52 protein-coding genes (2 of these 52 running past the window's edge) are annotated in these 57054 nt (G+C 66.5%); 39 read left to right on the top strand and 13 right to left on the bottom strand.

Annotation, left to right across the window (positions count from 1 at the left end):
* Nucleotides 1-361 carry the 3' portion of a DUF4268 domain-containing protein gene (locus tag C1877_RS07655; protein WP_114568863.1) on the top strand. Its footprint begins 569 nt before the window's first position, so only the last 361 of its 930 coding nucleotides appear in the window; the start codon falls outside the window, past its left edge; its stop codon occupies nucleotides 359-361.
* 3 nt (nucleotides 362-364) lie between these two features.
* On the opposite strand, the gene C1877_RS07650 is transcribed toward C1877_RS07655, so the two are convergent.
* Genes C1877_RS07650 through C1877_RS07640 form a run of 3 tightly spaced genes read right to left on the bottom strand, consistent with a single transcriptional unit; the run spans nucleotide 365 to nucleotide 2071 of the window.
* Nucleotides 365-790, bottom strand: a complete 426-nt coding sequence (locus tag C1877_RS07650) for a plasmid mobilization protein (protein ID WP_114568862.1) — start codon at nucleotides 788-790, stop codon at nucleotides 365-367.
* Nucleotides 791-795: 5 nt separating this feature from the next.
* On the bottom strand, nucleotides 796-1866 hold the full coding sequence (locus C1877_RS07645) for a site-specific integrase (RefSeq protein WP_114568861.1): 1071 nt from the start codon (nucleotides 1864-1866) through the stop codon (nucleotides 796-798).
* Nucleotide 1867: 1 nt separating this feature from the next.
* Nucleotides 1868-2071, bottom strand: a complete 204-nt coding sequence (locus tag C1877_RS07640) for a hypothetical protein (RefSeq protein ID WP_114568860.1) — start codon at nucleotides 2069-2071, stop codon at nucleotides 1868-1870.
* Between the two features lie 140 nt (nucleotides 2072-2211).
* Between C1877_RS07640 and C1877_RS07635 the strand changes: the two genes are divergently transcribed.
* Nucleotides 2212-2625: a helix-turn-helix domain-containing protein gene (locus C1877_RS07635; RefSeq protein WP_114568859.1), complete on the top strand. Its 414-nt coding sequence runs from the start codon at nucleotides 2212-2214 to the stop codon at nucleotides 2623-2625.
* 617 nt (nucleotides 2626-3242) lie between these two features.
* Here the strand turns inward: C1877_RS07635 and guaA are convergent.
* Complete coding sequence (guaA, locus tag C1877_RS07630; protein ID WP_114568858.1) at nucleotides 3243-4850, bottom strand: glutamine-hydrolyzing GMP synthase; 1608 nt, start codon at nucleotides 4848-4850, stop codon at nucleotides 3243-3245.
* Between the two features lie 207 nt (nucleotides 4851-5057).
* Between guaA and C1877_RS15705 the strand changes: the two genes are divergently transcribed.
* The 8 genes from C1877_RS15705 (at nucleotide 5058) to C1877_RS07590 (ending at nucleotide 13948) form a co-directional block, all read left to right on the top strand.
* Nucleotides 5058-5972 (top strand): DUF5655 domain-containing protein, encoded by a 915-nt coding sequence (locus C1877_RS15705; RefSeq protein ID WP_015540462.1) that lies wholly within the window; start codon nucleotides 5058-5060, stop codon nucleotides 5970-5972.
* Nucleotides 5973-6076: 104 nt separating this feature from the next.
* Complete coding sequence (locus tag C1877_RS07620) at nucleotides 6077-6319, top strand: hypothetical protein (protein ID WP_227155320.1); 243 nt, start codon at nucleotides 6077-6079, stop codon at nucleotides 6317-6319.
* A gap of 30 nt (nucleotides 6320-6349) precedes the next feature.
* A complete protein-coding gene (locus tag C1877_RS07615) occupies nucleotides 6350-7285 on the top strand; it encodes an undecaprenyl-diphosphate phosphatase (RefSeq protein WP_114568857.1) in 936 nt (311 codons plus the stop codon).
* 204 nt (nucleotides 7286-7489) lie between these two features.
* Nucleotides 7490-7771 carry a chorismate mutase gene (locus C1877_RS07610; RefSeq protein WP_015540464.1) on the top strand — a complete coding sequence of 94 codons (282 nt, stop codon included), beginning with the start codon at nucleotides 7490-7492 and terminating at the stop codon, nucleotides 7769-7771.
* Nucleotides 7768-8568, top strand: coding sequence for a 3-deoxy-7-phosphoheptulonate synthase (aroF, locus tag C1877_RS07605; RefSeq protein WP_015540465.1), 801 nt, complete (start codon nucleotides 7768-7770; stop codon nucleotides 8566-8568). Before C1877_RS07610 ends, aroF begins: the two co-directional genes overlap by 4 nt.
* Before the next feature lie 165 nt (nucleotides 8569-8733).
* Entirely contained in the window at nucleotides 8734-10470 is a 1737-nt protein-coding gene (locus C1877_RS07600) for a Na/Pi cotransporter family protein (protein WP_114568856.1), read from the top strand.
* Nucleotides 10471-10576: 106 nt separating this feature from the next.
* On the top strand, nucleotides 10577-12940 hold the full coding sequence (locus tag C1877_RS07595; protein ID WP_114568855.1) for an ATP-dependent helicase: 2364 nt from the start codon (nucleotides 10577-10579) through the stop codon (nucleotides 12938-12940).
* Between the two features lie 153 nt (nucleotides 12941-13093).
* A complete protein-coding gene (locus tag C1877_RS07590) occupies nucleotides 13094-13948 on the top strand; it encodes a DegV family protein (RefSeq protein WP_114568854.1) in 855 nt (284 codons plus the stop codon).
* Between the two features lie 55 nt (nucleotides 13949-14003).
* Here the strand turns inward: C1877_RS07590 and C1877_RS07585 are convergent, their stop codons facing one another.
* Entirely contained in the window at nucleotides 14004-15827 is a 1824-nt protein-coding gene (locus C1877_RS07585; RefSeq protein ID WP_244909818.1) for a response regulator transcription factor, read from the bottom strand.
* A 937-nt stretch (nucleotides 15828-16764) separates the two neighbouring features.
* Here C1877_RS07585 and C1877_RS07580 point away from each other — a divergent pair.
* The gene (locus C1877_RS07580) at nucleotides 16765-18495 is read left to right on the top strand and encodes an MFS transporter (RefSeq protein WP_015540468.1); all 1731 of its coding nucleotides are present in this window, start codon (nucleotides 16765-16767) and stop codon (nucleotides 18493-18495) included.
* A 195-nt stretch (nucleotides 18496-18690) separates the two neighbouring features.
* Here the strand turns inward: C1877_RS07580 and C1877_RS07575 are convergent, their stop codons facing one another.
* On the bottom strand, nucleotides 18691-19269 hold the full coding sequence (locus C1877_RS07575) for a hypothetical protein (protein WP_041239791.1): 579 nt from the start codon (nucleotides 19267-19269) through the stop codon (nucleotides 18691-18693).
* A gap of 367 nt (nucleotides 19270-19636) precedes the next feature.
* On the opposite strand from C1877_RS07575, the gene C1877_RS07570 reads away from it, so the two are divergent.
* From C1877_RS07570 to C1877_RS07550, 5 genes are all read left to right on the top strand, one after another.
* Nucleotides 19637-19888: a hypothetical protein gene (locus C1877_RS07570; protein ID WP_041239792.1), complete on the top strand. Its 252-nt coding sequence runs from the start codon at nucleotides 19637-19639 to the stop codon at nucleotides 19886-19888.
* Between the two features lie 159 nt (nucleotides 19889-20047).
* Nucleotides 20048-22360 (top strand): molybdopterin-dependent oxidoreductase, encoded by a 2313-nt coding sequence (locus C1877_RS07565; RefSeq protein WP_041239793.1) that lies wholly within the window; start codon nucleotides 20048-20050, stop codon nucleotides 22358-22360.
* Between the two features lie 20 nt (nucleotides 22361-22380).
* Nucleotides 22381-22740, top strand: a complete 360-nt coding sequence (locus C1877_RS07560; RefSeq protein WP_015540470.1) for a hypothetical protein — start codon at nucleotides 22381-22383, stop codon at nucleotides 22738-22740.
* 81 nt (nucleotides 22741-22821) lie between these two features.
* Nucleotides 22822-23091 carry a hypothetical protein gene (locus C1877_RS07555; RefSeq protein ID WP_015540471.1) on the top strand — a complete coding sequence of 90 codons (270 nt, stop codon included), beginning with the start codon at nucleotides 22822-22824 and terminating at the stop codon, nucleotides 23089-23091.
* A 193-nt stretch (nucleotides 23092-23284) separates the two neighbouring features.
* Nucleotides 23285-23623, top strand: a complete 339-nt coding sequence (locus C1877_RS07550; RefSeq protein WP_015540472.1) for a hypothetical protein — start codon at nucleotides 23285-23287, stop codon at nucleotides 23621-23623.
* 125 nt (nucleotides 23624-23748) lie between these two features.
* Here the strand turns inward: C1877_RS07550 and C1877_RS07545 are convergent, their stop codons facing one another.
* On the bottom strand, nucleotides 23749-25029 hold the full coding sequence (locus C1877_RS07545; protein ID WP_114568852.1) for a radical SAM protein: 1281 nt from the start codon (nucleotides 25027-25029) through the stop codon (nucleotides 23749-23751).
* Between the two features lie 93 nt (nucleotides 25030-25122).
* Here C1877_RS07545 and C1877_RS07540 point away from each other — a divergent pair, with 93 nt between their 5' ends.
* The 3 genes from C1877_RS07540 to C1877_RS07530 all read left to right on the top strand — a co-directional run bounded on the left by C1877_RS07540 (nucleotide 25123) and on the right by C1877_RS07530 (nucleotide 26568).
* Nucleotides 25123-25401 carry a hypothetical protein gene (locus C1877_RS07540; RefSeq protein ID WP_114568851.1) on the top strand — a complete coding sequence of 93 codons (279 nt, stop codon included), beginning with the start codon at nucleotides 25123-25125 and terminating at the stop codon, nucleotides 25399-25401.
* Between the two features lie 364 nt (nucleotides 25402-25765).
* Complete coding sequence (locus tag C1877_RS15340) at nucleotides 25766-26284, top strand: FKBP-type peptidyl-prolyl cis-trans isomerase (protein ID WP_049784210.1); 519 nt, start codon at nucleotides 25766-25768, stop codon at nucleotides 26282-26284.
* Complete coding sequence (locus C1877_RS07530) at nucleotides 26284-26568, top strand: hypothetical protein (RefSeq protein ID WP_015540474.1); 285 nt, start codon at nucleotides 26284-26286, stop codon at nucleotides 26566-26568. The genes C1877_RS15340 and C1877_RS07530 overlap by 1 nt, the downstream gene beginning before the upstream one ends.
* Before the next feature lie 133 nt (nucleotides 26569-26701).
* On the opposite strand, the gene sdaAA is transcribed toward C1877_RS07530, so the two are convergent.
* The gene (gene sdaAA, locus C1877_RS07525; RefSeq protein WP_114568849.1) at nucleotides 26702-28345 is read right to left on the bottom strand and encodes an L-serine ammonia-lyase, iron-sulfur-dependent, subunit alpha; all 1644 of its coding nucleotides are present in this window, start codon (nucleotides 28343-28345) and stop codon (nucleotides 26702-26704) included.
* Nucleotides 28346-28656: 311 nt separating this feature from the next.
* Between sdaAA and C1877_RS07520 the strand changes: the two genes are divergently transcribed.
* From C1877_RS07520 to tig, 15 genes are all read left to right on the top strand, one after another.
* Nucleotides 28657-30030 (top strand): putative manganese-dependent inorganic diphosphatase, encoded by a 1374-nt coding sequence (locus C1877_RS07520; protein ID WP_041239794.1) that lies wholly within the window; start codon nucleotides 28657-28659, stop codon nucleotides 30028-30030.
* A 113-nt stretch (nucleotides 30031-30143) separates the two neighbouring features.
* Nucleotides 30144-31256 carry a M20/M25/M40 family metallo-hydrolase gene (locus C1877_RS07515; protein ID WP_114568848.1) on the top strand — a complete coding sequence of 371 codons (1113 nt, stop codon included), beginning with the start codon at nucleotides 30144-30146 and terminating at the stop codon, nucleotides 31254-31256.
* 94 nt (nucleotides 31257-31350) lie between these two features.
* Entirely contained in the window at nucleotides 31351-31770 is a 420-nt protein-coding gene (locus C1877_RS15485; RefSeq protein WP_114568847.1) for a type II toxin-antitoxin system RelB/DinJ family antitoxin, read from the top strand.
* Nucleotides 31767-32282, top strand: a complete 516-nt coding sequence (locus C1877_RS07505; RefSeq protein WP_114568846.1) for a type II toxin-antitoxin system VapC family toxin — start codon at nucleotides 31767-31769, stop codon at nucleotides 32280-32282. The genes C1877_RS15485 and C1877_RS07505 overlap by 4 nt, the downstream gene beginning before the upstream one ends.
* A gap of 263 nt (nucleotides 32283-32545) precedes the next feature.
* Nucleotides 32546-32917, top strand: coding sequence for a 30S ribosomal protein S12 (gene rpsL / locus C1877_RS07500; RefSeq protein WP_041239796.1), 372 nt, complete (start codon nucleotides 32546-32548; stop codon nucleotides 32915-32917).
* A gap of 121 nt (nucleotides 32918-33038) precedes the next feature.
* Nucleotides 33039-33509: a 30S ribosomal protein S7 gene (gene rpsG / locus C1877_RS07495; RefSeq protein ID WP_041240690.1), complete on the top strand. Its 471-nt coding sequence runs from the start codon at nucleotides 33039-33041 to the stop codon at nucleotides 33507-33509.
* Between the two features lie 14 nt (nucleotides 33510-33523).
* A complete protein-coding gene (gene fusA, locus C1877_RS07490; protein ID WP_041239797.1) occupies nucleotides 33524-35641 on the top strand; it encodes an elongation factor G in 2118 nt (705 codons plus the stop codon).
* 35 nt (nucleotides 35642-35676) lie between these two features.
* Entirely contained in the window at nucleotides 35677-35985 is a 309-nt protein-coding gene (gene rpsJ, locus C1877_RS07485) for a 30S ribosomal protein S10 (protein WP_009304899.1), read from the top strand.
* A 16-nt stretch (nucleotides 35986-36001) separates the two neighbouring features.
* Nucleotides 36002-36622: a 50S ribosomal protein L3 gene (gene rplC, locus C1877_RS07480; protein ID WP_114568845.1), complete on the top strand. Its 621-nt coding sequence runs from the start codon at nucleotides 36002-36004 to the stop codon at nucleotides 36620-36622.
* 29 nt (nucleotides 36623-36651) lie between these two features.
* Nucleotides 36652-37275: a 50S ribosomal protein L4 gene (rplD, locus tag C1877_RS07475; RefSeq protein WP_087190458.1), complete on the top strand. Its 624-nt coding sequence runs from the start codon at nucleotides 36652-36654 to the stop codon at nucleotides 37273-37275.
* On the top strand, nucleotides 37275-37559 hold the full coding sequence (gene rplW / locus C1877_RS07470) for a 50S ribosomal protein L23 (protein ID WP_015540478.1): 285 nt from the start codon (nucleotides 37275-37277) through the stop codon (nucleotides 37557-37559). Before rplD ends, rplW begins: the two co-directional genes overlap by 1 nt.
* 165 nt (nucleotides 37560-37724) lie before the next feature.
* Complete coding sequence (locus C1877_RS07465; RefSeq protein ID WP_041239800.1) at nucleotides 37725-38426, top strand: ABC transporter ATP-binding protein; 702 nt, start codon at nucleotides 37725-37727, stop codon at nucleotides 38424-38426.
* Between the two features lie 10 nt (nucleotides 38427-38436).
* Nucleotides 38437-41889, top strand: a complete 3453-nt coding sequence (locus tag C1877_RS07460; RefSeq protein WP_114568844.1) for an ABC transporter permease — start codon at nucleotides 38437-38439, stop codon at nucleotides 41887-41889.
* Between the two features lie 487 nt (nucleotides 41890-42376).
* On the top strand, nucleotides 42377-42616 hold the full coding sequence (locus C1877_RS15480; RefSeq protein ID WP_123674354.1) for a hypothetical protein: 240 nt from the start codon (nucleotides 42377-42379) through the stop codon (nucleotides 42614-42616).
* A 621-nt stretch (nucleotides 42617-43237) separates the two neighbouring features.
* Nucleotides 43238-44551 (top strand): trigger factor, encoded by a 1314-nt coding sequence (tig, locus tag C1877_RS07450; protein ID WP_015540479.1) that lies wholly within the window; start codon nucleotides 43238-43240, stop codon nucleotides 44549-44551.
* A gap of 176 nt (nucleotides 44552-44727) precedes the next feature.
* Here the strand turns inward: tig and C1877_RS07445 are convergent, their stop codons facing one another.
* Entirely contained in the window at nucleotides 44728-45360 is a 633-nt protein-coding gene (locus tag C1877_RS07445) for a DUF2284 domain-containing protein (RefSeq protein ID WP_220149905.1), read from the bottom strand.
* Complete coding sequence (locus C1877_RS07440) at nucleotides 45357-46904, bottom strand: ASKHA domain-containing protein (RefSeq protein WP_181813816.1); 1548 nt, start codon at nucleotides 46902-46904, stop codon at nucleotides 45357-45359. Before C1877_RS07440 ends, C1877_RS07445 begins: the two co-directional genes overlap by 4 nt.
* 246 nt (nucleotides 46905-47150) lie before the next feature.
* On the opposite strand from C1877_RS07440, the gene C1877_RS07435 reads away from it, so the two are divergent.
* The 3 genes from C1877_RS07435 (at nucleotide 47151) to C1877_RS07425 (ending at nucleotide 49916) form a co-directional block, all read left to right on the top strand.
* A complete protein-coding gene (locus C1877_RS07435) occupies nucleotides 47151-47789 on the top strand; it encodes a corrinoid protein (RefSeq protein ID WP_114568841.1) in 639 nt (212 codons plus the stop codon).
* 38 nt (nucleotides 47790-47827) lie between these two features.
* A complete protein-coding gene (locus C1877_RS07430) occupies nucleotides 47828-48832 on the top strand; it encodes a uroporphyrinogen decarboxylase family protein (RefSeq protein WP_114568840.1) in 1005 nt (334 codons plus the stop codon).
* A gap of 76 nt (nucleotides 48833-48908) precedes the next feature.
* The gene (locus C1877_RS07425) at nucleotides 48909-49916 is read left to right on the top strand and encodes a uroporphyrinogen decarboxylase family protein (protein WP_041239803.1); all 1008 of its coding nucleotides are present in this window, start codon (nucleotides 48909-48911) and stop codon (nucleotides 49914-49916) included.
* A 117-nt stretch (nucleotides 49917-50033) separates the two neighbouring features.
* Here the strand turns inward: C1877_RS07425 and C1877_RS07420 are convergent, their stop codons facing one another.
* The 3 genes from C1877_RS07420 to C1877_RS07410 all read right to left on the bottom strand — a co-directional run bounded on the left by C1877_RS07420 (nucleotide 50034) and on the right by C1877_RS07410 (nucleotide 53180).
* Nucleotides 50034-50333 (bottom strand): hypothetical protein, encoded by a 300-nt coding sequence (locus C1877_RS07420; RefSeq protein ID WP_015540485.1) that lies wholly within the window; start codon nucleotides 50331-50333, stop codon nucleotides 50034-50036.
* Nucleotides 50334-50396: 63 nt separating this feature from the next.
* A complete protein-coding gene (locus C1877_RS07415; RefSeq protein ID WP_015540486.1) occupies nucleotides 50397-50747 on the bottom strand; it encodes a 4Fe-4S dicluster domain-containing protein in 351 nt (116 codons plus the stop codon).
* Nucleotides 50748-50756: 9 nt separating this feature from the next.
* Nucleotides 50757-53180 carry a molybdopterin-dependent oxidoreductase gene (locus tag C1877_RS07410; RefSeq protein WP_114568839.1) on the bottom strand — a complete coding sequence of 808 codons (2424 nt, stop codon included), beginning with the start codon at nucleotides 53178-53180 and terminating at the stop codon, nucleotides 50757-50759.
* 470 nt (nucleotides 53181-53650) lie between these two features.
* On the opposite strand from C1877_RS07410, the gene C1877_RS07405 reads away from it, so the two are divergent.
* Nucleotides 53651-55267, top strand: coding sequence for a response regulator transcription factor (locus tag C1877_RS07405; RefSeq protein ID WP_244909817.1), 1617 nt, complete (start codon nucleotides 53651-53653; stop codon nucleotides 55265-55267).
* Nucleotides 55268-55432: 165 nt separating this feature from the next.
* Nucleotides 55433-57054 carry the 5' portion of a molybdopterin-dependent oxidoreductase gene (locus C1877_RS07400; RefSeq protein WP_015540489.1) on the top strand. Its footprint extends 916 nt past the window's final position, so 1622 of the gene's 2538 nt are visible here — the first part of the coding sequence; the start codon lies at nucleotides 55433-55435; its stop codon lies beyond the right edge, outside the window.

Genomic DNA, 57054 nt, shown 5'->3' with positions numbered 1-57054 from the left:
GTTTTTGAAGGCGTTCAACCCGCAGAAGCCCTCGAAGGACCATTGGACGACGCTGCGCTGCGGCACGTCCGCCTACCATATCGCATTGCTCATAGACACGCAGCACGGCAGAATCGGCATCGAGTTCTACGCACCCGACGACAAGGAAATCGGCCACAAGGCCATCGACAACACCGATTTGTTTGAAGAACGTCTCGGCCTTGCGGCCACACCCTTCGACGCCAAGAAGGCATCGGGGCTTCGCTTCTACAAAGACGGCTGCAAGATCAAGAACAACGAGGCCGCCTGGCCGAGATTCATATCCGAGCAGCTCGAGTGGGCTCTCGCCATGAAGAAGCTAATCGCCGAACTGGGGCTTTAGGCGTCAACCGCGTCCCATTCCGAAGATACTTGCGGTGTTGGATTCTGCATCCATTACGGCTGTCACTGGCCCTTCCAAAGGTGCGGCCTGCTCCAACGGTTCAGACACCGAATCGTCAACCCCCTCACCGAGCGCCAGGAAGAGCCTCATCACGTGCTCAATTCTCTGTTGTAGGGACTCGCTCAGCTCGCCGTAGGAGGCCGCCAGCCGTACTTCCTTGGTTAACTCCGCCATCGAGCCCTTCAGCGCCTTCTGAACGCTCACAGAGGGCCTCACCTCGACCTGGGTATCGGTCAGCTTGGCGATGATGTAGTCCTGCCTGTTCATGCCGCTCCAGGCGGCCATCTCGCATATGAGCTTGTGCTCTTCGGGCGTGCAGCGGAACGCCATCGTCTTGCTGCGCTTGCGGGCGCTGTTCTCGCACGGCATCCTTCTTACCCCCTCGCCCCGTCGAGCGCGGCGGCCATCTCGTCCTGCTTCGTGGGGAACAGGTGCGCGTATCGGTAGGTGATGTCCACCGCCTCGTGGCCCATGCGCTCGGCGATGGCCAGCGCGGAGAAGCCCATCTCGATCAGCAGGCTCACATGGCTGTGGCGTATGTCGTGTATTCGGATGCGCTTCACGCCCGACGCCTTGCACCCGCGCTTCATCTCGTGCGCCAGGAAGTGCTTGGTCACGGCGAACAGGCGCTCGTCGGGGGCGACGTCGTCGCGCATCTCGATGAAGTCCGCCATCTCGTCGCGCAGGAAGGCTGGCATGACGATCGTGCGCACCGACTTGGGCGTCTTGGGGTCGGTCACGGTGTCAACGCCGTGGAGGCTCTGGTACGACTTGTTGATGCGCAGCCGCGAGCTATCCAGCATGAAGTCGGACGGAGTGAGCGCCAGGAGCTCGCCGCAGCGTATGCCCGTCCAGTACAGCAGCTCGAAGGCGTGGAACGACAGCGGCTTGTCCATGACGGCCTCGCTGAACCTCAGGTACTCGTCCTTGGTCCAGAACTGCATCTCGCCGCCCTTCTTCGAGCCTATCTTGTCGACCCTGCGCACCGGGTTGTCGGTGAGGCCGTAGTAGCGCTCGGCGTGGTTGAAGATGGCGTTGAGCTGGTTGTTTACCGTGCGCAGGTACGTCGGCGCCCAGGGCTTCCCGTCGGCGTCCCGGTGCTCGGTGAGCTCGTTTTGCCACCTGATGACGTCTATCGGCCTCACGTCGCACATGCGCATGTTCCCGAAGAACGGCACCAGCTTGTCGTTGATGATGTACTCCTTGGTGATCCAGGTATGCTCTCGTATACGGGGCTTCACCTCTGAGGCGTACACCTCCACGAAGTCGGAGAACGTCATGTCCATTGCCCCGCCGTGCAGGCTCTTGAACTGGCTCTCCCACACGGCGGCCTCCACCTCCGTTGAGAAGCCGCGCTTCGTCTTGTGGCGCTTCGAGCCGCGGGCGTCGCGGTAGTAGCACTGCACGTAGTACGTGCCGTTGTCCCCATCTTGATAAACAGGCATCTCAGTCCACCTCCGGGAAGTACAGGGCGTCGAAGACGTCGCTCCGGACGCGCCCGCGGATCACCACGCGCCCGCGCGCCTCCTGCTCGGCGTTTATCTTCCTGATCACCTCGTAGGCGCTGCCTTTCTTGATCCTCAACAGCCCCGCGACCTCGTCGGCGTCCAGCATGTGCGGCCTCGGCGTCTTCGCCACCTTCTCGTCCATGACTCCTCCTATCAATAGCGTACGGATACGTACGGTTTACAGATTGAGAGTAAACGTACATATCTGTACTGTCAATAGAATTGCGTACATTTGCGTACGCTGATAAGATGTGCTGGTACGTATTTCCAGGAGGTGGGCGCATGTCCGTAGGCGAGAACATAAGGCGGTACCGCAAGTTGCGGGGCATGACGCAGGCGCAGCTCGCCGAGGCCGTCGGACTGACCGAGGGGGCCGTGCGCCATTATGAGAGCGGCATCCGCGCCGTCAAGCCCGAGCTGCTCGAGTCCATCTCCGCTGCGCTCGGCGTTTCCGTCAACGCCCTCAAGGATTACGGCGTCGAGACCGCGGGCGACCTCATGTCGCTGCTCGTGCGGCTCGAGGACTCCTTCGGCATCGTGCCCGCAGCCGACGGCTCGGGCCTCTCCCTGAACCCCAAGGCGCCGCACGCGCCCAAAGCCGCGATGGCGATCAAGCTGTGGGCAGAGAAGCGCGCGCAGCTCGAGAACGGCGAAATCGACGCCGCCGAGTACGAGGACTGGAAAGCCTCGCTGTAGCGGCTCTCTGCATTTCGCAATCAACGCAACCGAATCAGAACGCCAAGCTAGGCGGTGAGCGCCGCTCGCACCTGCGTATGCTGAGTTTTTACTCCCCATTGCATGCAAAGGCATTTTCGGCGCACCTGGGGAGTAAACGACGCGGTGGCTTACAGGGCGGCACACGGCATCACACCGCGGCATTTCCCCTGGTTACTCCCGTTTTCATTGAGACGGTGAGATTCTTTACTCCCCATTAACCACCTGGGGAAACGCCGTGCGGAGACCGCAAAAACGCCCATTGAGTTCGATTTGAGTTTCACGGGCCCCGAAACGACCCCGTTTCGCCCTCGGGGACAAAAACCGCGCGTCTACTCACTTGGGATGAATCCTTACTCCCGTTCCTCCGAATACCGCCCAGTGCTTTGCCATCTTGAAATACGGGGAGTAAATGGCGAAATCGCAGGTGAAAGGGAGTAAAAAGCCAAAGAAAAAGCCTCCGTTCCAACGCGGGAACGGAGGCTCGATTACCGTATTTACTCACCAATGTCGCTGGTGGCTTTGCCGTGACCCTCGTACGAAACGAAACTCAGAGGCACAGTGCAGCACTAAAAAGTGCAGGTCAAAGCCCTATTGGCTTACTCCCACTCGATCGTCGCGGGGGGTTTGCTGGTGATGTCGTACGCTACCCGGTTGACCCCCGGCACCTCGGCCACGATGCGGCCGGACACGCGGGCCAGCACCTCGTACGGCAGCTTCGCCCAGTCGGCGGTCATGGCGTCGCTTGACTCCACGGCGCGTAGGACGATGGGGTAGCCGTACGTCCGCTCGTCGCCCATGACGCCGACGCTCTTGACGTCGGGGAGCACGGCGAAGTACTGCCATACGCTGCGCTCGCTGTTGCGGTCGCCGGTTTCCTCGAACACGCGGGCGTTGTAGGCGTCCAGCTCCTCGCGGACGATGGCGTCGGCGTTCTTCAGAATCTCCAGCTTCTCGCGTGTCACGGTGCCGATGATGCGGATGGCCAGGCCCGGTCCGGGGAAGGGCTGGCGATGCACGATGTGGTCGGGCAGCCCGAGCGCGGTGCCCAGCGCGCGCACCTCGTCCTTGAAGAAGTGATCCAACGGCTCGATCAAATCGAACGACACGCCGTCGGGGAAGGGGATCAGGTTGTGGTGGCTCTTGATGGTGGACGCTTTGCCGCCGGTCTTGCGGGCGCCGCTCTCGATGATGTCGGGATAGATGGTGCCCTGGGCCAGGTACTTCACCGGCCGGCCGCCCTCGGCGAGGTCCTCCGCCACGGCGAAGAACTCCTTCCAGAACTGCGAGCCGATGATGCGGCGCTTCTGCTCGGGCTCGACAACGTCGGCCAGCAGCGCGGCGTAGCGGTCCTCGGCGTGCACGTGCACGAAGTCCACGTCGAACTGCTTCGTGAACACCTCTTCCACTTCTTCGGGCTCGTTCTTGCGCAGCAGGCCGTGGTTGATGAACACGCAGGTCAGCTGTTTGCCGATGGCCTTCGCGCACAGCGCGGCCACCACGGAGGAGTCCACGCCGCCCGACAATCCCAGGATCACGCGGTCGCCGCCTACCTGCGCGCGGATGGCCGCCACGGCGTCGTCGATGATTGAGTCCATCGTCCAGCTGGCCTCGAGGCCGCAGATGCCGAACAGGAAGTTGCACAAAAGCTCGTCGCCGTGCGGCGTGTGGCGCACCTCGGGGTGGAACTGCGTCGCGTACAAACGGCGCTCGGCGCACTCCATCGAAGCCACGGGGCACGTGGCGGTCGAGGCCGTCACCGCGAAGCCCGCGGGCACCTCGGCCACGGCGTCGCGGTGGCTCATCCATACCGTCTGCTCGACGGGCGTCTCGCCGTACAGCGCGGACGCGCCCTCGTCGCGGCGCGTCAAGGAGGCCGCCCCGTACTCGCCGGCGTCGGTATGGCCGACCGTGCCGCCCAGCGTCACGGCCATGATCTGCTGCCCGTAGCAGAAGCCGAGCATCGGGATGCCCAGCTCGAAGATGTCCGGATCGATGGACGGCGCGTCCTCGGCGTACACGCTGGCCGGCCCGCCCGACAGGATGATGGCCGCCGGCGCCAGCGCGGCAACCTCGGAGGCGGTGATGTCGCACGGGACGATCTCGGAGTACACGTGCAAATCGCGCACGCGGCGGGCGATGAGCTGCCCGTACTGCGCTCCGAAATCGACGACGATGACCAACTGGCTGGATGGGGTGGCAGGCATGGGGCTCTCCTTCGCACGGGCGGCGGCCAAGCGGAGGCGCCCGCAATACGCATCTCTCTTCTCAGCGTCCCATCTTACACGAATCACCGTCTCCGGCGCAGGTCGCAGCTTCATATACGCGCACTGTACAAAAAACAGCGTGAGCTGCCGGCCTGACAGCCTTTATAATCAAATCGAGCCATCATTCGCCATGCGAAGGGGAATCCAATGGGAGACATCAAGCTGTTCAACATCAAGCCTTCGGTGCGCGCCATCGAGCTCAAGCCGGCAAAGCTCGAGAAAGGCGTGCAGCAGCTCATCGAAGCGAACATGGAGGCCTTCTTCGGCATCAGGTTCTTGCAAACGGAGTACGTCATCAACCATGCGGGGGAATACGAGAACCAGGCCGGTCGGATCGACAGCCTCGGTATTGACGAGAACAACTCTCCGATCGTGTTCGAGTACAAACGCGACTCCAACGAGAACGTCATCAATCAGGGACTGTTCTACTTGGACTGGCTCATGGATCATCGTGCGGACTTCTGGCGGCTGGTGCTCGACAAGCTCGGCAAGCAGGTCGCCGACTCGATAGACTGGAGCTCTCCGGCGGTGTACTGCGTCGCCAGCTCCTTCGGAAAATACGATCTCCACGCAATCAAGCAGATGAATCGCAACATCCGGCTCGTTCGCTACGCGAAGAGCGACGACGTCATCCTGTTCGAGTTCTTGAACGCGCCGTCGACCGCTCCGTCGGTTTCGGCGACGACGGGCGGATCGCTCGGTAAGAAATACGTGGACAAGACATTCGCCGAGCAGCTGGTCGGAGCGCCGGAGAAGCTGCGCGAGGTGGTCGACGAGGTCCGCCATTACATGGCCTCGTTCGGCGACGACGTGTCGGAGAACGAGCTGAAGCTCTACCTCGCCATCAAGAAGGTGCGCAACATCGTGTGCATAGAGGTGAACCAGAAGCGGGTGATCCTTCATTTGGCGCTCGACGCCTCGACGGTTGCGGAAACGAGCTTGGTGAGGGACTGCTCGGGCAAAGGCCATTGGGGAACGGGCGATATCGAGGTCGGCCTCACCTCGCTCGACGAGCTTGAAGAGGTTAAGCCCCTTCTCGAGCGCGCCTACCTGGAGAACTAGCGTCCTCCTGGCATCCGCGGCGTCCCGACCCTCTTCCCAACCTGCCCGTGTTCCCCCTGTGGTTTCTTCGACCTCGCCGGTCGGCGTCGTGTACAATGCCCGGCATGGAGAAAGCGAACAGGGACAGAGGCGAGCTCGACGAGGAGCGCAGGCGTGCTCTGCATGCCTCGTTCAACCGGCGCATCTCGTACCTGTGCAAGCTGGCGGCGCTTGTGATAGCCGTCGTGGCGTTCGCCACCATCGCCGTGGGGCAGGAAGCCCCCAAGTTCGTGCTCATGGGGCTGTGCCTCTCGGTCGCCCTGCTGGCTATCGCCATGCTGCAGGACCATTACCAGCACAAACAGTAATCCCGAAGGACAACGAGGAAGTACCCGCGCATGATCATCGAAGCATTGAAAGCGTTTCTCATCGGCATCGTCGAGGGCATCACCGAATGGCTGCCCATCTCGTCCACCGGCCACATGATCCTCGTGGACGAGTTCGTGAAGCTGCAGGTGTCCGACGAGTTCCTGGCCCTGTTCCTCGTGGTCATCCAGCTGGGCGCCATCATGGCCGTGCTCATCCTGTACTTCCACAAGCTCAACCCTTTCTCGCCGAAGAAGACGAGCGTGCAGAAGAAGTCCACCTGGCGCCTCTGGGGCATGGTGGCCATCGGCTGCATCCCCGCGGCCATCATCGGCCTGGCGTTCGACGACTGGGTCAACGAGCACTTCTACAACAAGGTGACCGTGGCCGCGATGCTCATCGTGTACGGCGTGGCGTTCATCGTGCTCGAGCGCCGCAACCGCCGCCGCCTGCGCGAGGCCGAGGCCGCCCTCGCCGCGCCGCGCGGCCGGCACGCGCGCCAGTCGTACGGCGACGTGGCCGACGAGGCCGAGGCGCAGCTGTTCAAGATCACCGACGTGGACGAGATCGACTGGAAGACCGCCCTCAAGATCGGCTGCTTCCAGGTGCTCGCCATCATCCCCGGCACGAGCCGTTCCGGCGCCACCATCATCGGCGGCATGCTGTCGGGCTGCTCGCGCACCGCGGCGGCCGAGTTCACGTTCTTCCTGGCCATCCCCATCATGTTCGGCTGGGGCCTGGTGAAGTGCCTCAAGTTCTTCGCCGCGGGCCTGGCCATGACCATGACGGAGGTCGTCGTGCTCGCGGTGGGCATCGTGACGGCGTTCGTCATGTCGGTCATCGCCATCAAGTTCCTCATGGGCTACATCAAGAAGAACGACTTCACGGCGTTCGGCTGGTACCGCATCGTCGTGGGCGTGCTGGTGCTGGGCTACTTCGTGTTCGAATCGATGGGCATGCTGCCGTAGGGCGGCGTCCGCAAGCGAGCACTCGACGAGCCCTCGACCGGTCCGCTTCCGTGGTTCTTCCCGCTAAATCCCAGCGGCGCGCTTACCGAGCGCGCCGCTTTTGCTATCATGTCAGGCACACGTGTTGCCCGAAGAGGCCCTCCAACGTGCGGGGGCGCGGGCTGAAGCGCACGTTATCGCATGAGAGTCATGAGAGGAAAGCCGATGTCTGAGAAAGACACCTCCCTTGCGGAGATTCAAGAACATCGTGCCAAGATCGACGAGATCGACCGCCAGATCGTCGCGCTGCTCAACAAGCGCGCCGGCCATTCGCTGGTCATCCGCGGTCTCAAGCCCGGTGCCCATCTGGGCCTGTACGACGCCAAGCGCGAAGAGGAGATCTTCGCGAAGGTGAGCAGCTACAACGAGGGTCCCCTGTACAACGAGAACCTGCGCGAGATCTACGCCACCATTCTCAAGATCATGAAGGAGACCCCGTCGGTATGAGCGAAGTCAACATCCCCTCTATCCCCGATCTCGGATCGCGCTCCGACGAGATCACCATCTTCGCCGGCCCGTGCTCCGTGGAGTCGGTCGAGCAGTTCGACGAAGTGGCCGCATGCGTGGCCGGCCTCGGCCTCACCTGGATCCGCGGCGGCGCGTTCAAGCCGCGCACGAACCCGCACTCGTTCCAGGGCCTGGGCGAGGAGGCCCTCAAGATCATGCGCGACGCGGGCGAGAAGCACGGCCTGAAGACGCTCACCGAGGTCATGGACTCCGCGCACTGCGAGCTCGTGCACTCCTACGTGGACGGCCTGCAGGTGGGCGCGCGCAACTTTCAGAACTTCAGCCTGCTGAAGAAGATCGGCCAGGTCACGGCCACCTCGCACAAGATGGTGCTGTACAAGCGCGGCTTCGCGGGCACCATCGCCGAGTGGCTGGCCGCCACCGACTACCTCACCGCCGAGGGCAACGACAACGTGGTGCTGTGCGAGCGCGGCATCCGCACGTTCGAGACGGCCACGCGCTTCACGCTGGACATCGCGGCCGTGCCCGTGATTCACAAGCAGTCGCTGTGCCCCGTGTGCATCGACGTGTCGCACCCCGCCGGCCAGCGCGACCTCGTGCCGTCGCTCGCCTTTGCCGCCGTGGCGGCCGGGGCCGACTCCCTCATGATCGAGGTGCATCCCAACCCGCCCGCGGCCCTCTCCGACGGCCCGCAGCAGCTGACGCCCGCCCAGTTCGAGGTGCTCGTCGCCAAGCTCCGCGAGATCGCCGCCGTCTTCGGCAAGCGCATCGTGTAAAGGATCGGGCGCATCCGACGGGCGGAAACCCGCCGGATGCGCCCTGTTCGTAAAAACTTTACCCGAGCTTTACCTTCCCTTGACGAAGGCCTTACCGTCCACCCGGTATCCTTTCGACTCACGCGCACTGACGCTGCAACCGACTGATGCGAAGGGGAGTCCCGCGTGAACGCTCCGATGGAAACCGTGTTCGGCCTCTTGGGCGGACTGGCTGTGTTCCTGTTCGGCATGAACATGATGTCCGAGGGCCTGCAGAAGGCCGCCGGCGCCAAGATGAAGTCGATCCTGTCCCTGCTCACCTCCAATCCCGTGCTCGGCGTGCTGGCCGGTGCGGTGGTCACCGCCGTGCTGCAGAGCTCCAGCGCCACCACGGTCATGGCCATCGGCTTCGTGAGCGCGCGCCTCATGACCATGCGCCAGGCCATTGCGGTCATCTTCGGCGCGAACATCGGCACCACGATGACGGCCCAGCTCATGGCGTTCAAGATCAGCGACTACATCTGGCTCATCGTGTTCGTGGGCTTCATCGTGTGGTTCGTGGCGAAGGACGAGCGCGTCAAGAACATCGGGCAGACCGTGTTCGCGTTCGGCCTCCTGTTCGTGGGCATCGACACGATGGGCGCCGTCATGAAGCCTCTCGCGCAGAGCGACGTGTTCCTGTCCATGATCGACCAGGTGAAGGACATTCCCGCGCTCGGCGTGGTGGTAGGCACCGTGATGACGCTCGTCGTGCAGAGCTCCAGCGCCACCATCGCGGTGCTGCAGAGCTTCGCCTCGCAGCCCGGCCCCGACGGCGTGACCAGCGTGCTGGGCCTCCAGGGCTCCATCCCCATCCTGCTGGGCGACAACATAGGCACCACCATCACCGCGCTTCTGGCCTGCATCGGGCAGTCGCGCGACGCGAAGCGCACGGCCGTGGCGCACAGCGTGTTCAACATCACGGGCGCGTTTCTGTTCATCTGGTTCGTGCCAGTGCTCGCCTCGTTCGTGCAGCTCATCACGCCGGGTCCCGAGCTCGACGTCATCGCACGGCAGATCGCGAACGCCCACACCACCTTCAACGTCGTCTGCACGCTTCTGTGGCTGCCGCTTCTGGGCGTGATGGTGAAGATCGTCACGTTCCTCGTTCCGGGCAAGGAGGAAGAGCACGGGCCGGGCGCGCTCGTCACGCTCGACGAGAACATCCTCGGCCAGCCGGTGTTCGCCATCCGCATGTTCGGCGAGGAGCTGCAGAAGTTCTGCGACAAGGTGGGCTCCATGCTGGAGACGCTGCCCGGGGCCGTCGCGAGCCGGGACGCCGCCGCGCTCAAGGCCCTGCAAGGCGACTGCGCCCAGGTGGAGGCCGCGGAGGTGGAGCTTGCGAACTACGCGGTGGAGCTGCTAAGCGCCGGCGCGACCTCGGAGCGGCAGGCGGCCGAGATCACCGATCTCATGTCCATCGTGGACGCAGTGGGCCGCATCGGCTCGCGCTGCGGCGAGGTGGCCGGGCTCTACGGCGAGAACCTCGCATCCAAGAAGCCGTTCTCGGACGAGGCGCGCGAGGAGCTGGCTGAGGGCGCTGCCATGGTGTCGGAGATGTACGATGCGGTACTGCGGTTCCTAAGCGACCAGGATGCGGCATCCGAGCAGGTGCTCGACGAGCGCCGGCGCGCCATCATCAAGCGCCAGAGCAAGGCCCGCAAAGCCCACTTCCGCCGCGTGAGCAGCCGCCAGTGCGCGCCCGAGAACAAGGCCGTGTACAACCAGCTGCTGCTCGGGCTCGAGCGCGCGGGCAACGAGTGCTCGAACCTCGTGGAGCACGGCGCGGAGCTGTCCATGTGGCGCGACTCCCTCGGCGCCGGCCGCCCCGGCGACGACGAGCCCGCCGCCCCGCTCGACGAGCTGGCCGAGGCGTACGCATAGCGGGACGGGCGCTTGCGCAGATTGCGCGCGTTTGCCCGTCGCCCTGCGGGAAAAGCGGTAGAATACGGAAGCTTGATTTCACCTCCATCCGTAGGAGACTGCTCACATGCCAATCGACATCGAAACCCTGAACGGGCCGCAGCGCGAGGCGGTCGTCACCATCGACGGGCCGCTGCTCGTACTCGCCGGCGCCGGCTCGGGCAAGACGCGCGTGCTCACGTACCGCATTGCCAACCTCATCGAGAACCACGGGGTGGCGCCTTGGGAGATCCTGGCCATCACGTTCACGAACAAGGCGGCCGCCGAGATGCGCGAGCGCCTGGCCGGCCTGGTGGGTCCGCGCTGCCGCGGCATGTGGGTGTCCACGTTCCACAGCATGTGCGTGCGCATCCTGCGCGCCGACGCGGAGCGCCTGGGCTTCACGCGCAACTTCACCATCTACGATGTGGACGACCAGAAGCGCCTGTACAAGGAGATCATGGCCGAGCTGGACATCGATCCGAAGCGCTTCCCGGCGAACGCGCTCATGAACCGCATTTCCACGGCGAAGAACGAGCTCGTGGTGCCGGGCGACTTCGAGAATCAGGCCTCCGACCCGGTGGGGAAGGTGGCCGCGCGCGTGTACGCGCGCCTGCAGGAGCGCCTCAAGGCCGCGAACGCCTTCGACTTCGACGACCTCTTGCTCTACGCCTACCTGCTGCTCAAGAACCACGAGGACGTGCGCGCCGCCTACCAGCAGCGCTTCCGCTACCTCATGGTGGACGAGTACCAGGACACGAACCACGCCCAGTACGCCATCACGCAGCTTTTGGCGGAGGGGCACAAGAACATCATGGTGGTGGGCGACGACGACCAGTCCATCTACTCGTGGCGTGGCGCCGACCTGCGCAACATCCTGGAGTTCGAGCAGGACTACCCGAACGCCCACGTGGTGAAGCTGGAGCAGAACTACCGCAGCGTGGGCAACGTCCTGGCCGCGGCCAACGCCGTCATCGCGAACAACCAGCACCGCAAGCAGAAGAAGCTGTTCACGGCCTCGGAGGACGGCGAGAAGATCAACGTGTACCTGGCCTCCGACGAGCGCGACGAGGGCCGCTGGATAGCCGGCGAGATAGAGAAGCAGCGCGCGGCCGGTCTCACGTACAACCAGGTGGCCGTGTTCTACCGCACGAACGCCCAGTCCCGCATGCTGGAGGACATGCTGCTGCGCGCCGGCGTGCCCTACCGCATCGTGGGCGGCACGCGCTTCTTCGACCGCGCCGAGATCCGCGACGTCATGGCCTACCTCACGCTCATCGTGAACCCGGCCGACGACATCGCCGCCAAGCGCGTGGTCAACGTGCCGCGCCGCGGCATCGGCAAGACCACCATCGAGCGCATCGAGCAGTTCGGGCGCGAGATGGACATGCCGTTCATCGAGGCGGCCGAGCTCGCTATCGTCGACCCGGAGCTGCGCGCCTCCACGCGCCAGTCCGTGGCCTCGTTCGTGGGCCTGATCAACGAGGCGCGCACCTACGGCGGCGACCTGCGCAAGGTCATCGAGGCCGTCATCGACAAGAGCGGCCTCATCGGTGCGCTGCAGGCCGAGAACACCGACGAGGCGCGCGGGCGTATCGAGAACATCCAGGAGTTCCTGGGCGTGGTGGACGAGTTCGTGAGCACCCACGACGACGAGGACGCGGACTACGCGGCCCCCACGACAGGGGGCGACGACGGGGCTGCTGCGGACGCGGCGCCCACGCGCGTGCTGCGGGGCGACTCGCTCGCGGACTTCATCGAGTGGGTGCGCCTGCGCACCGACCTCGACACGGTGGCGGAGGACGGCAACGCGGTCACGCTCATGACCGTGCACTCGTCGAAGGGCCTCGAGTTCGACTGCGTGTTCGTGGCTGGCATGGAGGAGACGCTGTTCCCGCACATGAACTCGGTGGGCGATGCGGCGAGCATCGAGGAGGAGCGCCGCCTGGCCTACGTGGCCATCACGCGCGCCCGCAAGCGCCTGTTCCTCACCTGCGCCTCGCAGCGCCAGATCTTCGGGCAGGCGTCGGCGAACCCGATGTCGCGCTTCATCCAGGAGATCCCCTCCGAGCTGCGCCAGTCCTCCGGCGTGGGGTCGGCGGGCTTCAGCGGCACGGGCTGGGAGAAGCGCGGCAGCCGCCGCGGCATCGCGGGCTCCGGCGCCGAGGCGGGGGAGGGCCGCGTGTTCGGCCGCTCAAGCGCCTCGGGTTCCGCCGGCCGCTCCGACCGTCGCCCCTCCGTCCGATCAGAGGCGTACGCGCGCCCCGAGGCGGGCAAGAAGGCCGCGGCGAAGATGGCGTTCGCCACCGGCGACTCCGTGGACCACAAGACGTTCGGCCGCGGCAAGGTGACGAAGGTGGACGGCGACACGCTCTATGTGAAATTCGCCAAATCGGGCCAGACGAAGAAGCTGCTGAAGGACTACGCGCCCATCGTGAAGATCGGCGCGTAGGAAGCAGGGCCCGACGGTGCGGTGCCGCGCGCTTTTTTCGCAGCGGCCTTGCTTGTTGCGGCCTGATCCTGCATGATGGAATTGAACGGGGGTGCGCGATACCGCGGGGGGCGGTGCGCACCCTGACGACGACGAGGAGAAAGCAGGCCCGCCATGAGGATCGTGGCCGACTCATCCGTGATGTTCTCCGTGGAGGAGGGGGCGAGGCGCGGCATGACCGTGCTTCCGCTGACCGTGTCCATAGACGGAACCACCTGGCTCGAGTACGAGGATATCTCGTCGGAGGAGTTCCTGGCCCTCGTGCGCGCCGGAGCCCTTCCCCAGAGCGCCTCCCCGCCGCCTGCGCTCACGCTGGCGGCCTACGACACGGACGAGGAAGTGGTGCACCTGGCCATGGCCGACGGCCTGTCCGGCGCCTACGAGGTGGCCTGCGGCCTGCGCGCCCAGGCGCGGCACCCCGAGCGCGTGCACGTGCTGAACACGCGGACCCTCTGCGTGCCGCACCGGGCGCTCGCGTGCTACGCCGTGCAGCTGGGCGGGCAGGGCCTCGGAGCGGAGGAGGTCGTGGGACGTCTGGGGGCCATGATGGGCACCACGCGCTCCTGCCTCATCCCCGAGGACTTCGACTACCTGCGCCGCGGCGGACGTCTCACGCCCCTTGCGGCCAAGTTCGCACACCTGGTGAAGGCGTTTCCCGTGATGGAGCAGACCGACGACGGCCGGAGGCTGGGCAAGCTCGCCATCGCCCGCTCGTTCAAGAAGGCGATCGCGGCCGTTGCGGCCGACTTCGAGGGACGCGGGGTGGGCGAGGGATACTACGTGAGCGTGAGCCACGCCGACAACCCCGACCAGGCAGCCGAGGCGCTCGCCTACCTGGAGGGACGCCTGCCGGGGTGCCGCTTCGGCCTGTTCGAGCTCGGCCCGGCCTTCATCACGCAGGGCGGACCAAGCTGCATCGCCGTTCAGGCGGTCGACCTGGGCGCGTGCCCCGGCTTGGACCTGTCGTAGGCGGGGCTGGCGGGTCGAGCATGGGGCGGCCCTGTCGAGGGCCGCAGCCGCGCGCCTAAAGCTCGTCGCGCGTGTCCTCCACCATGGACAGCAGCTCCTGCTGGTTGTGGATGTCCAGCTTGCGGTAGATGTGGCTGATGTGCGTCTTGGCCGTGCTCTTGGAAATGCACAGCTTGTCCTGGATGTAGGCGGCGTTGTGCCCCTTGGCCAACAGGAACATGACCTCGGTCTCGCGCCGTGACAGCAGGTAGCGGTCGGCGATGACCTCGCATTGCGAACGGAACCGCCCGCTTTTGCGCGAGCGCTCGGCCTCGGATGAGGCCGCGTCCGGCTCCTTGGAAGCCTCTTTCGCCGGTTCCTTGGCCAGCTGGGTGTCCGCCGCCAGCTTGGACGGCGTCGCGCTTCCTATGCTGGCGGCGCGCCAGCCGGGAGTGCCGGCCGAGCCGTAGGTGGGGAGGTCTGACGGCGTCTCGGCCGGCACCGAGCCCATGCCGAAGAGCGTTCCGGGCGTGGGCAGCGGCAGAGCCTCCGTCTCGGCACCGTCGTCGGACGCGTCCGCGCTCGTGCGGCGCGAAGCCCAGACAACCCTCTCTATCTGATGGTTGAAGGACTCTATGGCATCGAAATCGCGCCCGCCCTTCACCACGATGCGCTTGATGTCGCGCACACGGGGCAGCAGCGCGTACGCCACCACCATGGCCAGCATGATGAGCATGGCGCCGCCGGCCTCGCCGAACGGCGAGAGGGACGACAGGAATGCGGGGTCGGCCATCGACAGCGACCCGGCTATCGAGCCCAGGGCCAGGCAGCCGCGCCCGATGCCGAACACGAAGATGGGCGACAGGCGGAACTCCTGCGACAGCTCGCCGAAGAACACCCACATGAGCGCTTCGAAGCACATGTAGCCGGTGAGCAGCACGAGCGCCGCGATCATGGAGTTGTCCAGCGCGAGCGACGGCAGGAAGAACAGCGTGATGGCGATGAACGGGACAAGCGGCCGGAACAGGAAATCCCAGTGGCTGCGCTTGTCGATGGAGAACGTGGTCACCAGCAGCAGCACGGTGGCCGCACCGCCGGCGAACAGCGCCAGCAGCTGCGTGGTGAGGTCGGACGACGGCAAGATGACCTGCGTGGACAGCGAGCGGAGCGCGCCCAACGCGAAGCCGAACAGCAGCACCGGGAGCGCGAAGCGCAGGCAGAACGGCCCTTTGTGCACCGGCAGCGGGTTGAAGATGGGTATGGCGTGGCGCACGGCGTAGCTCACCGGCGTGAGGTGCCACAGGATGGGCAGCTCCAGCAGCGGCAGGCAGGCGGTGAGCACGCCCGAGAAGGGCGCGGGCACCACGTGGAGCGCGATGGAGTAGATGGCCACGGCTATGACGATGGCCACGGCCGTGTTCATGACGATGGTGGCGGCGCCATGACGCGAGTAGGCGGTGCCCCAGAACAGCAGCAGCAACGCCGATCCGATGCCCGTGGACACGCCGGCGAACACGGTGGCCGCTATGCCGAGTGCCCCGGGCAGCGTGGCGGCGAACACGGCGAACGTGCCCGCCGAGGTGAGGATGCCCGCCCCGAACAGCACGCGCTTGGCGGTGTAGAGCTTGAGGAGCTTCTGGTCGGTGATGGCGGCGAACAGAAGCGACAGCCCGAACACCACGATGGAGATGAGGAAGACGTACGAGACGAAGGAGCTGCTGTGGCCGAAAAGGCCTTCGGGAGCGGGCATCTGGAAGATGGAGTTCGTCCCGAACATGGCGGCATAGATCCAGGCCTGGTGTATGCCGAAGCCCAGGGAAAGGATATTTAGCTCCCCCTGCGTCCCCATGCCTCGATTGTCGTCTACGGTGATGCTGATACGCGGGAGGTTGATGGCCATGAGCGTTAGTATCCTCACATTCCCCTGTCGAGGTGATCATCGGACATAGTCTTCTCGGTCGGATGATGTTACTGCGAGTGCCGCTGCCCCTGTCGGCGCCGTTTGCCGCGCCGATTCGACCGATGGCCTCCACTATATACGTTTCTGGGGCGGGGTTCAAACGGGAGAAACCCGTTCATTGTCTCCTTACCTGGGGTTATTGGGCCGTCTATGCCCATAGGACGATAGAAATCAACCTCTCGGGACGATGTTGCGAACCACTTTTACATCGTGCAGGGCAGCGCCTGGGCGCCTGCGGGAATCCTCCTCGCGCGCGAGGGCGGCTTTTCCTGCGACCGGGTGCCGCAGCGCGGTGGCCGGGGCGCGGCGCGGGCCGCCTGCCCCCTGCCGCGCCCGCCGCCTTCCTCCGGCTGCCCGGCGCGCCCCGCCGCCCCGCCGCGTCCCCGTGCGGTGCCGGGCCCCGTTGCCGGGGGCGAATGCCGGAAAAGGCGCCTTCGATAAATCGATCCCAGGGGTCGATGCCCCGTCGGTAAAGCGTACCTGCGAGAGGATGACCGCCCGACCCGCGTTTCGTACCCTTCGTCTTGGATATTTCTTTTGCATGCTTTCGGCCGTTTCGGTCTCTTGCGCAAAAGGAAATAACGCGATCGGGAAAGAGAATCGTGGAAGGGGGATGGGCGCAGTCGTTTCTTCTGGAGGGCGGCACGGCCTTGAAGGCAGGTGGCGATCATCGTTGAGGGACGGTGGTCGAAACTACGGAAGCATCAGTTATTCATGCAATACTGAAGCGTCCGTAATTTCCTGAAGGTGCGTTGCGGTTCCAGTCTTGCCACTGCGCGAAGGGGAAGCGTAAGCGCTGGGGCGCCGCACGTCGCGTTGCGCGACGGACGGACGATCCGGCTTCTTATCATACGAGTTACCTCAAAAGGAGGGACTGATGGATAAAAAAGAGTTCACGATCTCAGAAGTCATCGACTCCATCGGCATCAGCAAGCACACGTGGGTCGTGTTCGTGCTGCTGGCCTTTGCCATGATCTTCGACGGCTACGACTTCATGATCGTCAATTCGACCAACATGTTCGTGGCCCATACGTTCTGGCCCGACAACGCGAACCCGGGCGCGCTCATGGGCTCGCTGACCACGTGGGGCCTGCTGGGCATGGTGCTCGGCGGCGCCGTCGGCGGCATCATGTCCGACAAGATCGGCCGTAAGAAGACGCTGATCGCTGCCGTCATGTTCTACGGCCTGTTCACGCTGCCGCAGGCGTTCGCGAACGACCTGGCGTTCTTCGCCGCGTTCCGCCTGATCGCCGGCTTTGGCGTGGGCTCCTGCATCCCGGTGGTCACCACGGTGTTCTCCGAGAGCATGCCCTCCAAGCAGCGTGGCGTCTTCGTCACGTTCGGCATGGCGTTCATGGTCGTCGGCTGGGTTCTGGCCGGCCTCATCGCCAACCCGATCTGCAACGCGGCCACACCGCTGCTCGGCGACTTCACCAACCAGGTCACCTACGCCCTGGCCGATGGCGGCACCGCCACCATGTACGCCAACTGGCGCCTGTGCTACCTGATCGGCGGCATCCCGCTGATCTACGGCATCATCCTCATCTTCACGATGCACGAGACCCCGCACTGGTACGCCAACTCCGGCAACAAGGAGATGGCCTGCAAGCGCCTCACCCAGATCGAGCAGGCCACGCGCCACACGTCCCACGAGTACGACCCCGCTCTGCTGATCGTTCCGCCGAAGCCCGCCAAGACCGGCCCGTCGGTTCTGTTCTCGAGCAAGTTCATCGTGGCGACCTGCGCCATCTGGTCCGCCTACTTCGTCGGCCAGTTCTGCGTGTACGGCATGAACGCCTGGATCCCCACGTGGTTCGTGGGCCTGGGCTACTCGCAGGCTGACTCCGTCGCGCTCCAGACCTGGAACAACGTGGCGGCCATCGCCTCCAACATCGCGGTGGGCTTCGTGTCCGACAAGATCGGCCGCAAGCGCAACCTCGCCGGTGCCTGGCTGTTCTGCATCGTGGCCATCATCCTGTGCTCCATCTTCGTGGCCCCGAACAACATGGGCCTGTGCATCGCCCTCATGCTGCTCTTCGGCTTCGCGCTGAACTACGCCATCACGGCCGTCCAGCCCCTCATGCCCGAGAGCTATCCCACGGCTATCCGCAACACCGGCACGTCCTGGTGCCAGGCGTTCGCCCGCTTCGGCGGCTCCGCCTCCTCCATCGTGCTCGGCGGCATCGCCGGCATGGCGCTGTTCCAGACCGCCACTGGCGCCACCAACTGGTCGATGGTCGTGCTCGTGCTCATCGTCCCGTTCGCCCTGGGCTTCATCTGCACGGTCATGTTCGTGAAGGAAACCGCCGGCAAGTCCATGGACCAGCTCGCGGCCGAAGAGGAGAGGATGGGCAATTCCGAGAAGGACGGCAACATGCGCTTCATCGTCATGTTGGTGATCGTGGCCGTCCTTGCCATCCTCTGCATCGCCTGCCCGCTCATCGTGCCGAACTGGTCGAAGCAGCCCTACGCGCTGCCGCTCATGGCCATCGGCCTGCTCCTCCCGTTCCTGTACTTCTTCATCTTCGGCGGCATCCAGTCGGCGAAGAACAAGGCTGCCCGGGCTTCGCTCGGCTCCTTGGGCGACGAGGCGTCGACGAAGGCGTAAGCCCTCGCGTGCCGGGATCGCTTTCGCCCGCAAGGTAAGGCCGGGCAGCGTTCAAGCTGCCCGGCCGGCACTTCGCCGGGCCCCGCATTGCAGAAGCCCCGCCTCCTTGGAAACAAGGCGGCGGGGCTTCTTTTGCGTTGCGTGTCGGTGCGAGGCGGGGGGGGCGGGCAGGGCGCCAACGCCCTGCCAGGGGCGTTAATCCAGGTCGGGCAGCTGGTCGTAAGGGATGCCCTTGTCCGCCACGAGCCAGTTCTTCGCTTTCTCGAGCCGGGAGGCATTCGGGTTCTTCAGGCCCTCGCTCAAGCCCCGGTACTCCTCCTTGATGGCCATGGCGATGACGGCGGCCACGGCGATGCGCAGCTTGGCCACGTCTTTGGCCCTGACCTCGAAGCACGGGCCGTGGCCCTTGAAATCGACCACCTGCACATGCACTTCCTTCTGGGAGTCCTCCTCGTTGACGAAGTCGAAGGGAGGGTTCGTCAACGACCCGTCGATCTGCCACTTCATCCCGTTCACGTAGTAGTGCTTGAACAGGTGGAGCGTGTGGAACACGTATTCCCAGCGTTCGAGCTTCAGGTAGTAGGTGAGGGCCTTGTGGTCGGGCTTGATCTGCCCCATCTCCCCGCCCATGCGGCCGAAGATGACGGCCTTGTCGCTCTCTTTGGACCACGCTCCCTTGATGCTCAGGAAGGTTTCACCGTCGGCGTACCACACGTCGAAATCCTCGTGGCGCGCTATGGCATCGGTTGGCAGGTACACCTTGTTGTTCTTCAATGCAGATCCCCCTTAAAGGCGCGTTTTCGCTTGCTTTATTATACCGCAGGGCCTCCTGGGACACGGTGCCAAGAGCTGTTTTCAGCGGTTGCGGCCGTCGGTTCGACGCCGGGCGGCTAAACTCAAAATTATGCCAATGATCAGGCAATATAATAAACCGCAACCTCTTGGGTTGACGAAAATCAACCTCCGGGGACGATGGTATGATCCCCAAAATTGTCCCCGTGATTCGATGCCCCTCCCGCCCGGGCAACTAAGCTGTTTCCCGTCAGGCTTTCGCTGACGAACATTATGGCAAGGGGTTGGCAGCAAGACGGTGCGATGTGCCGTCCGAGCCGGCCGAAGAAATGAGACGGAGGATTCCCCTATGTGCTTCAGACCAGCAGATGCAGGTGCGAGCGGCGGCATGAACAAATGCCCCGAGTGCGGCAAGACCATCCAGATGATGGCCGGCGTTACGTTGAAGGCATGCCCGTTCTGCAAGGCCGACTTCTCGCCGTATATCAACGGCGAGAAGCCGCTGCCGAACGCAGCTCCCGGCGCCCCTGCGGCCCCCGCGGCCCCCGGCGCCCCGAAGGCCCCCGCGGCCCCCGGTGCTCCCAAGCCTCCCACCGCGTAAGCGGACGCGATGCTTAAGCGGCGCCTGCAAAGGGGACGGGCGCCGCGACCACGGAAGGGGGTGGTCCCCAGCACGAGGATCTACACGAGGTTTCGCGCGATGACAAGCGCAGAGATGCTTCTACCGAAACACGAGTGAGAGTGTAGAAAGAAGGAGAACATGGCATACGGTAAACAGTGGCAAACCGTGATGGAAGACGGGACTGTCGTAACCCGCAGCAACACGTGGTCGCCTCCGGGAAGCCACCCGGTGGGATACGGCGTCAAGGTTGTCACGAAGGACGGCGAGCTCGTCCGCATCGAGGGCGACGACGACAACCCCATCACCACGGGCCGCGTGAACGCGATGAACCTCGCGCTGCGCGAGTACACGTACGCGCCTTCGCGCATCATCCACCCGATGAAGCGCAACCCGGAGGACCGCGGCAAGGACAAGTGGGTTCAGACCACGTGGGACGAGGCCCTGGACACCATCTGCGACAAGGTGCGCTACTTCCAGAACACCTACGGCCCCGAGTCCATCGTGGTCTTCGGCGGCACCGGCCGCGAGGCTTGCATCTTCTACTATGCGCTGACGTTCTCGGTGCTGCAGTCGCCCAACTGCTGCTACACGCAGTCCGGTTGGTCCTGCTACGGCCCGCGTTGCTCCATCTCCGACTACGTGCTGGGCGCCGGCTACCCCGAGCTCGACTACGCCGGTCACCTGCCGGGCAGCTACCAGGACCCGCGCTACACCGTGCCGAAGTGGATCGTGGTCTGGGGCAAGGAGCCCCTGCCCTCCAACGGTGACGGCTTCTTCGGCCACTGCCTCGTCGACCTGATGAAGCTTGGCACGAAGATCATCTCCATCGACCCCCGCATCACGTGGGTGGGCGCGCACGACGGCAACATCAACCTGCAGGTCCGCCCGCAGACCGACACGGCCCTGGCCCTCGCCATCATGAACCTCATGTTCGAGACGGGCGAGTACGACCAAGAGTTCGCCGAGAAGTGGATCTACGGCCTCGACGACATGAAGGCTCGCGCGGCCGAGTACCCCGTCGACAAGGTTGCCGAGATCACCGGCGTCGACGCCGAGGACATCAAGCGCGTCGCGCACATCATCGGTACCGAGCGCCCGATCGGCTGGGCGTGGGGCCTCGCGTTCGACCAGAACAAGAACGGCGTGCAGCTGTCCCAGGCGTTCATCGTCCTGGCTGCCCTCGCCGGCTCCATCGACCGTCCCGGCGGCCTGACCCTCGGTCCTCCGTCGGCCCTGCTCGGCAAGTGGCGCATGGAGCAGCGTGGCGCCATGGCCGACGACGTGTGGCAGAAGCGCATCGGCGCGGCGGCGTGGCCCGGCCTGTCCACCGGCATGGCTACCACCCAGCCCGACGAGACGCTGAACACCATGGAGACCGACCAGCCCTACGCCCTGAAGATGGGTTGGTTCAACAGCTCCAACTTCCTCACCCCGACGTGCTCCGCGCAGCCTAAGCGTTGGCACAAGGCCCTGCAGAAGCTCGAGTTCGTCGTGGTCCAGGACCTGACCATGACCCCGACGGCCATGGCCGTGGGCGACTACTTCCTGCCGATGGCCACGTGGGCCGAGCACAACGGCATCGTGCTCACGCACTACGGCCGCAACACCGTGTTCATGGGCCCCATGAACAAGGCTCTGCAGGTGGGCGAGTGCAAGTCCGACGTGGAGATCTGCCTCATGTTCGGCCAGCGCCTCAACCCGTCCTGGTGGCCGTGGTACAAGCCGGCCGACGGCAAGTCCCTCGACCTCGACGCCCTGGCGGTTGCCGTGGAGGACTTCTACAGCGACCAGCTGAAGGAGCTCGGCATGGACTGGAACCAGTTCCGCGAGGAGGGTCTCTACCAGCCCGGCGCCCATGGCTTCGAGTACGAGAAGTACGAGAAGGGCCTGCTCCGCTTCGACGGCGAGCCCGGCTTCAACACCATCACGGGCCAGATCGAAGCTTACTCTATCCTGTACGAATCCTGGGGCGAGGATCCGCTGCCCTACTACGAGGAGCCGAACTACAGCCCCATCAGCAAGCCCGACTTCGCCGGTCAGTACCCGCTGATCACCACGTCCGGTTCGCGTCGCTACAGCTCGTTCCACTCCGAGCATCGTCACGTGCCGTCGCTGCGCCAGATCGATCCGTGGCCGTGGGTCCAGATCAACCCGGAGACGGCTGCCGAGTACGGTATCACCGACGGCGACTGGTGCGAGGTGTACAACATGTTCGGCGAGGCCCGCTTCAAGGCCGAGGTCACCCCGGTCATGAAGCCCGGCATCCTGAACTGCGCGCACGGCTGGTGGTTCCCCGAGCAGGACGGCGAGGAGCCCAACCTGTTCGGCGTGTGGAAGTCCAACTTCAACAGCCTGGTGCCGCACTTCAACGTTGGCAAGCTCGGTTTCGGCGCCCCGTACAAGGGTGTCATGTGCAACGTCCGCCGCGTCCGTAGCCTGGACCAAGACTAACCCGAAAGGAAGTGGCGATAATGGCAGACCAGAAATACGCTTTGCTCGTTGATTACACCTACTTCTCCGGCAACCATGCCGCAGAGATCGCCTGCAAGGAAGAGCTGGGCCTCCCGCTCGACCAGTTCGGCATCAAAGAGGTCGAGGTCGGCCCCTTCCGCAAGGCCGAGGGTTCCGACGGCGACGCGTGGGAGTGGTTCTACATCCCGTGCCCGACGTCGATCTTCTCCGAGCACTGGGGCACCGGCGGCGACAAGGCCGGCCAGCGTCCCCTGGCCGTGCAGGTCGAGGAGTCCGCGTCCATGTACTATGGCACGCTCGAGGAGATGCAGGCCAAGATGGCGGAGTTCGACCGCCCGATGGTCCTGTTCCAGCTGTAAGCCGATAATGCTATGATTGTCGTGGCCGCTGCCTTTGCGGACGGCGGCCACGACGCTGTAACGACTGACAAGGAGGGCACAATGACGCATGATGAGTTCATGGATCTCGATCCTCAGGCAGCAGCCGACAAGCTGAACGCTCTCATGGCCGAGGGCAAGACCCAGGACGAGGCCGCGGCCGAGTTCGAGCTGACCAAGCCGGACCTGCTGAAGCTGAACGTCTTCTTCGTGAAGGACAAGTACATTGCTCGCGCTTGGGGCGGCTACACCTCCACGAAGGCTACCGGCAACGAGGGTGCCGGCGAGCTTGGCCTGGGCGGCAGCTTCAAGGACATCAAGCCGGTGAGCTAAGCTTTAAGCACTAAGCTTGCGCAGAGGCAAAAGGAGGACTCGCTTGTTGCTTGAAGTGGGTCCTCTTTTAGAATGGCGAGCACTACGGCGCCTGCAGCGCTTTGCTGGCGGGAAAGCCTTACGGGCACCGTATTGGGAACTGTGGGAACCATTGGGAACGCGGGCACCGAACCGCACAAGGAGACGAGGGCTTATGGGAACCGAAGACGTCATCAGGGCCGAGATCGAAAAATTGGGTCGGCTGACCCCCGAGCAGGAGGATATCCTGTACAACATCTCCCTCAAGCAGGACGAGCTGGGGCGCGAGTCCACGAACCTGCTGATGGAGAAGGTGAAGGGCAGCCCCCTCTACGAGCCCATGATCGAGCGCGAGTATCTGACGTACGACGTGTTCAACCACGGTGGCAAGCATGAGATAGCCTGCCTGTACGTCACGCTCAAGGGCCTGCGCTACTGCATCATGTTCGCCGACGAGCTCTCGGCGCGCCGCAAGCTCAACCCGGCGGGCGCGCCCTGGAAGCGGGCCTGCTAGGCGCCCACGCGCACGAGGGGCCCGCACTTCGGGGGCCGATCTGCAAGCTTCGATACGGGAAAGGCCCGCGCCACAGGCGCGGGCCTTTCCCGTAGTGCGCGGCGCGCCGGCTGTCGGCGCCGGCCTTACGCCGGGCGCAAGGCGACGTCGATGAGGTAGCCGCCGTCCTCGCCGACCTCGTACACGAGGAAGCATCTCTGGATCTGTACCGGCTCGCCGTCTGGACGCCGGACGCTCCGCGCCGTCTCGAGGAAGCGCGGCGGGAACGCGAGCGAGCCCTCCTCGGGGTCCTCCATGAAGTCCGTGCAGCCCTCCGCCTCGAGCGCGGCGCGCACCGGCTCCACGTCCGGCCCGAAGGCCTTCGCCGTCTTCAGGAAGAAATCGCCCTCGTCGAACGCGACGCACGGGTGCGCATGCGCGGCGCGCTCGTTCTTCTGGCGCATCTCGCTGCGGTGCTTGTTCTCGAGCGAGCAGTAGTGCATTCCGAAGCTCAGTCCCTCGTCGAGCGCCCACAGCATGAGCTCGAGCGCCAGCTCCTCGCTGCCCGCAACGGCCAGGCCCCCCGAGTAGCCGTAGTCGTACATGACCTCGAACGGCGGGTTCTTGAGCGTGAGGCCGCGCCGGGCGAACTCGTCCCAGTTGCAGAAGGGGAAGCAGAACTCCAGCAGGTTGATGCCGTCGATGCCCACGTCCTCGAACTGGCGGAACAGCTGCTGCAGGTGCGTGCGCGCTCCGGGGATCACGGGCATCTCAACCATGACCGAGGGGATGAAGCCCTTGGCGAGCCGCATGGCGGCGATCACTCGCCCCTGCTGCTCGGGGGCGTCGTCGTCCTTCACGCTGAAGCGGATCTCGTCGAGCCCGGCATCGCGCAGGCGCGCGGCGGCCTCTGCGGTCAGAAGGTCGCCCGAGGTGTAGAGGCGCTTGTGGGCGCCGGGCCACAGCTCGCCCGCGCGCTCGAGGAAGAGCAGGGCGTTCTCCAGGTCGAGCAGCGGCTCGCCCCCGGTCAGGCCCACGCAGGCGAGCGCGTCGTTCTCGGCCGCCGCCCGGGCCACGCCCTCCTCCCACGGGCACCCCTCGCGGAAGAACCGCTCGTAGTCGGGCTGGTTGTGGTTGAAGCAGAAGTAGCAGTCGCGGTGGCACTTGAACGTGGTGGAGAACGTCTCCGACCCGCGGTTGCCCGTGCACTCCACGCAGGCGGGGGACAGGTGGCCCGCGCTCAGGCTGGCGCCCGCGTTGCGCACGGTCACGCCGCGCGCCGCCAGCTGGGCGCGCAGCTCGGCGCGGCGCTGCGCGCCCGCACCCTCCTCGGCGAACACGAGGCCCTTGTCCTCGAGCGTTGCCACGTAGCGCGCGCCCACCGCCCCGTACTGGGCGAGGGCAGCGTCAAGGGCTTCATTCGGCATGGGGATTCTCCTTCGTTATCTGCGGCTTTCCATTATAGGGCACGAGCTGCCGTTCGTGGTAGACTGTGGTCGGAAAACGGAAGCGAGGACGGTATGGCAGGGGTTTCGATAGAGAGGCGGTTCCGCGGCTCGGTGCGCCTGGTGACGTTGCACCTCTGGCGCGTGGCGAGGTCCACGGACGTGGAAGACGGTTTCAGGGAGGCGCGGAGGCTGGGCATGCTCAAGCCCGAGGACGAGGCGTTCGTGCGCTCCTGCCTGGCGCTCGACGGCCGGATGGAGGCGGGCGCGCCCCTTGGCGAGCCGCCGACGCAGGAGATGGTGGACGGGCTGCAGCGGTGCGCCATCTGCCTCAACACGGCCGACCCGGCGTAAGGGCGGGGGCCGGTCGGGCGAGTGCGCCGATCGGCGTTGATTGGCGCCGGCACGGCGGGCAGGGGCGGCGTCCGTGTGCTACAATGGAGTCCACTCGGTAGAACTGTCAAAGCGGTCATTCGTTCCCAGCCCGTTCGTCGTGCTGCGTCCCGGCATGCCGGGGCCTTGCGGGATGCGCGGCTTACCTGAAGGCCGGCCGCGGGGCCTCTGTCCCTCCTGCGGCATCCAATCGAAGGCGACCCGACGGCTCGCGGGTCCTCGGCGCCGTACGCGCCGCGCGGCCGCGCGGCAGGCGAGGAACCCCCTGCCGCGCCCTGCCGTCGGTTTTACGTTCCTGTCAATGCGAAAGAAGGAGATCAAGACGATGCAACTTGGCTCAACGGTAACCCTGGTGTACACGGGCAAGCTCGATGACGGCACGGTGTTCGGCTTCGCCACGGAAGAGAAGCCCATGAAGTTCCAAACGGGCATGGACATGGCCATCGACGGCTTCGAGAAGGCCATCCTGGAGATGAACGAGGCGGGCGAGAAGAAGACGTTCACGGTGGACGAGTACGGCGCCTACGGCGAGTACCTCGAGGGCCACGTGGCGAAGATCCCGCTCGAGCAGATTCCCGTGAACGACGTGAAGGTGGGCAAGCGCATCATGCTGTCGAGCAGCGAGGACGGCGCGCCGATGCCCGCCACCGTGCTGGACATAACGGACGGCCTGGTCACGTTCGACCTGAACCACCCCCTGGCGGGCAAGAGCCTGACGTTCGAGGTGGAGCTGCTGGAGGTGGAGGATGCCCCCGAGGACTTCGTGTCCGCCGCCGAGAAGGCTCAGCACCTGAAGGAGCAGGCGAAGCTCTTGGGAGGCGACCAGGGCGAGGACTTCCGCTAATGTGCTGGTCGTGCAATCCCATCTGCGGCGGCTGCCGGCCGCCGCGCAAGCGTCCGGTGAAGTGCCCCGAATGCGGCATGTTCAACGCGGTCGACCTCGAGCACTTCTCGAAGCCCAACCCGTGCACCAAATGCGGTTTCGACCTGACCGATCTGGCCCTTCCGGAGCCGGTGACCTGCACGATCTGCGGCGAGGTGTGCTACAACCCCTGCCGCAAGGGAAAGACCGAGCAGCCCGACGGCGAGCTGCGCCCGTGCCAGGTGCGCGTGAGCGAGCCGCTGTAGGCTTCGCCCGGACCGGCGCCCTTCGGGTTCGCCCGCCGATTCTTTGACGGCCTCCGGTCCTCCGGGCGTTCTGCCCGGAGGACCGGAGGCCGTGCTGTTCGTTTGCGCCCGGACGGCGCCCGCGGGCGTCCGCCTAGGCGCGCGCGGCGCACCAGGCGCAGGCGCTCGGCGCCGCGGCGATGCCGCCGAGGGCGCTCTCGCGCAGCTCGAAGGGCAGCGCGCGCCCCACGGCATCCATCGCGGCCACCGTCTCGTCGAAGCCCACGAGGTTGCCCACGCCCGCAAGCGCGATCTGCGCGCTCACGAGCGCCGTGGCCGCGGCGGTGGCGTTGCGCTTCTGGCAGGGCACCTCCACGAGGCCGCCCACCGGGTCGCACACCAGCCCCATGAGCGATGAGAGCGCGTTCGCGGCCGCATCGAGCGCCTGCGCCGGCGTGCCGCCCGCCATCTCCACGGCGGCCGCGGCGGCCATCGCGGCCGCCGAGCCTATCTCGGCCTGGCAGCCGCCCTCGGCGCCCGACACCGTGGCGTTGCGGGCTATGAGGTACCCCACGGCGCCGGCGGCCAGCAGGCCGCGGCACAGCGTGGCGGCATCCAGGCCGCGCTCCTGCTCCAGGGCCAGCAGCACGCCCGGCACGACGCCGGCCGAGCCGGCAGTGGGGGCGGCCACGATGCGGCCCATGGACGCGTTCGTCTCCAGCACGGCCAGCGCGTGCTCCATGGCCGCTCCCGTCAGGGCGTCTACTGCCGCGAAGCCCCGCTCGCGCGCCCGCCGCACGTCGCGCGCCTCGCCGCCGATGAGGCCGCCCATGGAGGGCGCGGGCTCGCGCAGCGGCTCCGTGGCCGAGGCCCGCATGACGGCGAGCGCCCGGTCGGCGTAGGGCAGGGCGTCGCACGTGCGCCCGTCGAGCGCGGCGAGCGCCTGCTCGCGGGCCAAAAACGCGCCGGCCAGGCCCGTGCCCTGCTCGGCGCAGCGGTCGAGCAGCTCGGCGCCCGAGGCGAAGTCGCAGGCGGCGAAGCGCTCCTCGGCCTGCTCGGCGGCCCCGGCCGTGCCGCCCGCCGCTCCCGCGCGCGCATCGGTGCCGCCCGCCGGCTGTCCGGCCGGCCCGTCGGCAGGCACGATGCGCACGTCGCGCACGGCGAGGTGGCGCTCGATGGCGGCCTTCGCCTCGGCGGGCACCGGGCCGTCCAGCTCCATGACCGTGAACGCATCGGACCCGCGCCGCGTGCGGTACATGCGCGTGGTGGCGATGTTCACCGCGCAGTCCGAGAAGCAGCCCGCGATGTGCGCGAGCACCCCCGTCTCGTCGCGCTGGCGCACGACCACGCTCGTGTGCTCGCCGGTGACGTTGACGTCGATGCCGTCGATGCGCGTGACGACGGCCGCCCCGCCGCCCACGCTCACGCCCCGCACCTCCAGCACGCCGCCTTCCGCGTCCACGATGCGCGCGTCCACCGTGTTCGGGTGCTCCACGCCCGCCTCGCGGTCGCAGGCGAACGAGAAGGCCAGCCCGGCCGCGTGCGCGCGCTCGAACGAGTCGCGCACGCCCAGGTCGTCGGGCGCGAGGCCCAGAAGGCCCGCCACGAGCGCCTTGTCGGTGCCGTGGCCCGACTGCGTGTGCGCGAACGAGCCGTACAGCGTGAACTCCGCGCGCGCCGGCGCCGCCGCCAGCAGGCTGCGCGCCATGCGCGCGATGCGCAGCGCGCCCGCCGTGTGGGAGCTGGAGGGCCCCACCATGATGGGGCCGACGATGTCGGCGAATCCGAGCGTTTCCATGCGCGTCCTTTCGACTGTCCTCCTGGCGCTCCTGCGCCGGCGGCGGGGCAGGGCGGGCTCCGGTTGCCCGGCCTTCATCGGCGGGGCGCCTGTTTCGCTGCCATGGTAGCGCATACCGCGCGGGCGCGCCCCGCCGACCGCTCATTTCGTGAGATTCCACGACGAAACGATGGCGGAACCGCAGCGCCCGCCCTTCCGTCGCTATACTGTTTCCCATCAAAGCCGCGGGCATGCCCGCGCGGCCCTATTCCGATATGAAAACGGCAGACGAAGGCGCCCCGCCCGGGGCGCCGTGCGGCGAAGGAGCGAGCATGGCCACAGCGGCACCCATCATCGTGGTGGGCCACAAGAACCCTGACAACGATTCCATCTGCGCTGCGGTGGGCTACGCCTACCTGAAGAACGAGCTGGCGCGCCGGGAGGCGCGCGACGGGGAGGCGCCGGCCGTGTACGTGCCGGCGCGCCTGGGGCCGCTGCCCCCCGAGAGCAGCTGGATCCTGAAGGAGAACGGCCTGCCGCTGCCCGAGGTCGTGGGCCATGTCCACGCGCGCGTGTCCGACGTCATGACGCCCGATCCCATCTCCATCGCCCACGACGCCACGCTGCTCGCGGCGGGCCGCCTGCTGCGCCAGCACAACGTGCGCGCGCTCGTGGTGACGAACGACGACGGCACCTACCGGGGCCTCATCACCACGCGCATGATAGCCGAGCGCTACATCGCGGCCACCGACGTGCTGGAGGAGGGCGGCGCGAACGAGATGGCCGTGGCGGGCGACCTCATCGCGTCGCTGGGGCAGAAGGTCAGCGACATCACCGAGACCGACGTGCTGGAGCTGGACAAGGACGGCCTGCTGAAGGAGGCCGTCGAGGACCTCATGGCCAGCGCCCTGCGCGAGGCCGTGGTGCTGGACGACGACGGGTTCGCCATCGGCATCGTCACGCGCTCCGACGTGGCGGTGCACCCGCGGCGCAAGGTGGTGCTCGTGGACCACAACGAGACGCGCCAGGCCGCCAACGGCATCGAGGAGGCCGAGGTCGTGGAGATCGTCGACCACCACCGCATCGCCGACGTCATGACGGCCAACCCCATCAAGTTCCTGAACCTCCCCGTGGGCTCCACCGCCACCATCGTGGCCATGGAGTTCCGCCGCCACTGCGTGGAGATGCCTCCCGCCATAGCCAGCGTGCTCCTGTCGGCCGTCATGACCGACACGGTCATCCTGAAGTCGCCCACCGCCACCTACGTCGACCACGAGATCGTGGACTTCCTGGCGGACGTGGCCGGCGTCGACCCCACCGCGTTCGGCCTGGCCGTGTTCAGGTGCCGCGGCGGCGAGGACAACATGCCCGTCGCGAAGCTCGTGGGCGCCGATTCCAAGGAGTTCCAGCTGGGCGACTCCACCGTGCTCATCGCGCAGCACGAGACGGTGGACCTGCCGGCCGTCATGAAGCGCGAGGACGAGATACGCGCCTACATGCGCCGTTTGAGGGAAGACCGCGGCTACGAGTTCGTGCTGCTCATGGTCACGGACATCCTGGCCGAGGGCAGCCAGTTTTTGTGCGAGGGCAACCTGCGCACCGTGAACCGCGTGTTCAACATCGACTGCTCCGCCGAGGGCGGCACCTGGATGCCGGGCGTCTTGAGCCGCAAGAAGCAGGTGGCCGCGAAGATCCTGGGGGCGTGACGGGCGGCCGGCGGCCCCGCAGCTGCCGGGACCTGCCGCCGCGAACGCCGTGCCCCTCGCGCGCCGCGCGAGCACGATGAGCCGAAACCATCGAGGAAGAGAGAAGAAAGCCCATGAACCCCACCCGCCTGCTCGACCTGTTCTGCGAGATCGTCCGCATCGAGAGCCCCTCGCGCCGCGAGGCCGCCATGGCTGCACGCTGCGCCGACGAGCTGCGGGGACTGGGCTTCTCCGTGCGCTTCGACGACTCGGCCGCGCAGACGGGGGCGGACACGGGCAACCTCGTGGCGCACCTGCCGGGAACGGCGCCGGGGCACGTGGTGCTGTCGGCCCATATGGACACGGTGCAGCCCTGCGCGGGCATCGAGCCGGTGGTGGAGGACGGCGTGGTGCGCTCGGCCGGCGACACCATCCTCTCGGCCGACGACAAGGCCGGCATCGCGGCCATCCTTGAGGGCGTGCGCTCGGTGGTGGAGGGGGGCGCGCCGCGCCCCGACGTCACGGTGCTCCTCACCACCTGCGAGGAGCAGCACCTGCTGGGCTCCGGCGCGCTCGCGCCGGACGCGCTGCCCGCGGGCGCGCCGTGCTACGTGCTGGACGCCGACGGCGCGCCCGGCACCGTCATCACGGGCGCGCCCTGCCACTGGACGCTGGAGGCCGCGTTCGTCGGCCGCGCATCGCACGCGGGCGTGGTGCCCGAGGCGGGCGTCTCGGCCATCCAAATGGCCGCGGCGTCCATCGAGGCCATGCCGCTCGGGCGCCTCGACGAGGCCACCACGGCGAACATCGGCGTGATAGCCGGCGGGCGCGAGACGAACGTCGTGCCCGAGGCGTGCACGCTGCGCGGCGAGTGCCGCTCGCTCTACCCCGACCGTGCCGAGGTGCAGAAGGCCGCCATGACGGTCGCCCTCGAGCAGGCTGCCGCGCGCTTCGGCGGCTCGGTGGACATCGACTGGACGTTCAGCTACGGCGCCGTGCTCTACGACGAGGACGACGCCCTCGTGCAGACGGCCGCCCGTGCGGCGCGCGCCGCCGGGCTGGAGCCTTGCTTCCGCCACGACGGCGGCGGCTCCGACGCGAACGTCCTGGCGGCCCGCGGCGTGCGCGCCGTGACGCTCGGCGTGGGCATGGCGGCCTTCCACTCGCCGGAGGAGCATATCTCCGTGGCCGACCTCGAGGGCACCGCCCGCCTCGTGGAGGCGCTGGTGAGGGAAGGCGTCGCGTAGCGGCGCCGGCGGGGCGCCCTCCCGGCGCATGGCCGGCAGCCTTGTCTGTGCTATACTATATAGCAGCAAGCAGCCCGACCGCAGAGGAGGCGCCATGGCCGCCGTGCAGATGAACGTGCGCATCGACGAGGAGACGAAGGCTCGCGGCGACGAGGTGTTCGCCCGATGGGGGCTCACGCCCTCGCAGGTGGTGCGCGCCGTGTGGGAGTACGCCGAGGAGAAGGGCGAGCCGCCCGCGTTCATGCGCCCCGCGCGCGGCGCCGAGCACGACGCCGAGGTGCAGCGCCGCCTGGCCCTCGTGCGCGAGGGGGCCGCCATCTGGCGGAACTTCTTCCTCGACAACGGCCTGCCCGTGCCGGCGCCGCGCAAGATCACGTGCGAGGACCTGCGCGAGGACGAGTACTTCGGCAAGCCGAAGAGGGAGCTCGACGACGACGAGGTCCACGAGGCCTACTACGACGATCTGCGCTACGAGGCGTACCTCGAGAAGGCGTCCGAGAGGGGTCTGCCATGAGCCTGCCGCTGAAGCTGCTCGTCGATACGAACGTGTGGATCGATTATTTCCTCGAGCGCAGGCCCGAAGCGCATGAAGCGGCGATGGGGTTCATGGCGGAGGCGACGGCAGCCGATGCCGTGCTGCACACCTCGTCGGCAACGATGCCCGATCTTTTCTTCCTCCTCTGCCAGGAGACGAAGCGGTATCTGCGGGAGCACGGCAAGCCCGTTGACGAGCTCTTTGCCGCGGCGGTGCGCGAATCAGCGTGGTCGAGCGTGCGCAACGTCATGGAGCTCTCGATGATCGTGCCCGTGGGGCAGAACGAGGCCCTGCGCGCCATGACCTACCGCGACCTCCACGACGACTTCGAGGACGACCTGCTGCTGGCCGCCGCCGCGCGCGTCGATGCCGACTACGTGGTCACGTCGGACCGGGCGCTGCTGCGCCATGCGCCCGTGGCCTGCCTCGACCCGGCCGACATGCGCGCGCTCCTGCGCGTGCGCGCCGCGGCGGCCGACGACGCGGAATAAATTCGAGATTACGTGGAGCCTTTCGCCTATCGAACGGCGCCCGATGCCTTTCATCAGGCGAAACGCAGGTGGGAGATATAGACACTCCCGGGTGCGTGGCGTTTGACAAGCTGCGGGGGCGATGATAAAGTTCTCGTTCGCGTCCCACGTGGGCGTATGTTTTCCTGTGCGAATCAGCTGAGCGCACAGGGAGGCACCGCAGAAGCGATTCCCTATCTATATAAAGGTAATCGGAACAAGCAAGAGGTAAAAGGAGAGAAGCTTTGCCTACTATCAACCAGCTGGTCCGCAAGGGCCGCAAAAAGACGGTCGACAAGAGCAAGACACCGGCCCTGAAGGGCAACCCGCAGAAGCGCGGCGTGTGCACCCGCGTGTTCACAACCACGCCGAAGAAGCCGAACTCGGCTCTCCGCAAGGTCTGCCGCGTGCGCCTCGTCAACGGCATGGAAGTGACGGCCTACATCCCGGGCGTCGGCCACAACCTGCAGGAGCACTCCATGGTGCTTTTGCGCGGCGGCCGCGTGAAGGACCTCCCCGGTGTCCGCTACAAGGTCATCCGTGCTGCGCTCGACTGCGCCGCCGTGGACAACCGCAAGCAGGCCCGCAGCCGTTACGGCGCCAAGCGCCCCAAGTAAGCAACCGATAAGACGCGCGGGCCGCTAAGGCCGCTTCCGCCCAAAGGGGGCGTGGGGCGGCGGCCTAATGGGCGGGACGAAGAGCCGCCCGGAAGCGCGCAGGAACCAGAAGGAGAAATACATGCCGCGTCGTGCAGCAGCAGTCCGTCGTGAAGTTCAGCCGGACGCACAGTACAACAACCGTTTGGTCACGCAGCTGATCAACAAGGTCCTCCTCGATGGCAAGAAGGCCACCGCCGAGGGCATCGTCTACGGTGCGTTCGCCATCGTGGAGCAGAAGACCGGCGGCGACCCGCTGGCCGTGTTCAAGAAGGCCATGGACAACGTCCGCCCGACCCTCGAGGTCAAGCCCAAGCGCGTCGGCGGCGCCACCTACCAGGTGCCGATGGAGGTCAACTCCCGCCGTTCGACGACGCTCGCCATCCGCTGGATCGTGGACTTCTCGCGCAAGCGCAAGGAGCACACGATGAAGGAGCGCCTCGCCGCCGAGATCATGGACGCCGCCGAGAACACCGGCGCGTCGGTGAAGAAGCGCGAGGACCTGTACAAGATGGCCGAGTCCAACCGTGCGTTCTCGCACTACCGCTTCTAAGGGGGACCCAGTCTATGGCTAAAATGTCTCTACAAGACACGCGCAACATCGGCATCATGGCCCACATCGACGCGGGCAAGACGACGACGACCGAGCGCATCCTCTACTACACGGGCAAGACCCACAAGATCGGCGAGGTGCACGACGGCGCCGCGACGATGGACTGGATGGTGCAGGAGCAGGAGCGCGGCGTGACCATCACGGCCGCCGCCACCACGTGCTTCTGGAAATACCCCGGCGGTGCCGACAACGGCAAGGAGTACCGCTTCCAGATCATCGACACGCCCGGCCACGTTGACTTCACGGCCGAGGTCGAGCGCTCCCTGCGCGTGCTCGACGGCGCCGTCGCGGTGTTCGACGCCGTGGCCGGCGTGCAGCCGCAGTCCGAGACCGTGTGGCGCCAGGCCAGCAAGTACGGCGTGCCCCGCATCGCCTACATCAACAAGTACGACCGCGTGGGCGCCGACTTCTTCAACGCCATCCAGACCATGAAGGACCGCCTGGGCGCGCCGGCCGTGGCCGCGCAGGTTCCCATGGGCGCCGAGGACAACTTCTGGGGCGTCATCGACCTCGTGACGATGACGGCCTGGGACTTCAAGGCCGACGACAAGGGCATGACCTACCCCGAGCCCATGGACGCCATCCCGGCCGAGTTCGCCGAGGAGGCCGAGCTGCGCCGCCAGGAGCTGCTGGAGGCCGCCGCCGACTGCGACGACGACCTCATGGAGAAGGTGCTCATGGAGGAGGAGGTCACGGTCGAGGAGCTGAAGGCCGCCCTGCGCAAGGGCACCATCGCCTGCCAGATCCACCCTGTGTTCGTGGGCTCGTCCTACAAGAACAAGGGCGTGCAGGAGCTGCTCGACGCCGTGGTGGACTACATGCCCTCCCCGGTTGACATCCCGGCCATCAAGGGCACGAACCCCGACACGGGTGCCGAGGACGAGCGTCCCTCCGACGTGAAGGCCCCGTTCTCCGCGCTCGCCTTCAAGATCATGACCGACCCGTTCGTGGGCAAGCTCACCTACCTGCGCGTGTACTCGGGCAGCCTGGATTCCGGCTCCTACATCATGAACGCGTCGAAGGACAAGAAGGAGCGCATCGGCCGCCTTCTGCAGATGCACTCGAACCAGCGCGTCGACATCGATGCCTGCCAGGCGGGCGACATCGTGGCCGTGGTGGGCCTGAAGGACGTGTCCACGGGCGACACGCTCTGCGACGAGAAGCACCCCATCATCCTGGAGTCCATGGAGTTCGCCGACCCGGTCATCGACATCGCCGTCGAGCCGAAGACGAAGGCCGAGCAGGACAAGATGGGCGTGGCGCTGCAGAAGCTCGCCGAGGAGGACCCGACGTTCCGCGTGTCCACGAACCACGAGACCGGCCAGACCATCATCGCCGGCATGGGCGAGCTGCACCTCGAGATCATCATCGACCGCCTGCTGCGCGAGTTCAAGGTCGAGGCCAACGTGGGCAAGCCCCAGGTTGCCTACCGCGAGCGCCCCGGCAAGGAGGTCATGAACGCCGAGGGCAAGTTCGTGCGCCAGACCGGCGGTCGCGGCCAGTACGGCCATGCGGTCATCAACATGTACCCGCAGGAGGCCGGCGAAGGCTACCTGTTCGAGAACAAGATCGTGGGCGGCGTGGTGCCGAAGGAGTACATCCCCTCCATCGACAAGGGCATCCAGGAGGCGCTGAACTCCGGCGTGCTCGCGGGCTACCCGGTCGAGGACGTGCGCGTGGAACTCGTCGACGGCTCGTACCACGACGTCGACTCCTCCGAGGCGGCGTTCAAGGTGGCGGGTTCCATGGCCATCAAGGAAGCGCTCCGCAAGTCCAGCCCCGTCATCCTCGAGCCGGTCATGGCCGTGGAGATCGAGACGCCGGAGGAGTACACGGGCTTCGTCATGGGCGACATCCCCTCCCGCCGCGGTATGATCCAGGGCCAGGAGAAGCGCGGCAACGCCATCGTGGTCAGCGCGAAGGTGCCGCTGGGCAACATGTTCGGCTACGCCACCGACCTGCGCAGCGGCACGCAGGGCCGGGCTGTGTACACCATGCAGTTCGACTCCTACGAGCCGGTGCCCAAGAGCGTGGCGGAGGAAATTATCAGCAAGGCCGGCGGGAACGCGTAAGCGCGCGCGACCTGAAGCATAACGGAGGTAAGTAAGTGGCTAATCAGAAGATTCGCATCCGCTTGAAGGGGTACGACCATGAGATCGTGGACCAGTCCACGAAGCTCATCGTCGATACCGCGCAGAAGACGGGTGCCAAGGTGTCCGGTCCCATCCCGCTGCCGACGGAGCGCAACCTGTACTGCGTCGTCAAGGGCCCGCACGTCGACAAGGATTCGCGCGAGCAGTTCGAGATGCGCACGCACAAGCGCCTCATCGACATCCTGGAGCCCACCCCGAACACGGTGGATTCCCTGATGCGTCTCGATCTCCCCGCCGGTGTCGACATCGAAATCAAGCTGTAAAGGGGGTCAGGCGATAATGATCAACGCAATCTACGGTAAGAAGATCGGCATGACCCAGATCTTCGGCGAGGACGACCGCGTCGTCCCGGTGACGGTCATCCAGGCCGAGCCCAACAAGGTCTGCCAGGTGAAGACGAAGGCCACCGACGGCTACGAGGCCGTGCAGATGGGCTTCGGCGCCATCAAGGAGAAGAAGGTCAACAAGCCCATGAAGGGCCACTTCGAGAAGCAGGGCGCGGCTCCCGTGCGCTACCTGCGCGAGGTGCGCGTGGAGAATGCCGGCGAGTACAACGTGGGCGACGAGCAGACGGTCGCCGCGTTCGTCGAGACGAAGAAGGTCGACGTGACCGGCACGTCCAAGGGCAAGGGCTTCGCCGGCGTCATGAAGCGCTACGGCTTCCGCGGCGGCCCGGGCGGCCACGGCGCGCACTTCCACCGCGCTCCCGGCTCGGTGGGCCAGTGCGCCACGCCGTCCCGCGTGTTCAAGGGGCTCAAGCTCCCGGGTCACATGGGCTGCGACACCGTGACGGTGAAGAACCTCGAGGTCGTGCGCGTCGACGAGGACCAGAACCTCATCCTCGTGAAGGGCGCCGTCCCCGGCGGCAAGAATGGCATCGTTCGCGTCCGCATGGCGTAAACGTGGATCGAAAGTAATAAGGAGTTTAAATGACCACGATTGAGATCAAAGACGCGAGCGGGAAGAAGGCCGGTTCCGCCGACCTCGCCGCTACCGTTTTCGGCATCGAGCCGAACATGACCGTCATGCACACGGTCGTTCGCTCGCAGCGCGCGGCCTGGCGCCAGGGCACGAGCAACACGCTCACCCGCGGCCAGGTGCGCGGCGGCGGCAAGAAGCCGTGGCGCCAGAAGGGCACCGGCCGTGCCCGCCAGGGCACCATCCGCGCCCCCCAGTGGGCCGGCGGCGGCACCGTGTTCGGCCCGCATCCGCGCAGCTACGCGTTCCGCGTGAACAACAAGGAGGTCAAGCTGGCGATGCGCTCCGCGCTCTCCGCCAAGCTGGCCGACGGCGAGCTGGTGGTGGTGAAGGACTTCGAGTTCGAGAAGCCCTCCACGAAGGCCGCCGTGGCCGCGATGAAGGCGCTCGGCCTCGAGGGTCGCGTGGCGCTCGTCATCGCCGACGACGCGGTGAACACGTACCTGTCGTTCCGCAACATCCCGAAGGTGAACATCATCCCGGTGTCCGACATCAACACCTACGAGCTCATCGACAACAAGAAGCTCGTGGTGACGGCCGACGCCCTCAAGTACATCGAGGAGGTGCTCGCATAATGAAGGATCCCCGCGAGGTTATCATCCGCCCCATCATCACGGAGCATAGCTACGACATGATGGAGAAGAACACGTACACGTTCGAGGTGGCGAAGGACTCCAACAAGGTGGAGATCGCCCAGGCCGTCGAGGCCATCTTCAACGTGAAGGTCGTGAAGGTGAACACGCTGAACGTGAAGCCGAAGCCCAAGCGCGTCCGCTACCAGCTGGGCCAGACCCGCACCTGGAAGAAGGCCATGGTCACGCTGAAGGAAGGCGACACGATCGAGCTGTTCGCCAGCTAGGCTATCGAGCCGTCCGAAGCTTTGGAGCGCCCCGCATCTGCGGGGCGCTTTTCGTGTTGGGGGAGGGCCGGGGCGCATGGCGAGTTTGTATGCTCGCGTGCGCGGACGGGATGGTTGGTGTATGGTGGGGCAAACGCAGCTGCGAGGGTGAAGAGAGGGATCGATTTGGCATTCGTGGAGTTCCGCGACGTGCGCAAGGTGTACACGATGGGCGAGGTGGAGGTCGCGGCCGTCGACGGGATGACGTTCGACATCGAGCGCGGCGAGCTCGTGGTGGTGGTGGGGCCCTCGGGCGCCGGCAAGACCACGCTCCTGAACATGCTGGGCGGCATGGACGGGTGCTCGTCGGGCACCATCATGCTGGACGGGCGCGAAATCAGCGCGTTCAACAGCAAGGAGCTCACCTACTACCGCCGCTACGACATAGGCTTCGTGTTCCAGTTCTACAACCTCGTGCAGAACCTCACGGCGTTGGAGAACGTGGAGCTGGCGAGCCAGATCTGCAAGGACCCGCTCGATGCGGCCGAGGTGCTTGCCCAGGTGGGGCTGGGGCATCGGCTGGACAACTTCCCCGCCCAGCTCTCCGGCGGCGAGCAGCAGCGCGTGGCCATCGCCCGCGCGCTGGCGAAGAACCCGAAGCTGCTTCTGTGCGACGAGCCCACCGGTGCGCTGGACTACCATACCGGCAAGGCCATCCTGCGGCTGTTGCAGGACACGTGCTACGACACCGGCAAGACCGTCGTGCTCATCACGCACAACTCGGCGTTCACGGCCATAGCCGACCGCGTCATCCACATCCGCGAGGGGCGCGTGGCGGGCGTCGAGATCAACGAGGCCCCGCTGTCGGCCGACGTCCTGGAGTGGTAGGGGAGCGGGCTTGAGGGGCGCATTCAACAAGGACGTCCTCCGTTCCGTCACGCACTCGCTCGGGCGCTTCCTGGCCATCGCCGGCATCGTGGCGTTGGGCACGGGATTCTACGCGGGGCTGCGCATGACGGCCCCCGACATGAAGCTCGCGGCCGACCAGTTCTACGACGGCACGAACCTCATGGACATCCGCGTGGTGTCGACGCTCGGCCTCACCGACGACGACCTGGCCGCCCTGCGCGGCGTGGAGGGCGTCGCGCAGGTCATGGGTGCCTACGAGACGGACGTCATGGCCACGGTGAACGACGAGCAGTACGCTATCCGCGTGCACTCGCTGCCCGCCGCCGCTGCGGAAAGCGATACGGGCGACGGCGTGAACGCGGTCTCCGGCGCCGCCGACTACCTGAACCGGCCCGTTCTTGTGGAGGGCTCGTGGCCGGTGCGCGAGGGCGAGTGCGTGCTGTCGGCCGACAAGGTGATGAACACGCCCACGAAGATCGGCGACACGGTGCAGATCACCGAGGGCTCGCAGGACGTGGACGACGTGCTGGCCACGCGCACGTACCAGGTGGTGGGCTACGTGCACTCCTCGTACTACGTGTCGTCCACGTCCATGGGCACCACCTCGCTCGGGTCGGGCTCGGTGCAGCAGTTCATGTACGTGCCGGAATCGGATTTCTCGAAGGATCTGCCCTACACGGAGGCCTTCGTCACGGTGGCGGGGGCGGCGGGCGAGTTCTCGGGAAGCGACGCCTACTTCGAGCGCGTGCACGAGGTAGAGGACCGCATAGAGACCCTCGCCCCCGCGCGCGAGCAGGCCCGCGCGGACGGGCTGCGCGCCAACGCCCAGAAGGAGCTCGACGAGAAGCGCGCCGACTACGAGCGCGAGCGGGCCGATGCCGAGCAGCAGCTCAACGACGCGCAGCGCCAGCTGGACGAGGCGGCTGCGGCCATCGCCGAGAACAAGCAGAAGCTCGCCGACGCGCAGGCCGCCTACGATAGCGGCGTGGCCGAGCTGGCGAGCCAGCGCGCGAGCGCCGAGGCGCAGCTTGCGGAGGCCGAACGGCAGCTCGCCGACGGCCGCGCCCAGACCGACGCCGCCCGCCCCGCCATCGAGCAGGGGCAGGCCCAGCTGGCCGACGCCTGGGCGCAGTGGCAGCAGGGAGCCGACGCGCTGGCGGCGGGGTGGGGCGAGTGGCAGGGCCGGCAGGACGCCCTGTCGGCGAAGGCGGCCGAGTGGCAGCAGAACATGGCGCTTTGGCAGGCGGCGTGGGATGCGAACGAGGCCCACCCCGAAAATCCCGATTACGCCGAGAACAGGGCGAGGCTGGAAGCCCAGAAGCAGGTTCTCGATGCGGGCAAGGACGAGATCGACCGAGGGCAGGCGGCTCTCGACGAAGCTCGCGGCGAGCTCGAGGCGCAGCAGCAGGCGGTCAATGCGGCGCGTGGGGAGCTCGACGCCCAGCAGGCCGCGTTCGACGCCCAGAAGGCGCAGTTCGACGCCGCCGTCGCGCAGGTCGAGCAGGGCACCGCCGACCTGGCGTCCGCGCGCTTGCAGGCCGACGCGCAGATCGCGGCGGCGCAGCAGCAGCTCGACGAGGCGGCGGCGCAGATAGCGAGCGGGCGCTCGCAGCTCGAGCAGGGCAGGGCCGACTACGAGGGCGGTCTGGCCGAGTACGAGCGCCAGAAGGCCGACGCCGACGCGCAGTTCGCCGATGCCGAGCGTCAGATTGCCGACGCGCAGCAGAAGATCGACGACTTGGAGAACCCGTCGTGGCTCGTCATGGACCGCGACCAGAACTACGGCGTGGCGAGCTTCGAGTCCGACGCGAACCGCGTGGACTCCATCGCGCAGGTGTTCCCGTTCATCTTCTTCCTCGTGGCGGCTCTCGTGGCGCTCACCACCATGACGCGCATGGTGGAGGAGGAGCGCGTGCTCATCGGCACGTTCAAGGCGCTCGGGTACAGCCGCGCGCGCATCGCCTCGAAGTACCTGCTGTACGCCGCCGTGGCCAGCGTGACGGGAAGCGTGCTGGGCATCGCGGTGCTCTCGCAGGTGCTGCCCGCCGTGATCTCCGAGGCCTACGCCATCATCTACTTCGTGCCGAGGGGGCCGCTGCCCATCGATCTTGGGCTCGCGGGGTTGGCGGCCGGTCTCGGCGTGGGCGTGACGCTCGTCGCCACCTGGGCGGCCGCGTTCGCCACGCTGCGCGAGCGGCCGGCCACGCTCATGCTGCCGCGCGCGCCGAAAGCCGGCAAGCGCATCCTGCTCGAGCGCATCGCCCCGCTATGGCGGCGGCTGTCGTTCTCGTGGAAGGTCACGTTCCGCAACCTGTTCCGCTACAAGAAGCGGTTCGTGATGACGGTCATCGGCATCGCCGGCTGCACGGCGCTCTTGCTCACGGGCCTGGGCCTGCAGGACGCCATCAACGACATCATCGACAAGCAGTACGGCGAGATCGTGCACTACAACGCCGTCGTGACCACGGAGGACGACCTGCCGGCCGCGTCGCAGCAGGAGCTGGACGACCTGCTGGGCGCAGGCGGCGCCGTGGAGTCCTCCACGCGCGTGCAGAGCGCGAGCATGGTGGCCAGCGGGCCGGACAAGGCCGACGTTCATGCGTCCGTGGTGGTGCCCGAGGACCCGGGCGGCCTTGCCGACTTCCTCACCGTGCGCACGCGCGTGGGGCATGAGCCACTGTCCATCGGCGATGACGGCGTGGTGCTGGCCGAGAAGCTGGCGAACGAGCTGGGAGTGGGCGTGGGCGACACGGTGCGCCTGGCCGAGCAGGACGAGATGGGCAACGCCACGGACAAGACGTTCGACCTCACGGTCACGGGCGTCATGGAGAACTACATCTACAACTACGTGTTCATCGGCCCGGGCGAGTACGCGCGCATGGAGGGCGGCCAGCCGGCATTCTCCACGTACTACGCCGTGACGAGCTCCGACGCCGGGGAGCGCGCGCAGTTCAACGATGCGGTGCGCGCCATCGATGGGGTGAAGACCGTGGCCTACAACGACGAGGTGATCGACGCGTACAAGTCCATGCTCAAGAGCGTGGGGCTCATCGTGATCGTGCTCGTGGTGGCTGCGGCGGCGCTCGCGTTCATCGTGCTGTACAACCTCACGAACATCAACATCACCGAGCGGCAGCGCGAGATAGCCACGCTCAAGGTGCTGGGCTTCACGCCGCGCGAGGTGAGCGCCTACATCTACCGCGAGACCATGCTGTTGTCGGTCATCGGGTGCGCGGTCGGGCTCGTGCTCGGCGTTTTCATGGAGGGCTTCGTGGTGGTGACGGCGGAAGTGGACCAGGTGATGTTCGGCCGCACCATCCATGCGGCGAGCTTCGTGATAGCGTTTCTGCTCACCATGCTGTTCACCGTGCTGGTGATGCTGGCCATGAGGCGCAAGCTCGCGCGGGTCGACATGGTGGAGAGCCTGAAGTCCAACGAGTAATCCTTCCTGGAGCGCCTTGGGGCGGCGCTTGCTGCTCGGGCAGTCCTGGCTCGCACGAACGCCCCGCTGGGGCGTTCGGCTCGTGCGGAACTCGCATCAAGCGCCGCCCCGAGGCGCTCTCCGCAAGCGCGACCCGCTTGACGTTCGGCAGGTGAGAGGGGGGCGACCTGCGCGGGGGTGCTTGCTGCGGGGCTCATTCTTGGAAACTTCTTCCGCAAAACTACTTTGGGAGCAAAACCGCAGGTCGTGGAAATGAATCAGACCATAGGTATTACGGCTTTTCAACTATTTAAGCGCTTATAGGGGATGCTCGGCCCCGGTACTGAACGCTAGAGTAGTCTGCGAGAGGTCGAGTTCGCTTCGAGGATCGGCCCGGCGCAAGCCCCCCTGCACGCTCCGGGCCGATCCTCGAAGACCACGCAAGCCCGAGCAGGGCCCGGGGTTTCGCGACGGACCGATCGGACCATAAAAGAGAAAGGATCTCCTCATGTGCTTCAGACCAGCAGCGGTTGACCTGAACGGCCCCATCAAGTGCCCCAAGTGCGGCGCGGAAGTGGACCCCAGCCTGGACGCGTGCCCGAGCTGCGGCGCCAAGGCGACGAAGGCCCCCGGCATGCCCGGCGCCCCGGGTGCTCCCGGCGTGCCCGGCGCTCCCGGCGCCCCGAAGGCTCCCGGTGCCCCGGGCGCCCCGAAGCCCCCTGCCGCCCCCGGCACCCCCGGCAAGTAGCTATCCCCTTTCGCCGACCTCCTCTTCAACGGCGAACGCAGACCCCCGGCCTCTCTCTGCCGGGGGTCTTGTCGTATCGGGCGCCGTGGAAGCGGGGGCGTGCGGAGGGAAGGGGTGCGGCGGCAGCGTGGTTGCAGGGACGCGGGACGGAGCCGGATGGGGTCTTCCAAGAGGGCCTATGGCGTGCGTTTCCCCGCGTGCGGCCGGGAATCTGGTACGTCTGGTATGAGGCCGGGGCGCAAAATAGGCCCCTTGGTATAATGCACTTGGAGCGGCCTTTCCGTATAGTACGGGGCGTGCTGCACGGTATGCGCCGCGCGGGCGCGGAGGTTGAACCCCCTGAATAGACCTCCCGCGCCTCGTTCGCCCTTCTTGGGCTTCGCGGAACGCATGCCGTGCAGTCTCTTTTTCCCGGAGGGCAGCCGGTTGGACATCGCCTTATATTTGCGGGCATCTCGTCGCGGTGGGCGACGATGTGCGTTACAATTGCAAGCTAGCAAGGTATTGGAGGGGAACGTCCGTGCACGGTTTCTGCACGTATCGCATTGCGGTCGGCACGCCGTTTCCGCCTCCACCCGGCGCCCTGTGCCGCAGTGCTCGTAAGAAGGAGACGGAACCAAGATGAAAGTCACGCAGAAGAAACTCGACGACGGCCGCCTGCTGATCGACGCCGTTGCCTCGACGGCCGAGGTGAGCAACGCGCTCAACAACGCGCACCTCGCGTTCGCCCAGCAGATGGGCATGCGCCCCGAGAAGGACAAGACGGTGGCCCAGGCGGCCGAGGAGCGCATGGGCATCAAGGACTTGGACTCGGTCGTCATGAACCAGGCGGTCGAGGCCCTCGTGCCGTTCGCCATCGACAAGGTCGGCGTCATCCCCGCGTTCCCGCCGCAGCCCGAGCCCAAGACGGCGCTCAAGCGCGGCCAGACGTTCCAGTTCGGCCTGCACCTCACGCCGAAGCCGGACTACGAACTGACGTCCTACGAGCCGGTCTCCATCACCATCCAGGAGGTGTCGATCGACGAGCGCCAGGTGGACGAGCAGATCAACCAGGTTGCCGAGCGCTACGCCGAGTTCGTGGCCGACGACCCGCACCCCGTGCGCAAGGGCGACAGCTGCCTTTTGGCCATGGAGTCCTACGAGAACGGCGAGAAGCTGCCCGGCCTGACCACCGACGCGCGCACGTACTCCGCCGGCGCCGGCCTCATGCCCGACGGCTTCGACGAGAACATCATCGGCATGGACGTGGGCGAGACGAAGACCTTCACGTTCGAGGGCCCCGGCATCGACGACGAGGGCAACGAGATCGTCGAGACCATCGAGTGCACCGTCACGGTCAAGGAGATCCAGAAGAAGGTCGCCCCCGTCATCGACGACGCCTGGGTGGCGAAGTTCATGCCCATGTACAAGGACGTGGCCGCCATGCGCGACGACATCCGCCGCGGCCTGAACCGCCAGCTGTCGGGCGAGTACGAGAACTACAAGCGCAACATGGCCGCCGGCGAGCTGGCGAAGCGCTTCAAGGGCAGCATCGCCGACGAGGTGTACGAGTCCATGTCCCGCAACCTCATGAACAACATGCGCGCCGAGGTGGAGCAGCAGAACATGACGTGGGACCAGTTCGTCGAGCAGCAGGGCGGCGAGCAGCAGTTCAACATGATGATGATGATGCAGACGCGCCAGATGCTCGTGCAGGGCTACGCGCTGGACGCCCTGTTCCGCCACGAGGGCCTGGTGGTGAGCGACGAGGACGTGCAGGAGGCCTGCGCTGCCATGAACCCGCAGAACCCCCAGGGCGTGCGTCGCCAGATGGAGGAGTCGGGCCGCGGCTTCGCGCTGCGCGAGGCGGCCGAGCGCATCAAGGCGAACAAGTGGCTCCTCGAGCACGCGGACATCACCGTGAAGGACCCGAACGAGACCCCCGCGGCCGAGTAGCGGCAGGGCAGCATCGTTTATGAGGGAGGAACCGGCTCTTGGGCCGGTTCCTTTGCTTTTCGCGCGCGCTTTCTCGTCCGGCTGGGGATGGATGCATGTGCCGGGATGACTCCCCTCGCGCGCCTTGGGCTGGGCGAAGAGGGGGCGGGCGTAGGGCGGCTAGTTGGCGAAAGTGCTTAGAGCAGGATGCAGCTGGTGTAGGAGATGGTGCCTGGGCCGTGGTAGTAGGGTAGGCCGGCCGTCTCGCATGCTTCGGAGACCATCAGGCCCGCCGCCTCCATCGAGACGAGCGCGCGATCGGGGTGGCGGCAGGGCGCGTCGGGACAGCTGCATGTGGTGCAGAGCGTGCATGCGCCGGCAGACAGGGGCAGGGGACGAGGGATGCCTGATCCCAGCCCCTGTCTGCCGGTGTTGAAGCCATCGAGGGCATCTTGTGCAAGCACCGCGAACCGCTCCTTGTGCACCCGTTCCGCCGCCATCATTCCCTCGACATCGAACTCGTCCTCCAGCTGCCCGACCGTTTGCACGACGAGTGCGACGGAGCGGCTTGCCAAGGCTGCCGAGAAATCGTCCAGGGTTCCGCACGCGGGCGGGCACGTCCAGTTCCGTCCATAGGATTGGCAGCGGTTCTCCGCACACAGGGAGCGTACTGCGGGGTTCACGGACAGGCTTGTTGCAGGAGTGCATCCGTAGTGGGTGAACCCCCGGTTGCGGGCCCGCGCCGCCAGCTCGCAGACGAAGGCGCCCCTGCGGGCGTCCATTTCACCTGTGCAGCCTGCATCGCGGCAGGCGCATACTGCGCACATCATGGCTCGAAGCCCATCGCGTCGAGATAGAGGCCGGCGAACGTTGGGCTCGTGGAGAGCTCGACGTGCGAGCAGGAGGCGGCGACGCTCTCCAGGGCTGCTCGCCCTTCCGGGAAGAGCGCCGCCGCTGCCCCCTTCCCCGCCGCGTTTCCCAGCAGGTCGACCTTGTGCTCGAGGGCGGCGGGCAAAAGGCCGATGCGGGCCGCGCTCGCCGCGCTGAGGTGCGCTCCGAACCCGCCTGCCAACGCGATGCGGCGCACGTCGTCGTAGGAGACGTGCATCTCGTCCATCAGCGTGTCGATGCCCGCCCTTATGGCCGCCTTGGCCAGCTGCACGCCGCGCACGTCGCCTTGGGTGAGATACACGCGCTTTTCGGCGTCGAGGTAGCATACCCGCTGTTCCTGTTCTGTGCCCAGGCGCCACGCGAGGCGCGGGCCGACCTCTCCGGCTTCGAGCAGGCGCCCGGTCTCGTCGACGATGCCCAGCTCGAGCAGGCAGGCGACAGCGTCTAAGAGCCCCGATCCGCAGATGCCTACCGGTTCGGCGCCTCCCACGGTTGCGATAGCGAGTCCGTCGCCTTCGAGCGCGACGGCGCTTACGGCACCGCTCAGGGCCGGCATGCCCAGCGTTATACCGGCACCCTCGAACGCGGGCCCGGCCGCCGTGGCGCAGCATACGATGCGCTCGCTGTTGCCGAGCGCCATCTCGCCGTTCGTGCCGACGTCAAGGTACAGCTGGAGTGCAGGGGAGGCTGCCATGTCCGAGATGTGGAGGCCGGCCGTCACGTCGCCGCCTACGTATCCCGCCACGGCGGGCGCCAGGTATGCGCGCACAGGGGGCTCGTCGCAGTCGTGCGGCTGCCACAGATTGCACTCGTTCCCGAAGAGCGCGAAGGGCGCGAAGGGGAAGGTGCCTATCGGCTTTGGGTCGAGGCCGGCGGCGAAGTGCTCCATGACCGTGTTGCCTGCCACGGCCACGCGTTCGAGATCCTGCCAGCCGACGCTTTGCCCCGCACTGAGCCCGAGGGCGGCGAGCGCGTCGTCGAGCCCGCCGCGCAGGGAGGAGCAAAGAGCCTCCAACCCCTCCGCCGCCGAGGCGGCCGCGATGCGCGCTACCACATCGCCTCCGAACGCCACCTGGGGGTTCACCTTGCCTACGCTGGCCACAATGAGCCGGGAGTCAAGATCCACCAGGTGCAGCGCCAGCGTGGTGGTGCCCACGTCTACGGCGAGCCCGAGACGGCGATCGCTCTCACCCTGTGTCGCCGGCCCCGAAGCGGTCGTCGCCTCGCTTCCGGCTACCGGCAAGGTTCCCAGATCGTCGGGCAGGACCTCCATGCCGGCCGCCACGTTCGTCCGGCAGGCGAGGCGATAGCTCGTGCCCGCCTTATCGCGCACGAGCACGCGGCATTTCCCGCAGGTGCCGATGCCGCCGCATGGGGCGAGCAGTGCCTCGCCGCCTTCGCGCAGGGCCTCGAGCAGGGTCTGTCCCGCCTCCGCTTCGATGAGTCTGATGTCACCGTCCTGACCGTGCACGATCACGTCCATATGATCCCCCCATTCCTTCTTGGGAGGTGCATGGTAGCGCATAGGGGCGGGCATCGGGAGCTCGCAAACCCAAGATAAGCACTGTCGTATGGCCCCTAAGGTCAACTTCGGGTACCGGGCCTGATGCACGGCCCGGGGCCGAACGGCCGAACGGCCGAAATAAGCAATCTCGCCCCATGCCCTTTTCGCCGCGTCTTCCTAGACTGAGGCGATCGACTGTCTACTACGAGAGGAAGAGGGGCTTTCATGACAACGACCGAGGAAATAGCCAGTGCGGTGATGCGTGGCAAGAGAAAGGAGGTGGGTCCGCTGGTGCAGCGGGCGCTCGACGAGGGGGTGGCGGCCCAGGCCATCCTCGACGAGGGGCTCATCGCCCCCATGGGCGTCATCGGCGATCGCTTCAGCGCTGGCGAAGCGTTCGTGCCTGAGATGCTGGTGGCCGCCCGTGCCATGTCCGCGGGTACCGAGGTGCTCAAGCCGCATCTTGCCGAGGCGGGGGCTGAGCCCTTGGGTAAGGCTGTCATCGGCACGGTGAAGGGCGACATGCACGACATCGGCAAGAACCTCGTGCGCATGATGATAGAGGGCAAGGGTTTCGAGGTGACGGATCTGGGCGTAGACGTGGCGCCGGAGGCGTTCGTGAGCTTTCTGCAGGAGCACGACGACGTCGACATCGTGTGCTGCTCGGCGCTGCTCACCACCACGATGCCCGAGATCGGAGCGACTATCAGGGCTATCGAGGAGGCGGGTTTGCGTGACAAGGTGAAGGTCATGATCGGCGGCGCCCCGGTGACGCAGGCGTATGCCGACGAGGTGGGCGCCGATGCGTACACGCCCGACGCGGGCGCGGCCGCCGTCAAGGCCGCCGAGCTGGTGGGCGCGTAAAAGATGGGCGGCGTGCCCGGAAGGAGGGGAAGTATCCCATGGATATGAGGAAGTGGCTCTCCGGCATCATTGCGACGGAGAGGAAGAAGGCGTTGCCGGTGCTCTCGTTTCCGGCCGTGCAGCTGATGGGCATCTCGGTGCGCGACCTCATCGGGTCGTCGGACTACCAGGCTGAGGCCATGCGCCTTGTTGCGCAGAGGTATCCGACAGCGGCCGCGGTGTCGTTCATGGATCTGTCCGTGGAGGCGGAGGCGTTCGGAGCGGAGACGGTCGTAAGCGATGACGAGGTTCCCACGGTGGTGGGCGCGCTCGTCGACGAGGACACCGACCCCAGCGGCATCGTGGTGCCCGCGGTGGGTGTAGGGCGCACGGGATTGTACGTGGAGGCCATAGCCAAGGTGGCTCCCTTGATCGACGACCGCCCGGTGCTCGCCGGTGCCATAGGCCCGTTCTCGCTGGCAGGGCGGCTCATGGACGTGTCCGAGGTCATGGTGATGTGCTACGAGGAACCCGAGCTCGTGCATGCCGTGCTCGAGAAGGCCGCCGAGTTCGTGGCCGCCTACGCGGACGCCTTCCGCGCGGCGGGCGCCGACGGCGTGGTTTTGGCCGAGCCGCTTGCGGGCCTGCTGTCGCCCGATCTCGCCGAGGAGTTCTCCTCGGCCTACGTGCGCCGCATCGTGAAAGAGGTGCAAACCGATTCGTTCGCCGTGGTCTACCACAACTGCGGCGGCGGGGTCCCCAAGATGATGGACTCCATCGTGGACACCGGCGCCGCCGCCTTCCACTTCGGCAACGCCATCTCCATGGCCGACGTGATGCCGCTCGTTCCCGCCGACCGTGTGGCCATGGGCAACGTAGCCCCCGCCGAGCAGTTGCGCAACGGCACGCCGGACTCCGTGCGCGCGGCGACGCTCGAAGTGCTGGAGGCATGCGCGGGCTATCCCAACTTCGTGATCTCCACCGGGTGCGACGTGCCGCCGATGGCACCTCTGGAGAACATCGACGCGTTCTTTGCTGCCGTTGACGAGTTCTACGCACGGTAGGGCGGGACGGCGGGGCTTCGAGGAGGATTTCCTTGCAGGTAACCGGAAGATGCGGCTTTTCAAACGAGGAGGACACATGAAACCCAGAGAGAACATGATGGCGATATTCAACCGGGAGCAACCGGACTACTACGGCGACTTCATGGCGGCGCTCGACTTCGCGCCGGACCCCGTCTTCGCGGCGGATAGCGTGCCCGACGACGGTTTGGAGCATCGGGACAGCTGGGGCACGGTATGCGTGAAGCTGCCCGGCTCTCCCGGCAAGCACCCCCATGTCACGCCGGAGAACGCCGTGGTGAAAGACGTCACGGCATGGCGCGAGCAGCTGAAGGTGCCCGCGCTCGAGGGGCTCGACTGGAGCGCGGCGAGGGAATTCGCCGCCGGTGCGGACCGCAGCGAGCGGTTCGTGGGGCTCTTCTCGGCACAGGGGCTGTTCGAGCGCTCCCATTTCCTCATGGGCATGGAGGACGCGTTCTGCGCCTATCTGGAGGAGCCCGAGGAAATGGCGGACATGCTGCGCGAGATAGCCGACTACAAGATTGCCGTCCTACGCGAGGCGGCGCGCCAGTTCCAGCCCGACGTGGTGTTCTTCCAGGACGACTGGGGATCGAAGCAGAACCTGTTCCTGCCGCCCACCGTGTGGCGCGAGCTGATCAAGCCTCTGCATGCCGAGATCGTGGCGACGGCGCATGAGTGCGGCATGCTGTTCGTGCACCACGCCGACTGCATCTGCGAACCCATAGTGGAGGACATGGTAGAGATAGGCATCGACATCTGGCAGGGGGCCATACCGCAGAACGACCTCCCCGCCATTCAGGAGAGGACGGGAGGCGAGCTGGCCATCATCGGCGGCATCGACGCCCCGGCGGTGGATATCGAGCACATCGGCGAGGAGGAGATCAGGGCGGAGGTGCGCCGCGCCATCGACGCGTACTGCCCGGCAGGGCGCTTCTACCCTTCCATCCCGAGCGGCAAGTGCTTCCGCGCATGGAACGATGCCGTCGTGAACGACGAGCTGGAGAAGTACGGCAGGCGATGGGCGCGGGAGCACCCGATTTTGGAGGCGGGGCAGCGGCCCTCGTAGCGCTGCGCAAGTTTGGCAGGAGGAAAGCGACGGCCGCCGTCCCAGGGGGGGGGACGGCGGCCGTCGCACGTTCGGGTTCCCGGCATGCGGAATGCCCGGCAGGGAGCCGCGATGCTCCTACATGAACACGATCGTGAGGTCCTTGCGGGCCGGTTCCTGGCCCTTGTCGAGGTAGGCCTTGCCGCCGCCGAGCTGCGTTCCCTGGGCGTCGTAGGCCAGGCACACGCCCATGCAGGGCTTCACGTGCTCTTGGCCGTCCTTGGCCTTCTCGGGCGCCAGGACGTAGCGGCCGGCCTTCTCGTCGGCGAGGAACTGCTCCTCGAGGTCGCTTCTCGCGGCATCGTAGCCGATAAGGGCGTGCTCCTCGACGAACGCGCGGAACTTCTCCTCGCCCCTGATGGTCAGGTTGATCTCCATGATGTCCCTCCTTACGTGAGGCCCCCTTGCCGCCGGGGCAAGGGGGCCGGCGATCGGTTGCGGTTACTTTCCTGCGGGAGTGTAGAGCGCCCAGCGGGTTTTGCCGTCCATCTTCCGCACGAGCTCCTCCACCTCGCCGTGGTACAGGCACCATGCCTGGCAGGCCTGCACGCAGGCGGGCATCTTGCCTGCGGCGGTACGCTCCGCGCACAGGTCGCACGCCTTCGTGAGGGTGGGGTTGTACACCCACTCATACGGCGTGTCGGCGTCGATGGGCGTCTCGTAGCGGTAGGGTCCCACCTCGGCGAGCTTGATGCCGAACTCGCCGGCCGCGAGGCCGCGGGCGTTGCGGCAGGCCACCTCGCAGGAGTGGCAGCCCGTGCAGTACTCGTAGTTGACCAGTATGCCTTCCATGCGAGCCTCCTAGCTCATAACCGTGACGACGGGCTCTTCGACCGGCTGGTAGGGCTTGCCGGGCTCGTAGGGCGCGAAGTCGCCTTTCTCGGCGATGACCTCGTGCGGGAGCACGTCGCCTTCCTGCACGGGGTAGATCTTGCAGAGCATGCTCTTGATGGCGGACCCGATGCCGCCCTGTCCCGTGCGGAACGCCTCGGTCATATTGTTGAGGTTCGAGTCGTACGTGCCGTAGAAGTTGGGCTCGGCGCCGTCCTGCTCGGGGAACCACCAGCCGTGCTCGGCATGCACACGGCCGGGCATGACCTCAATGGTCTCCTTCACCTTCTGCTTGAAACGGGCGCCGCGGCTGTTCTCGACCCAGATCCACGCGCCGTCGCGCACGCCGAAGCGCTTGCAGTCCTCCGGGCTCACCATGATGAGCGGGTCGGGGTGGAACTCGCGCATGGTGGGCAGCTGGCGGTGCTCCGAATGGAAGAACTCGAAGGAGCGCCCGCCGCCGGAGAGGATGAGCGGGAACTCCTCGAAGGTCTTGGGCGTGGAGAGCGGGCTCTCGGGCGGCTCGATGTGGTAGGGCAGCGGGTCGACGCCCCAGTGGTCGTAGCCGAACGACCACAGCTCGATGCGCCCGGTAGGCGTGTTGAAGCCCGGCTGGCCGTCGGGGCGCAGCATGCCCTTCTCGTACTTATGGTACGTGGCGTCCCAGTCCCAGTACGCCGTGCCGTTGCAGCTGTTCTCGCTCGGGTTCTGCACCGTGTCCTCCCAGGTGCGGTCGTACTCGGTGCCGCCGGGCGCCAGCTGGTCGGTGAGGTACCAGGTGCACCATTCCTTGTCGTCGGCCCACGGCCAGTGCTCGGGTTTGATGCGCTTTCCCAGTTCGAGGCAGATCTGCTCGTCTGACTTCGCCTCGTAGTAGTCGGTCACCTTCACCATGGTGCGCACGGGCGTCCACCAGGTGCGGCAGGAATTGCGCTCGCAGCTCATGGCCACGGGCAGCACGATGTCGGCAACCGCTTGGGCCGTGGGCGTCATGAACGGGTCCGCCACCACGATGAACGGCACCTTCATGAGGGCTGCGCGCGTGCGGGCCGGGTCCATGGAGGCGCAGGCCAGCGCGTTGGAGCTCTGGATCCAGAACATCTGGATGGGGTAGGGCTCGCCCGTCTCGATGGCTGCCAGGATGGCGTCGGTGTCGGCGCACGAAACGATGTTTGACTCGTTGATGCCCGAGGTGGCGGGTATGAGCTTCTTGGCGTACACCTCCGGATCGATGTACTCGTCGCCCAGGCCGTAGCGCTTCTCGATGAGGAAGGCGCAGCGGTACAGCGCGTTGCCGCCCGGGTTGTCGATGTTGCCGGTGATGGCCATGAGGTCGGCCACGGCCTCGGTCACGCCGAGCGCGGCGATCTGCTGCTCGAAGGCGAGGCCCCACTGGCAGGCGCAGCTCGACGACGTGGCGATGAGGCGGGCGGCGCCGCGCAGCGCTTCGGCGTCCACCTCGCAGATGGGCGCGGCCCACTCGGGCGTCTTGTCGGCCACGCGCTCGGCGAGCGCCTCGAAGCCGTAGCACCAGCGGTCCACGAAGTCATGGTCGTAGAGGTCTTCCTCGATGACCACGTTGAGCAGCGCCATGGCCGCCACGGCGTCGGTGCCGGGCCGCACGGGCAGCCAGTACGCCGCGCGGGCCCCCCACCAGGTGAGGCGCGGATCGACGGAGACGATCTTCGAGCCCATCTGCACGCACTGCACGAGCCAATGGCCCAAAAAGCCGTCGGCGTTGGACTTGATGGGCTCGTTGCCCCACACCAGGACGACGCCGGGCGCCTGCCAATCGGGGTTCGCGTAGCGGTCGGGGTGGGCCTGCGAGGCATCCACGATGATCATGTCGCCGTACTTCGCCGACGTGCCGATCATGCGCGGCAGATAGCAGGCGAAGCCGGTGAACCCGAATGTGGAGACGTTCGGCGTCTCCATGCAGGCCGACGCGAAGTAGGGGACCTGCCAGCCGATGTTGCGGCCGGTGCCGTGCACGACCACGATGGATTCGGACCCGTGCTCCTCCTTGATGGCGAGCACGCGCTCGGTGATCTCGTCGTAGGCCTCGTCCCAGCTGATGCGCTCCCACCGGTCCTGACCGCGCTCGCCAAAGCGGCGCAGGGGGTACTTCAGGCGGTCGGGGTGGTTCACCGCCTCGGGAAGGTCGAGGCAGCGCATGCACAGCTTGCCGTTGGCCACGGCGTTCAGCGGGTCGCCCTCCACGCGCTCCAGCTTGCCGTCCTTCGTGTACAGCAGCACGCCGCAGCCCATGTGGCAGCCCGGCGGCGACCAGTGCGTCGTGCGGGTGACGGTGTAGCCGTCCTCCTGCCACTGCCATTCCCCTTCGTGGTAGGCCTTGCGGTCGAGCTTTTCCAGAAACTCTCGGTAGTCGGCCATGGTGCTCCTTTCTCGTCCCATGCGGCCCGCGGCCTCGCGGGCTTGTCGCATACCCGAGATTCTAGGGAGGACGCTCGCGGGCGGCATGCCGTCGGGCTTCCTATTTCGACGCGGCGGGCCGCGGCGCCGTGGGGCGTGGCGCCTGATTTCGCCAAGCCCCGTGCCGGGCACGCGGGAGCGCGGAAGAGAGTGCACGCGGAAGGTGCGGTGGCAGCGGGACGCCATGCGAAGGCGCGCCTTATCTTCGGCGCGAGCCTAATACCCCATGCCTTATCTTCGCGGGTGCGGGGCTTGGGTGGTTTATGCTGGGCACGACGGCGGGGAGCGGCGGAGAGGGCGCCATTATGAGCGGTTTGCGGAGGATTGCGAGGTCATGATATAACGTGCGGACGCCTTCGGGCGCCCGCCAGGCCCGAAGGCGCGAGGGGTCGGGCGGTAGTTCGGCGATGACTTTCAGGGGGTTGAAATCGTTGAAGCTGGATCACGGTACGGAATTTGTGCGCGAGCTCATGGGCGACGAGGGCAAGGACCAGTGGCTGCTCGTCAATCCGCGCATGCTCATCGGATTGGTGGGAACCGTCGCCTGCTACGGGTGGGCGTTCCTCATGCTGGGCACGTCGGCCTTCGTCCCCTCCGCCGCCGCTGCGGGGGCGGCGGGCGGGCCGCATCTCTGCTTCGTGCTGGGCGCCATGGCGGCGTTGGCCATCACCTGGGCCCTCTCGGACTTCTTCTCGCGCCGCAGGCGGGTGCAGTACGCCCTGGCGCTCGTCTGCACGGCGGCCGGGGCGGCGGGATTGTGGCTTGCGCTGTCCGGCTTGTGGACGCTTTTCTCGTCCGTGCTGCTGGGAGCTGGCTTCGGCCTGGTCTACGGCCTGTACGGGGAGTTCGTGTGCCTGAACTTCCACGTGTCCATCAAGACCTACGTCCTGGGCATCTTCTGCTGCGCGCTCGCGGCGTGCGCGGGTCTGCTGTTTGCGGGCGCCGAGATGGGATTCTTCTTCGCGCTCGTGTTCCCGGTGGTGGCGTTCGCGGCCTACGCCTGCGTGTTCGCATTCTTCCATCTGGGCCGACAGCCGGTGGTGGACCGAAGGACGTCGGACGCGCGCAACCGCGTGGCGTGGAGATCGTACCTGGCCACGGCAACGGCGGGCATGGCTGCCGGGTTCGGGTTGGGCTGCCTGCTGTCAACCGAGTTCGTGCATTCATGGGCCTATGCGATCGCCGAGGTGCTCGTGGTGGGCACGTGCGCGTTCCTCCTGGTCGATGCCTGTCGGAAGAACCGTGTGAACGAGACGATCACCATGCGGTTCTTCCTCCCGTTCGCCGCGGTGGTGGCGTTCCCGCTCATGTTCGCGCCCCCGGCGCTCAAGTTCGTGTTCGCCGTCCTGCTGCTCTGCGGGTCGCTGTTCCCCATCACCTGCTCGCTGTCGGCCATGTGCAAGCACGTGGCGCTGTGCGACCTGTCGCCCATCAGGGCGTTCTCGTTCGGTCGCCTCATCTGCCTCGCAGGGGTCGCGGTGGGCATGGCGCTGGCGTTCTTCGGGTTCTCCTCTGAGGGGATGGGCGGTTTCACCTACGAGACGACCTCTGCTGCCGTCGTGGTGGTGTTCATGATGCTGGTGATATTCTCGGCGTCGTTCGTCATGACCGAGGACAACTACCCGGACGAGACGCGCATCAGGCGCGGTGCGGATGGCGCGACGGACGAGGGCGCCGGCTCCACCACGACCGGCGGCGCGCCGATCCGCCGCCTCGAGGCGGCGGGCGAAGACGGTGCCGAGCCTGCGACAGGCGAGGGCGCGGTGGCTCGCCCGGGCATCTTCCATATAAAGTGCGAGATCGTCGCCCGCACCTACGGCCTGTCGAATCGCCAGCGCGAGGTGCTGGGCATGCTGGCGAAGGGCAGGAACGCCGACTACATCACCGAGAAACTCATCATATCGTCGCACACCGCGAAGGCCCATATCTACAACATCTACCAGAAGACGGGCGTCCACTCGCGCCAGGAGCTCATGGACCTGGTGGAGGACACCGACGTGGCGGCCGCCGGGGACATGCTGCAGGACATCCTGGACGACCGGGCCTGATCGCGGTCGCCGCCCCGCCCACGGCCCTAATCCTCCAGACCTTACTCTGCGGTTTAGCGTCTCCCACCTCATGAAACGCACGGCGCTTTTTCCTATCGTTCGCATCGAGGGCCGAAGCGCGGCGCACGTCGCGCCAAGCCCGAGACGAGAGAGGAGAGAGGGCCTATGCTGTTCGACTACGGGGAGTTCCTCAAGGGCATCGACCGCGAAGCCTACCACGAGGGCGAGTGGCAGTGGGAGGAGGACGGCTACACCGTCACGCGTACCTACACGTACTCGGCGCCCGGCTGCCACGATTCGTGCGGCGTGCTCATGTACACGAAGGACGGCAAGCTGGAGCGCGTGGAGGGCGACCCGCTCGACCCGTGCGCCAACGGGCGTCTGTGCATGCGCTGCCTGAACCTGGCCGAGGGCGTGAACTACGCCGACCGCCCCAAGTACCCGCTGCGGCGCGCGGGCGAGCGCGGCGAGAACAAGTGGGAGCGCATCACCTGGGAGGAGGCGCTCGACGAGATTGCCGACTGGATACACGAGAACCTCGACGAGGCGGGCTTCGGCCGCGAGTCGATCTTCGTGAACCATGGCACGGGGCGCAACATCTCGTCCTGGGTGCCGTTTCTGGGCGGGGCGTGCCTCGGCACGCCGAACATCGGCGCCATCGGCTTCTCGGGGTACTCGTGCTACCTGCCGCGCACGTGCGGCACGGCCGCCGGCATCGGCGATTTCCCCATTGTGGACGCCTCCGAGGGCCATGCCGACCGTTACGCGAACCCCGAATGGGAGCGTCCCGACGTCGTGGTGGTGTGGGGCTGCGAGCCGCTGCGCTCGAACGCGGACGGTTACCTGGGCCATTGGCTGAACGTGTGCATGCAGATGGGCACGGAGTTCATCTCCATCGACCCGCAGCTCACCTGGTGGGGAGCCCGCGCGGCGTACTGGCTGCCGCTGTGCCCGGCCACCGACCTGGCGCTCGCGCTCGCGTGGCTCAACGTGATCACGGCCGAGGACCTGATCGACCACGAGTTCGTTGACTGCTGGTGCGCCTACTACGACGAGCTCAAAGAGCATGTGGCGCAGTTCACGCCCGACTGGGCCGCCGAGATCTGCCAGGTGCCGGCGGAGGACATAGCCGCAGCCGCGCGCTTCTACGCGGGCGCCGAGCGCGGCGCCATCCAGTGGGGCCTCGCCTTCGACACGCAGGTCGATTCCATCCAGCTGTGCCAGACGGTGTCGAACCTCATGAGCGTGTGCGGCAACATCGACAAACCGGGCACGAACATCCTCGTGCGCAACGGCTTCGAGATCAATCCCGGCTACGCCACGGCCCAGCTCTACTGCGATCCCGACACGTTCGCGAAGAAGCTCACGGTGGACCTTGTGCATCCCGGATGCGTGCAGTTCATCGGCATGGCCGACTGCGACGCCGTGAACCGTGCGTTCGAGACGGGCGAGCCGTACCCCATCAAGATGTTCTGGTCGCAGGGCTCCAACGGCATCGCCTGCTCGGCCACGGCGGCGCCGCGCGTGCACAAGATGCTGCAGAACGTGGAGTTCTGCGTGGTGGCCGACCCGTACCTGACGCCCACGGCGGTGGCCTACGCCGACATCTTCCTGCCGCTCAAGACCACGGCCGAGCGCGACTCGATGCGCGTGTGGTGGACGCCGCTGCGCGCCATGAAGGCCGTGAGCGAATGGTACGAGGCGAAGTCCGACGAGGAGCTCATCGTGGCCCTGGGCAACAAGCTCAACCCGGAGCTGTTCCAGAAGCGCTGGCCCACGCTCGAGGC

The sequence above is a fragment of the Gordonibacter pamelaeae genome, assembly GCF_003340385.1.
Classification (GTDB): Bacteria; Actinomycetota; Coriobacteriia; order Coriobacteriales; family Eggerthellaceae; genus Gordonibacter; species Gordonibacter pamelaeae.
The sequence above is the reverse complement of the archived record's forward strand: the minus strand, read 5'-3'. Positions and strand labels throughout refer to the sequence as shown.

Excerpts from the sequence above, each read along its gene's own strand:
- C1877_RS07650 (WP_114568862.1), bottom strand. The coding sequence starts at position 790 with ATGCCGTGCGAGAACAGCGCCCGCAAGCGCAGCAAGACGATGGCGTTC.
- C1877_RS07645 (WP_114568861.1), bottom strand. The coding sequence starts at position 1,866 with ATGCCTGTTTATCAAGATGGGGACAACGGCACGTACTACGTGCAGTGC.
- C1877_RS07640 (WP_114568860.1), bottom strand. The coding sequence starts at position 2,071 with ATGGACGAGAAGGTGGCGAAGACGCCGAGGCCGCACATGCTGGACGCC.
- C1877_RS07635 (WP_114568859.1), top strand. The coding sequence starts at position 2,212 with ATGTCCGTAGGCGAGAACATAAGGCGGTACCGCAAGTTGCGGGGCATG.
- guaA (WP_114568858.1), bottom strand. The coding sequence starts at position 4,850 with ATGCCTGCCACCCCATCCAGCCAGTTGGTCATCGTCGTCGATTTCGGA.
- C1877_RS15705 (WP_015540462.1), top strand. The coding sequence starts at position 5,058 with ATGGGAGACATCAAGCTGTTCAACATCAAGCCTTCGGTGCGCGCCATC.
- C1877_RS07620 (WP_227155320.1), top strand. The coding sequence starts at position 6,077 with ATGGAGAAAGCGAACAGGGACAGAGGCGAGCTCGACGAGGAGCGCAGG.
- C1877_RS07615 (WP_114568857.1), top strand. The coding sequence starts at position 6,350 with ATGATCATCGAAGCATTGAAAGCGTTTCTCATCGGCATCGTCGAGGGC.
- C1877_RS07610 (WP_015540464.1), top strand. The coding sequence starts at position 7,490 with ATGTCTGAGAAAGACACCTCCCTTGCGGAGATTCAAGAACATCGTGCC.
- aroF (WP_015540465.1), top strand. The coding sequence starts at position 7,768 with ATGAGCGAAGTCAACATCCCCTCTATCCCCGATCTCGGATCGCGCTCC.
- C1877_RS07595 (WP_114568855.1), top strand. The coding sequence starts at position 10,577 with ATGCCAATCGACATCGAAACCCTGAACGGGCCGCAGCGCGAGGCGGTC.
- C1877_RS07590 (WP_114568854.1), top strand. The coding sequence starts at position 13,094 with ATGAGGATCGTGGCCGACTCATCCGTGATGTTCTCCGTGGAGGAGGGG.
- C1877_RS07585 (WP_244909818.1), bottom strand. The coding sequence starts at position 15,827 with ATGGCCATCAACCTCCCGCGTATCAGCATCACCGTAGACGACAATCGA.
- C1877_RS07580 (WP_015540468.1), top strand. The coding sequence starts at position 16,765 with ATGGATAAAAAAGAGTTCACGATCTCAGAAGTCATCGACTCCATCGGC.
- C1877_RS07570 (WP_041239792.1), top strand. The coding sequence starts at position 19,637 with ATGTGCTTCAGACCAGCAGATGCAGGTGCGAGCGGCGGCATGAACAAA.
- C1877_RS07565 (WP_041239793.1), top strand. The coding sequence starts at position 20,048 with ATGGCATACGGTAAACAGTGGCAAACCGTGATGGAAGACGGGACTGTC.
- C1877_RS07560 (WP_015540470.1), top strand. The coding sequence starts at position 22,381 with ATGGCAGACCAGAAATACGCTTTGCTCGTTGATTACACCTACTTCTCC.
- C1877_RS07555 (WP_015540471.1), top strand. The coding sequence starts at position 22,822 with ATGACGCATGATGAGTTCATGGATCTCGATCCTCAGGCAGCAGCCGAC.
- C1877_RS07550 (WP_015540472.1), top strand. The coding sequence starts at position 23,285 with ATGGGAACCGAAGACGTCATCAGGGCCGAGATCGAAAAATTGGGTCGG.
- C1877_RS07545 (WP_114568852.1), bottom strand. The coding sequence starts at position 25,029 with ATGCCGAATGAAGCCCTTGACGCTGCCCTCGCCCAGTACGGGGCGGTG.
- C1877_RS07540 (WP_114568851.1), top strand. The coding sequence starts at position 25,123 with ATGGCAGGGGTTTCGATAGAGAGGCGGTTCCGCGGCTCGGTGCGCCTG.
- C1877_RS15340 (WP_049784210.1), top strand. The coding sequence starts at position 25,766 with ATGCAACTTGGCTCAACGGTAACCCTGGTGTACACGGGCAAGCTCGAT.
- C1877_RS07530 (WP_015540474.1), top strand. The coding sequence starts at position 26,284 with ATGTGCTGGTCGTGCAATCCCATCTGCGGCGGCTGCCGGCCGCCGCGC.
- sdaAA (WP_114568849.1), bottom strand. The coding sequence starts at position 28,345 with ATGGAAACGCTCGGATTCGCCGACATCGTCGGCCCCATCATGGTGGGG.
- C1877_RS07520 (WP_041239794.1), top strand. The coding sequence starts at position 28,657 with ATGGCCACAGCGGCACCCATCATCGTGGTGGGCCACAAGAACCCTGAC.
- C1877_RS07515 (WP_114568848.1), top strand. The coding sequence starts at position 30,144 with ATGAACCCCACCCGCCTGCTCGACCTGTTCTGCGAGATCGTCCGCATC.
- C1877_RS15485 (WP_114568847.1), top strand. The coding sequence starts at position 31,351 with ATGGCCGCCGTGCAGATGAACGTGCGCATCGACGAGGAGACGAAGGCT.
- C1877_RS07505 (WP_114568846.1), top strand. The coding sequence starts at position 31,767 with ATGAGCCTGCCGCTGAAGCTGCTCGTCGATACGAACGTGTGGATCGAT.
- rpsG (WP_041240690.1), top strand. The coding sequence starts at position 33,039 with ATGCCGCGTCGTGCAGCAGCAGTCCGTCGTGAAGTTCAGCCGGACGCA.
- fusA (WP_041239797.1), top strand. The coding sequence starts at position 33,524 with ATGGCTAAAATGTCTCTACAAGACACGCGCAACATCGGCATCATGGCC.
- rplC (WP_114568845.1), top strand. The coding sequence starts at position 36,002 with ATGATCAACGCAATCTACGGTAAGAAGATCGGCATGACCCAGATCTTC.
- rplD (WP_087190458.1), top strand. The coding sequence starts at position 36,652 with ATGACCACGATTGAGATCAAAGACGCGAGCGGGAAGAAGGCCGGTTCC.
- rplW (WP_015540478.1), top strand. The coding sequence starts at position 37,275 with ATGAAGGATCCCCGCGAGGTTATCATCCGCCCCATCATCACGGAGCAT.
- C1877_RS15480 (WP_123674354.1), top strand. The coding sequence starts at position 42,377 with ATGTGCTTCAGACCAGCAGCGGTTGACCTGAACGGCCCCATCAAGTGC.
- tig (WP_015540479.1), top strand. The coding sequence starts at position 43,238 with ATGAAAGTCACGCAGAAGAAACTCGACGACGGCCGCCTGCTGATCGAC.
- C1877_RS07445 (WP_220149905.1), bottom strand. The coding sequence starts at position 45,360 with ATGATGTGCGCAGTATGCGCCTGCCGCGATGCAGGCTGCACAGGTGAA.
- C1877_RS07440 (WP_181813816.1), bottom strand. The coding sequence starts at position 46,904 with ATGGACGTGATCGTGCACGGTCAGGACGGTGACATCAGACTCATCGAA.
- C1877_RS07435 (WP_114568841.1), top strand. The coding sequence starts at position 47,151 with ATGACAACGACCGAGGAAATAGCCAGTGCGGTGATGCGTGGCAAGAGA.
- C1877_RS07430 (WP_114568840.1), top strand. The coding sequence starts at position 47,828 with ATGGATATGAGGAAGTGGCTCTCCGGCATCATTGCGACGGAGAGGAAG.
- C1877_RS07425 (WP_041239803.1), top strand. The coding sequence starts at position 48,909 with ATGAAACCCAGAGAGAACATGATGGCGATATTCAACCGGGAGCAACCG.
- C1877_RS07420 (WP_015540485.1), bottom strand. The coding sequence starts at position 50,333 with ATGGAGATCAACCTGACCATCAGGGGCGAGGAGAAGTTCCGCGCGTTC.
- C1877_RS07415 (WP_015540486.1), bottom strand. The coding sequence starts at position 50,747 with ATGGAAGGCATACTGGTCAACTACGAGTACTGCACGGGCTGCCACTCC.
- C1877_RS07410 (WP_114568839.1), bottom strand. The coding sequence starts at position 53,180 with ATGGCCGACTACCGAGAGTTTCTGGAAAAGCTCGACCGCAAGGCCTAC.